Source organism: Streptomyces sp. CWNU-52B, assembly GCF_047444975.1.
Classification (GTDB): domain Bacteria; phylum Actinomycetota; class Actinomycetes; order Streptomycetales; family Streptomycetaceae; genus Streptomyces.
On the sequence record NZ_JBLFJV010000047.1, the window covers coordinates 227,181 to 282,876 of the forward strand.

Genomic DNA, 55,696 nt, shown 5'->3' on the forward strand with positions numbered 1-55,696 from the left:
GTCAGCCAGGACACGATCGTGTCGTGGTCCCCGTCCGTCACCTTCTTGACCCCGATCCGTCCGTCGATGAACTCCAACGTGACGGTCTCGGGAGCGGCGGAGGCGATCGTTTCGAACTCCTCCACCGACATCTGAGACGTGCGCTCGGCCATAACCGTCATGTTGCACCCCCCTTCAGGCGAAGGCCAGCGTTGTCCACATCTGGCGATGCGGTGTGGCTTTCGCAGCCGGATCACACTCATGGGTGATCGGCCTGATCGGCTCCGTCGTACGCTTCCCCCCATGCCCCCGGCCAGAAAACGCCTCCGTGCCTACGACCCGGCGAAGACCCGCTGCGCCGTCCTCGCCCAGTTCGGGAACGTACGCGCGGCGGTACGTGACCTGACCCCGGCCCAGCTCGCCGGGGCTGCCGGGCTCGGGGACTGGACCGTGCGGGAGTTGGCCGCGCACCTCGCCATGGCGCTGGAGGCCGTGAGCCGGGGGCTGGACGGGGACGAGCCGGCCGGGCCCGCGCTCGGGCTGCTCGACTGGCCGGCCACCACCGCCCCGCGTGCCGGCGAGGTCGATGACGACGTACGGGCGCTGGCCGCGGCCGAGCCGGACCTCGACGCGTTGTACGAGCGCACCCTGAACCGGTTCACCGAGCGCCTGCCGGACACCCAGGGCTCCCCGGACGCTCCGAACGCACGGCTGCTGAGCACGCGCGTGGGAGCGATGACCCTGGCCGACTACCTCGTCACCCGCACAGTGGAGTTGGTCGTCCACACCGACGACCTCAACGCGGCCGTCCCGGGGCTCGGCGTCCCGTACGACCGGCAGGCCCTCGCCGCGTGCACCCGGCTGCTCGCCGACGCGCTCGCCGCGAAGGCGCCCGGCGCGTCCACCGAGGTGCGGGTGCCGCCGTACGCGGTCGTGCAGTGCGTGCCGGGGCCGCGCCACACCCGCGGTACCCCGCCCAACGTCGTCGAGACGGACCCGCTGACCTGGATCCGGCTCGCGACCGGACGTACGGAGTGGCGGGCGGCCCTCGCCGACGCGTCGGTCAGCGCGAGCGGCGAGCGCGCCGACCTGGGCGGACTGCTTCCCCTTCTGCGCTGACCGCGGTCGCCCTCAGCGCGCGCGGGAAGGCGGTCATCGACCATCGCCACCATCGAAGTCGCCCTGTGGGGGCGTATCGGTATATGTCGGCCCGGCGGGTGAACTAGCTTCGGTACATGCCCATGAAGCGCATCAACGTCTACGCCGACCCCGAGGACCTGGCGATCATCAAGGAGGCCGCCGAACGCCGGGGCATGAGCGAGGCCGAGATCATCCGTCAGGGGATTCACCTCGCGGCGATGGCGAACCGGGTCTGGGACGAGCCCCTGTTCTCGCGGACCTTCGACGGGCCGGGGCGTACGTCGACGTGAGCGTTGGCCCGGCCGGCGGAGGGGGCGGGGCAGCCCGTTCCATTGCCGTGACGCGGTGCGCGGCCCGGAGACGGAACCAAGTACCCCACCCGCCCCGTCAAAGCGGCATGCACACGCAACGTCTCAACCTCAGCGGCCTCAGCGCCCTCGGTACCCGAGCCGGTCTCAGCGTCCTGGCGGTGACCGGGCTCCTCGCCACGGCCGCCTGCGGCACGGAAAGCGGTGACGGCAGCGGCAAGCAGGACTCCGGTTCCAGCGCCGCAGGCACCCGGCAGGACACCGGTATCACCGAGATCACCGGCAAACAGTGGAACGTGGAGAGCGTGACGGCCGACGGCAAGACGCAGGACGCCCCGGCCGGCGCCCACATCGAGTTCGGCAAGGACGGCAAGGTGGGCGGCAACTACGGCTGCAACCACTTCGGCGCCACCGCCGAGATGAAGGGCGACACCATCACGATCGGCAAGGACACCGTCAAGACCGAGATGGCCTGCACGGCCGACGGGGCGATGGGCTTCGAGTCGAAACTCGGCGACGCCATCTCCGGCAGCACGCTCAAGACCGAGGTCGACGGCGACAAGCTGACGCTCACCACCGAGAACGGATACACCGTGCACCTCACCGCCGAGCAGCCGGCGAAGCTCCACGGCACGAAGTGGAACGTCACCGGCACCGTACGCGGCGAAGCCAAGGGCGGCTCCGCCGTCGCCCTGTCCTCCGCTGCCAAGGGCAAGGTCCACCTCACCTTCGACGAGAAGGGCACCGTCAGCGGAGAACTCGGCTGCAACAAGGTGACGGCGAAGGCAACGGTCGGCGACGGCACTATCACTCTGGGCCCCGCGGGCACCACCCGAAAGATGTGCTCCGACTCACTCATGGACACCGAGAAGTCCCTGCTGAGGCTTTTCGGCGGCACGGTGAAGTATCAGCTGAAGGGCAGCAACCTCACGCTGACCAGCGAAAACGGCGCGGGGCTTGAGGCCGTCGCCACGAAGTGACCCCCGGCGGGCGGCGTCTCACGACGCCGTCCGGGGCCTTCCCCAATTCGGACCAGTGGTCGATCTCGCCTACACTCGGTTGCGTGCCACGTGGTGACGGTCGACTCAGTCATGATCTGCTCCCCGGCGAGAAAGGACCCCAGGACGCTTGCGGCGTCTTCGGAGTCTGGGCTCCCGGTGAAGAGGTCGCCAAGCTCACTTACTTCGGGCTCTACGCCCTCCAGCATCGAGGCCAGGAATCCGCGGGAATCGCGGTAAGCAACGGCTCCAAGATCCTCGTCTTCAAGGACATGGGCCTCGTGTCCCAGGTCTTCGACGAGGCCTCCCTCGGCTCCCTGCTCGGTCATATCGCGGTCGGTCACGCCCGCTACTCGACCACCGGTGCTTCCACCTGGGAGAACGCCCAGCCGACGTTCCGTGCCACCGGGCACGGCACGATCGCGCTCGGCCACAACGGCAACCTCGTCAACACGGCGGAGCTCGCCGAACTGGTCGCCGACCTCCCCAAGCAGGAGGGCCGCACCCCGCGTGTGGCGGCGACCAACGACACCGACCTGCTGACGGCCCTGCTGGCCGCCCAGGTCGACGACGACGGCAAGCCGCTGACCATCGAGGACGCCTCCGCCAAGGTCCTTCCGCAGGTCAAGGGCGCCTTCTCGCTCGTCTTCATGGACGAGAACACGCTGTACGCCGCCCGTGACCCGCAGGGCATCCGCCCGCTGGTCCTCGGCCGCCTGGAGCGCGGCTGGGTCGTCGCCTCCGAGTCCGCCGCGCTCGACATCTGCGGTGCCGCCTACGTCCGGGAGATCGAGCCGGGCGAGTTCGTGGCCATCGACGAGAACGGCCTGCGAAGCTCCCGATTCGCGGAAGCGAAGCCCAAGGGCTGTGTCTTCGAGTACGTGTATCTGGCCCGCCCGGACACCGACATCGCCGGCCGGAACGTGTACCTCTCCCGTGTCGAGATGGGCCGCCGGCTCGCCAAGGAGGCTCCGGTCGAGGCCGATCTGGTCATAGCGACTCCGGAGTCCGGCACGCCCGCCGCGATCGGTTACGCGGAGGCCTCCGGCATCCCGTTCGGTGCCGGTCTCGTGAAGAACGCGTATGTCGGGCGGACCTTCATCCAGCCTTCACAGACCATCCGCCAGCTGGGCATCAGACTGAAACTGAATCCCCTCAAGGAAGTCATCAAGGGCAAGCGCCTGGTCGTCGTCGACGACTCGATCGTGCGCGGCAACACCCAGCGCGCCCTGGTGCGGATGCTCCGCGAGGCGGGCGCGGCCGAGATCCACATCCGGATCTCCTCGCCCCCCGTGAAGTGGCCCTGCTTCTTCGGCATCGACTTCGCGACCCGCGCCGAGCTGATCGCCAACGGCATGAGCGTCGAGGAGATCGGCACCTCGCTGGGCGCCGACTCCCTCTCGTACATCTCCATCGACGGCATGATCGAGGCCACCACCATCGACAAGCCGAACCTGTGCCGGGCCTGCTTCGACGGCGAGTACCCGATGGACCTCCCGGACCCGGAGCTGCTCGGCAAGCAGCTCCTGGAGACCGAACTGGCCGCGGGTCCCGCGGCCACGGCGGCGGCCGACGCGATCCGTCGCCCGTAACCGCCCGCACGACCTCGCAGCAAGACCGCTGTACGACACGAAAGTCCTCATCGCCATGCCTGAGACATCCGAGACATCTGCGACAAGCGGTACCGGCCACGCGACAGCGTCCTACAAGACGGCCGGTGTCGACATCGAGGCGGGCGACCGTGCCGTCGAGCTGATGAAGGAGTGGGTGAAGAAGACGCAGCGCCCCGAGGTCCTCGGCGGCCTCGGCGGCTTCGCCGGCCTCTTCGACGCCTCCGCCCTCAAGCGCTACGAGCGCCCGCTGCTCGCCTCCGCCACGGACGGCGTGGGCACGAAGGTCGACCTCGCCCGGCAGCTCGGCGTGTACGACACCATCGGCCACGACCTGGTCGCGATGGTCATGGACGACATCGTGGTGTGCGGCGCCGAGCCGCTCTTCATGACGGACTACATCTGTGTCGGCAAGGTCCACCCGGAGCGCGTGGCCGCCATCGTGAAGGGCATCGCCGAGGGCTGTGTCCTGGCGGGCTGCGCCCTCGTGGGCGGCGAGACGGCCGAGCACCCCGGGCTGCTGGGCCCGGACGACTTCGACGTCGCCGGCGCCGGCACGGGCGTCGTGGAGGCCGACCGGCTGCTGGGCGCGGATCGTATCCGTACGGGTGACGCGGTGATCGCCATGGCGTCCTCCGGCCTTCACTCGAACGGGTACTCACTCGTCCGGCATGTCCTGTTCGACCGCGCGAAGCTCAAGCTCGACAGCCACGTCGAGGACTTCGGCCGCACGCTCGGCGAGGAACTGCTGGAGCCCACCAAGATCTACTCGCTGGACTGCCTGGCGCTCACCCGGACGACCGACGTGCACGCGTACTCGCACATCACGGGCGGTGGACTCGCGGCCAACCTGGCCCGGGTGATCCCGGACGACCTGCACGCGATCGTCGACCGGGCCACCTGGACCCCGGCCCCCGTCTTCGACCTCGTCGGCACCACGGGCCAGGTCGAACGCCTGGAGCTGGAGAAGACGCTGAACATGGGCGTCGGCATGATCGCGATCGTCCCGGAGGACTCCACGGACGCGGCACTCGCCACCCTCGCGGACCGGGGCGTCGAGGCCTGGATCGCAGGAGAGATCACGGACCGAGGCACCCATACGTCAGGCGCAACATTGATCAACGACTACGCGGCCCGTTGACCGCCTGATCGGGGCGCAAGGCCCCGCCCCGTAAGGGGCTCGGGGCCGTGTCGATATGCGGCTCCGCCGCGTGGGCGCGCCCAGCCACGACCGACCCGCACCCGCACAAACAACAGGCAGTCGGACACCTGCTCCCCGCGGAGCGAGACGCGCGAAACCCGGTCCGGCGAACCCGCTCCGGACCGGGTGAAGCGCAACTGGAACGACAAGCGCAACTAGTGCGTCAAGCGCCGCGGCGTTGTGACGTGGGACCGGACTCGTCGTCCTCGTCCTCGTCGTCGTTATAAAGATCCGCGTACTGGGCGTACGGGTCGTCTTTTTCCTCGTCGTCGTCCTCGAACGGCTCGCCATTCGGCGGCTGTTGCGAAGTCGAAGCGCCCAGCTCATTGGCCAGACGCGACAGATCTGTCCCGCCGCTGCTGTACTTCAGCTGGCGGGCGACCTTCGTCTGCTTGGCCTTTGCCCGGCCGCGCCCCATGGCTCGACCCCCTCGGATACGGGGCTCGACGGCCCCAGAGTCTTGACACGCGTTCATGATCAGGAACGAGCTCTCCGCGGAGAGACCGGTCCGTAGGGCTTCCACGGTACCTGAGCCCACGCCCATACGGTACGTCGCCCGCAGGAAGCGGCTGTGCCCAGGACCTGCGAGGTGCCCTGTCCCCGCTGGTCAAACGCGATTTTAACCTCTTCCGGGAGAGCGACCCGCCGACGAACGTGAGAGTTCTCTCCCGGATCCGCCGACGGGTGCCCCGCGGAACCTTCCGCACCGCTCCGGGACGTCAGGGGCGGCGGGCCTCCGCCATGCGGTGCTCGGCGATCCTGTCGGCCGCGGCGGCCGGCGGAATCCCGTCTTCCTTCGCACGAGCGAATATTGCCAGCGTGGTGTCGAAGATCTTCGCGGCCTGCACCTTGCACCGGTCGAAGTCGAAACCGTGCAACTCGTCGGCGACCTGGATGACACCGCCCGCGTTCACCACGTAGTCCGGCGCGTAGAGGATCCCGTGGTCCGAGAGGTCCTTCTCGACCCCGGGGTGCTCCAGCTGGTTGTTGGCCGCGCCGCAGACGATCGAGGCGGTGAGCGCCGGCACGGAGTCGTCGTTCAGGGCGCCGCCGAGCGCGCACGGGGCGTAGACGTCCAGGCCCTCGGTCCGGATCAGCCGCTCGGTGTCCGCGGCGACCCGCACGGCGGGGTGCTTGTCGGCGATGCGTCCCACGGCGTCCTGGCGCACGTCCGCGATCACGACCTGGGCGCCCTCCTCCAGCAGGTGCTCCACCAGATGGCGTCCCACCTTGCCGACGCCCGCGACGCCGACCGTGCGGCCGCGCAGCGAGGAGTCGCCCCACAGGTGCTGGGCCGAGGCCCGCATGCCCTGGAAGACCCCGAAGGCGGTCAGGACGGACGAGTCGCCCGCGCCGCCGTTCTCGGGGGAGCGCCCGGTCGTCCAGCGGCACTCGCGCGCCACGACGTCCATGTCGGCCACGTAGGTGCCGACGTCGCACGCGGTCACGTACCGCCCGCCGAGCGAGGCGACGAACCGGCCGTACGCGAGGAGCAGTTCCTCGGTCTTGATCTGCTCGGGGTCGCCGATGATCACGGCCTTGCCGCCGCCGTGGTCGAGCCCGGCCATGGCGTTCTTGTACGACATGCCGCGGGCGAGGTTCAGCGCGTCGGCGACAGCGGCCGCCTCGCTCGCGTACGGGTAGAAGCGGGTGCCGCCGAGGGCCGGGCCCAGAGCGGTCGAGTGGATGGCGATGACGGCCTTGAGGCCGGTGGCGCGGTCCTGACAGAGCACTACCTGCTCATGGCCTCCCTGGTCCGAGCGGAACAGGGTGTGCAGTACGTCGTCAGGGCTGCCGGTCACGTCGGTCACGGTGGTGACTCCCAGGTACATAGCGGCGGGTGGGGCGGCCCTCGTGCGGGTGGCGGGGGTCCGTCTGGCACGAGATTAGAGCTTGCGCGGGACCGCCATGGTCGCAGTGGTCAGGATCACCCTCTTGCGGAGTACGGTCGACCTGGGGCGTGGGACGATTTGCAGGGGTTTCCCGCGCGGAGTCCCGCACGCCCGTGCACCGCGTACGCGCGGATCGCGCTCGGGCGCGGGTCCGCGGTTTTCCACCGGGCCGGCTGGGGAGGGAGCAAGTGTGCCCAAGGTGTCCTCGTTGATCGTCCCGTACGCGTCCTATCTGCGCGTGTACGAACCGCTCGCGGCCTTCCCGGAACCGGAGCGCGGCCACTGGGCCCGCTACGCGCGCCGCCCCGGCCGCCCCTCGTACCAGGACGAACTGCGCCGTTCGCTGGCCGACCTGCTGCCCGTGCCGCCGATCCCGGTGCCGGTGCAGGAGAGCGGGGACGCGTTCGTCGCGGAGGTGGACGGCGTGCTGTGCGTGTGCCCCTGGCGGACCCGGCTGCGCGGCTGGGAGGCGCTCGGGGAGCTGGCGGGCGAGCTGCCCGCGCCCGTCCTGGACGCGGCGCTCCCGGAGCTCGTACGGCGGCAGGCGGCGCAGGACTACGAGCGCTGGCTCGCGCGCAATCCCGACGCCCGGCCGTGGATCCGCACGTCGACCTGGCAGGTCCCGCTGAACTGGTTCGTGCTCGTCTCGGACGAGGAGCGCGAGTACGACAAGGGAGCGGGGTCCGGGGGCGGTTCGACGGCCGAGGAGGACGCGCCGGTGCTCCGCTACCGCACGCCGATGGTGCAGGCGCGGCGGCGGGTCGCGAGGGGGCTGCGCACGCTGCGGGAGGCCATCGACGAGGGGCCGCTCATCGACGGCCTGCTGGACGTGGGGCGTTGGCTCGAGGAGTTCCATCCGCGCTCGCTGGTGGAGCTCGACTACGGCGGCCTCGTGCACGTCCTGCCCGCCGGGGAGCTCGACGGCGACCACTCCGCGGCGGACGTCGCCGCGGGCATCGAGGCGCTGCGCACGGGGGACGGGCCCGGCGCCGGGGAGGCGTACGGCCGGCTCGTGGAGCGGTGGCGGTCGGTCCGGGACCGTCGTTCGGCCAACTGAGGCCGGGGCCGACGGTTCCTGTGTGTCACGGCGCCTGACAGGACGTAAGTCCCGATCCGGGTCGTACCGGGTAAGCGTGACGGACAGCACTAACACGGACCTTGCGCCTAACGCCCCTCCTCATGCCAAAATAGGACAAGGAGTCCGGGGAGGACTCTCTCTGCCCGCGTATGGGTGGAATCTCAGCATTGCTTGCCGTGGGGGTCTCGTGACTCCTGATCGTCCTGTGACTGATCGTCACAGTGGCGTGACTGTCCGCTATGGCATGGTCCATCGGCTTCCGTCGCTGATGAACACCTGGGAGGGCAATTCCATCGGTTTGGCCGACGAGGCTGGACGGATGGTGTAGTTGTAGTGCCGAGGACAAGCCGTTCGTCCTATAACCGACTCGACCCGCATCCGCCATTTCGGGCAACGCGGGTCAAGGTGCAGAATTTAGAGGAAAGAACCGAGAAGGTTCGGTTCTCCCGAGGAGGCCGCTCATGACCGCTCGCACCCCTGATGCCGAGCCGCTGCTGACCCCGGCTGAGGTCGCCACGATGTTCCGCGTGGACCCGAAGACGGTCACGCGGTGGGCGAAGGCCGGCAAGCTCACATCGATCCGCACGCTCGGCGGGCATCGCCGTTACCGCGAAGCCGAGGTCCGTGCTCTGCTCGCGGGCATTCCGCAGCAGCGCAGCGAAGCCTGAACAACAACTGCATAGCAGGGATATCAGGGCATTTCGGCGGTTCCCCCAACTTGTCGGTAGGCCCTGACCCAAGCTCCAAGCGACGCGGAACCCGCCCCAACGGGGTCCACGCCCGAGCAGGAACCACAAGCATTCTGGGTGCGTCGTAGATCGCGCTGGACTCCGCCGAGTCCGGCGCGATCTTTTTTGTGCGCTGGTCGCCCGGGGTGTGCGCGTCTGTGTGTGCCTGCCGGGCCTGCCTGTGAGCGGCCTTGTCGCAGTCTGAGCGAGGCTGTCGGATCGGCTGTGGGTCGCCTCGGGGCCGGAGTGCAATGGCACATATTAAATTGACCAGTTGTAGGTGGGGGGTAAATTCCGCATGTTTGAAAACTTATGCGGTGACACCCGTCACATGCCCGGGTCCTTGTTGCGCACGGCGTATCTGCGCTAAAGGGGAATCCTGTGCATCTGGGGCCGGGCGAGGGGCAGTTGGTGTGCGGCGGGTCCCTCGGCGGGTCCTCGCGATCCCTCGGTGGTTCTTCGGTGGTTCTTCGGTGGTTCTGAGCACGCCCGTCAGGACGGGGAGGAGGTCTCGTCCTCGGGGGTGCTCTCGGGGGCGCCCTCGAGGTCGTCCGGGGCGGATTCCGAGGCCAGTCGGAGGAGGCGGTGGCAGATCGGACAGTGCCTTGTCCGGTGGGGGTGGCCTGAGGCGGCCGACAGATGGGCGCGGAGGAGGGCTCGCGTCTCATGTCGGGCTGTCGCCGCCATGGTCACCTCCGGTGGGGCTGGGGACTGGGGGTCTGGGGTCTGGTGCCGGCTTCGAGGCCTGGCTTCGTGGCCTGGCTTCGGGGCCTGGTTTCTAGGTACTTGCGGAATGTGACTGCGTCAAGACCGGGGGGTTGCTGTGGGGGCCTGGAGGGGCTGGTGGGGTGGGTGATCGGAGCTGTGTCGGTGCGTTTTCGGGTGCCGGCCGGTGGGGGCTCGTCGCGCAGTTCCCCGCGCCCCTGAGGGGTGGGGGTGCGGGGGTGTGTCCGGTGCGGGGCTGTGGGGGGTTGAGTGCGCCGTTCCTCGCGCCCCTGGGGAGCGTGCGCCGGTCCTTGCGCCCCTTGCGGGGCGTCTCCGGGTATGACTGAGGCCCCGCATCCTGGTGGATGCGGGGCCTTCTTTGTCTGTTGCGGTCCTGACGGGATTTGAACCCGCGGCCTCCACCTTGACAGGGTGGCGAGCACTCCAAGCTGCTCCACAGGACCAGGTTTCGCAGTGCGGATCTTGCGTTGCGCTGCGAGACGAGACTCTACAGGAGGGTTGGCCCCCGGAGCGAACTCACCCGGTGTGCGGGCGCCGTTACGGTGCGGCCGCGTCGATCGCCTTCACGATGCGCTTGTCGGAGACGGGGAACGCCGTGCCCAGCGCGTGCGCGAAGTAGCTGACCCGCAGCTCCTCGATCATCCAGCGGATGTCCAGGACGGAGGAGGGGACGGGGCGGCCCTGCGGCAGCTGCTCCAGCAGCCAGGCGTACTCGTCCTGCATCTCGTGGACCTTCTCCATCCTGCTGGTGTCCCGCTGGACGTTCGTCGGCATCTGCTGGAGCCGGCGGTCCGCCGCCACCAGGTACCGCATCAGGTCCGGCAGCCGCCGCAGCCCCGTCGCCGTGACGAAGCCGGGCCGTACGAGCGCGTCCAGCTGCGTCCGTACGTCCGTCAGGTTGGCGAGGAGCACGGGGCTGCGTACGCCCTTCAGACGGCGCTCACAGGCCTGCCAGGCGGCCAGCACCTGCTCGACCTGCCCGACCGTACGGACCGTCGTGTCGACGATCTCCGCGCGCACCCTCTCGTACAGCTTCCGGTACGACTCCTCGTCCCAGGCCGGGCCGCCGAAGTCCCCGATCAGTTTGTCGGCGGCGGCCGTCGCGCAGTCGTCGAACAGGGCCTGCACCGACCCGTGCGGGTTCGCGGACAGGGCCAGCTTCTGGGCGTTGGTGAGCTTGTCCGACGCGAACTTCCCCGGATTCACCGGGATGTTGCGCAGGATGAGCCGCCGCGTGCCCTTCCACATCGCCTGCTGCTGCTCGGCCTCGGTGTCGAAGAGGCGTACGGAGACCGTGCCGGCCGCGGGTCCCGCGTCGACCAGCGCCGGGTACGCCTTCACCGGCTGGCCCGCCCTGCGCGTCTCGAAGACCCGGGTGAGGGAGCCGATGGTCCAGTCGGTCAGCCCCGTGCGCTCCAGGGACTCGCCGCCCTCGCGCTGGGCGGTCGCCGCCGCGGCCTGCGAGATCGCCTGGCGCGCCTTCGGCTTCAGCCGCAGCTTCAGGGCCTCCAGGTCCTTGTCCTCGGCCAGCTTGCGGCGCCGCTCGTCGACGATCCGGAAGGTGATCCTCAGATGGTCGGGGAGCCTGGACCAGTCGAAGTCGTCGGCCGTGAGCGGCACCCCGACCATGCGCTTGAGCTCACGCGCCATCGTCACCGTCAGAGGCTCCTGAAGGGGCACCGCCCGCCGCAGGAACCGCTGAGCGAAGTCCGGCGCGGGAACGTAGTTGCGGCGGATCGGCTTCGGGAGGGAACGGATCAGCTCGGTGACGACCTGCTCCCGCAGCCCCGGGATCTGCCACTCGAAGCCCTCGTCCGTGACCTGGTTCAGCACGTGGAGCGGGACGTGGACGGTCACGCCGTCCGCGTCGGCACCCGGCTCGAACTGGTATGTGACGGGGAACTTCAGCCGTCCCTGCCGCCACGAGTCCGGATAGTCGTCCTTGGTGACCGCCCCGGCGCTCTCCCGGATGAGCATCGAACGCTCGAAGTCGAGGAGTTCGGGCTCCTCCTTGTGCTTGTGCTTCCACCAGGAGTCGAAGTGGGCGCCGGACACGACGTGTTCGGGCACCCGCTCCTCGTAGAAGTCGAAGAGCGTGTCGTCGTCGACCAGGATGTCCCGGCGCCGCGCCCGGTGCTCCAGCTCCTCGACCTCGGTCAGCAGCCGGCGGTTGTCGGCGAAGAACTTGTGGTGCGTACGCCAGTCGCCCTCGACGAGTGCGTTGCGGATGAAAAGTTCGCGGCTGGTCTCCGGGTCGATCCGGCCGTAGTTGACCTTCCGGTGGGCGACGATCGGCACGCCGTACAGCGTGACCTTCTCGTACGCCATCACCGCAGCCTGGTCCTTCTCCCAGTGCGGCTCGCTGTACGTGCGCTTCAGCAGGTGCTCCGCGAGCGGTTCGATCCACTCGGGCTCGATCCGCGCGTTGACGCGGGCCCACAGCCGGGACGTCTCGACGAGTTCGGCGGACATCACGAAGCGCGGGGGCTTCTTGAAGAGGGCCGAGCCGGGGAAGATCGCGAACTTGGCGTTGCGCGCGCCCACGTACTCGTTCTTCGAGGTGCTCCGGCCGCCTTCGCGCCCGCCGTCCTTCCCTGTTCCGGTGCCGGTCCCGCTCTCCTTCACGTCCTTCATGCCGATGTGGGAGAGCAGTCCGGCGAGGAGGGAGAGATGGACCTGCTGCTCGGGCGCGTCGTCCTCGTTGAGATGGATGCCCATCTGCTTGGCGACGGTCCGCAGCTGCGTGTAGATGTCCTGCCACTCGCGGATCCGCAGGAAGTTCAGGTACTCCTGCTTGCACATGCGACGGAACGACGACGAGCCGCGCTCCTTCTGCTGCTCGCGCAGATACCGCCACAGATTGAGGTACGCGAGGAAGTCGGACGTCTCGTCCTTGAAGCGGGCGTGCTGCTGGTCCGCCTGCGTCTGCTTCTCGGCCGGCCGCTCGCGCGGGTCCTGGATGGAGAGCGCCGCCGCGATCACCATGACCTCGCGCACGCACCCGTTCTTGTCGGCCTGGAGGACCATGCGGGCCAGGCGCGGGTCGACGGGCAGCTGGGCGAGCTTGCGGCCGGTCTCCGTCAGCCGCTTGCGCGGGTCCTTCTCCGCCGGATCGAGCGCGTTGAGCTCCTGGAGGAGCTGGACGCCGTCACGGATGTTGCGGTGGTCCGGCGGGTCGATGAAGGGGAACTTCTCGATCTCACCGAGCCCGGCCGCGGTCATCTGGAGGATGACGGACGCCAGGTTCGTACGGAGGATCTCCGCGTCCGTGAACTCCGGGCGGGACAGGAAGTCGTCCTCGGAGTACAGCCGGATGCAGATGCCGTCGCTGGTGCGGCCGCAGCGGCCCTTGCGCTGGTTGGCGCTGGCCTGCGAGATCGCCTCGATGGGCAGCCGCTGGACCTTGGTGCGGTGGCTGTATCGGGAGATACGGGCGTTGCCCGGGTCGATCACGTACTTGATGCCCGGGACGGTGAGGGAGGTCTCGGCGACGTTCGTGGCGAGGACGACCCTGCGTCCGGTGTGGGACTGGAAGACGCGGTTCTGCTCGGCGTGCGAGAGCCGGGCGTAGAGGGGGAGGACTTCCGTGAAGCGGTAGTGCTTCTTCTCCAGCGCGTCCGCCGTGTCGCGGATCTCCCGCTCCCCGGACAGGAAGACGAGGATGTCGCCCTTGCCCTCGCCCTGCAGCTCCTCGACGGCGTCGCAGATCGCGGTGATCTGGTCGCGGTCGGCGTCGTCGCCCTCTTCTTCGAGGAGGGGGCGGTAGCGGACTTCGACGGGGTACGTGCGCCCGCTGACCTCGACGATCGGGGCGTCCCCGAAGTGCCGGGAGAAGCGCTCCGGGTCGATGGTCGCGGAGGTGATGACGACCTTGAGGTCCGGCCGTCTGGGCAGCAGCTGGGCCAGGTAGCCGAGCAGGAAGTCGATGTTCAGGGACCGCTCGTGGGCCTCGTCGATGATGATCGTGTCGTAGGCGCGCAGGTCGCGGTCCGTCTGGACCTCGGCGAGCAGGATGCCGTCCGTCATCAGCTTGACGAAGGTGCGGTCGGGGTTGACCTGGTCGGTGAAGCGGACCTTCCAGCCGACGGCCTCGCCCAGCGGGGTGTCCAGCTCGTCGGCGACCCGCTCGGCGACGGTGCGCGCGGCGATACGGCGGGGCTGGGTGTGCCCGATCATGCCGCGGACGCCGCGGCCCAGTTCGAGACAGATCTTGGGGATCTGGGTCGTCTTGCCGGAGCCGGTCTCGCCCGCGACGATGACGACCTGGTGGTCACGGATGGCCTCCGCGATCACGTCCTTCTTCTGGCTGACGGGCAGTTGCTCGGGGTACGAGACGGCGGGCACGTGGGCGCGCCGCTCGGCCATTCGGACCTCGGCGCCGGCCACCTCCGACTCGATCTCGGCGGTGACGGCGGCGCGGGCCTCGGGCTTGCGGATCCGGCGCGCGCCCTCGAGCCTGCGTCCGAGCCGGTGCGCGTCGCGCAGTGACAGCTCGGCCAGACGGGAGGCGAGATCGCCGAGGGCGGGGGCAGGATGCGTAGACATACGCGGTCCAGGATCTCACCTCGGGCAAACGACGGGCGAACGCTTTTGCGCCGGACCCCTCCCGGGGGGTGGGCGGGTGCTGTTGGAGCCCCGGTGGGGCAGTGGTCGCGGTGGCCCCTCTGCTGGTGCCTCGCCGACCCTTCGCCCCGTTGCCGGACCCGAGGTTTCGACCGGCGTTCCGGTCGGCCGGGTGCGGTGGCCGTGGGTGCGGCGGCGTCGTGGCTGGGCGCGGTGGCCGTGGGTGCGGCGGCGTCGTGGCTGGGCGCGCAGTTCCTCGCGCCCCTCAGGGGCCGTGGCTGACCGGCGCCCGCGCGGTGGGCCTGGTTCGGGTGACTGCCGTCGTGGAGAAATATCCCTTCCGTCCCTTTAGCGTGGGCGTATGTCCGAGATGCCGCAGCCGCACGGTGCCCATGGCAGGCCGCCCACGCGTCGTGAACGCTGGGGCTCCTTCAAGGAGTCGCCCTTCCTTCCCGCGTCGGTGCTGGTGCTGATCCTCGCCGCCGCGGCGGGGCTCTTCGCCGGCTCGTACACGTACTCCATGGCGGACCCGACCCCGCGCCACGTGCCGACCGCGGTGGTGGGCGCGTACGAGGAGACGCGGGGCAAGGCCTTCCTGGACGGGATGGAGAAGGCGCTCGACGCCTCGCTGAAGATCCACGCGTACGACAGCCGGGCGGCGGCCGTCGAGGCGGTGGACGACCAGAAGGTCTTCGCGATCCTCGACGCGCGGGACAACGGCAAGGCGGTGGTCTTCGACGTCTCCGGGGCGTCCGGGGCCTCCGTCGCGGAGGTGCTGGAGGAGGCCGCGCCCGCCGTCGGCAAGGCCACCGGGGTGGCGGTGACCGTCCGGGACATCAAGCCGCTGCAGGACGGTGACCCGCGCGGGCTCGCGATCTTCTACATCTCCCTGGCGGCCGTGATCATCGGCTTCGTCGGCGCGATCCAGCTCAGCGTGCACGCGCGGGGGCTGAACCCGCTGGAGCGGATCGCGTTCACGGCCCTGTACGCGCTGCTCGGCGGGTTCGTGATCGCGGCGGTGGTCGACTGGCTGCTCGGCGCCCTGGACCTGCCGTTCGTGGAGTCCTGGCTGATCCTCGCGCTGACCATGTTCACGTCCGGCATGGTCTTCACGATGTTCAACACCCTGTTCGGGCGCTGGGCGATGCTGCCCACCTGGGGGCTGATGGTCCTGCTCGGCAACCCGTCCTCGGGCGGCGCGGTCTCCTGGCCCCTGCTGCCGTCACCGCTCGGCGTCATCGGCAAGTGGCTCCCGCCCGGGGGTTCGGTCAACGCCCAGCACACGGCGGTGTACTTCGCCGGCCACCAGCACGTGTTCCCGTTCCTGGTGCTCGGCGGCTGGGCCCTGGTGTCCTGCGCGGTCTTCTGGATCTGGCGCCACCGCCACCCCGGCGGCCGGGCCGGCGCCCCGGCCCGTGCGACGGACACGGCACCTTCGGCGGGCGAGGCTGCTGCCTGACGGCCGAGTGGCGCTGCTTGGCGGCCTGCGTGACGGCTGGGGGGCGAGCGCCCGGCACGCGCCCACCGCCCCTGGTGGGGCGGGGGCGGGCCGGTACGTCCAACCCGCCGCAACCGGGCGTACGGCCCGGCGCCTGTGGAGTGGACGTCTTTTGCGTGAGCTCTAGGCGGCGGGCTGCGACATACCGGCCCGCCCCCGCCCGGTCGTGTGGCGACTGCGGGTCCCAGGGGCCTGGGCGTAGGACGAAGGCCCCGTCCTGGTGGACGGGGCCTTCGGGTGGTGGCTGGGGCCGGGATCGAACCGGCGACCTATCGCTTTTCAGGCGATCGCTCGTACCAACTGAGCTACCCAGCCACGCGATTCACTGAAGAATCGCAGCGGTCCTGACGGGATTTGAACCCGCGGCCTCCACCTTGACAGGGTGGCGAGCACTCCAAACTGCTCCACAGGACCCAGCTGTTGTGCGCTAACCGGTGAAATCAGTTTCGCACACGATATTGCGTGCCCCCAACGGGATTCGAACCCGTGCTACCGCCTTGAAAGGGCGGCGTCCTAGGCCGCTAGACGATGAGGGCTATCGGCCCGCCTGGGCGCCTTGCAGCGCGTCGGGGACGTGAGAAGCATATGGGATGTCGGGAGGGATCGCCAAAACGGTTTAGGGGGTGGGGGCGGAAGGGGGAGCCGAGGCCGGCGCGCCGGGTTGGTTCTCCTTCGGGAGATGACGGCTGACCTCGGCCGTCGTGAGCCCGAGACCGCCCAGTTTGATCTCGTCCCAGGCCTGCAGACGGCGGGTGTCGCGGTCCAGGTAGAGGATCGACGTCTCGATCGGGTCGGGGTTCCTCCCCTCGACCGCGCGCAGGCCGCTGCCGCCGGTGGACCCCTCGATGCGCAGCCGCGTGCCGTACTTCATGACCTCCATCTCCTGGTGGTGGACATGGCCCGCCAGGACCAGGGGGACATCGCCGTCCGTCACGCGGGCCGCGTTCGGGTTGTGCGCGATCGCGATGTCGACCGGGGTGCCCGCGGCCTCCTGGTCGCGCAGGGCGGAGGCGAGACGCGCGCCGGCCAGTTCCTCCGCCGGTTCGCCGACCGCCTCGGCCGAGCGGTCCGGTGTGTACTGCGGGTCGCCGATCCCCGCGAACCGCAGCCCGGCGACCGACACGGCCCGCCCGTCGTCCAGGACGTGCACGTTCTTCATGCGTTCCAGATACTTCTGGGTGACCTGCGAGTCGTGGTTCCCGCGCACCCAGACGTAGGGCGCGCCCAGGTCCGCCGCCGGGTCCAGGAAGCCGTTCTCCGCCGCCGTCCCGTGGTCCATCGTGTCGCCGGAGTCCACGATGACGTCGATCTTGTACTGCTCCACGAGCGAGGCGATGATCTTCCAGCTCGCCGGGTTGAGATGGATGTCGGAGACGTGCAGGACCCGGATGGTGGAGGGGTCCGGCGCGTACACGGGCAGCGTGGACGTGACGTCGTACAGCTTCGTCACGTTCGTCACCAGGCGGGCCAGCTCCTTCTGGTAGACGTCGAACTCGCTGACGATGCTGCGGGCGTTGCCGACGACCGAGGGCGCGGAGGAGAGCAGTCCGGAGAACTTCGGCTCAAGGACCGACTTGGGGTTCCAGGTGGCGAAGGCCGTCGCCCCGCAGGCGACCAGCAGGGTCAGCGCCAGGCCGCCCGCCGCGAGGGCCCGGCGCGGGCGCCGGTAGACGGCCAGGCCCAGGGCCGTCGCGCCGGAGACGACGGCGACACAGGAGCGTACGGCCAGGTCGAGGGTGCCGGCGCCGACGTCCTGGCCCACCTCGTCCTGGAGGCCGGAGAGCCGTTCCGGGTGGTCGACGAGGGCCTGGGAGCGGACCGGGTCGAGCCGGTCGACGTCCACGTCGAGCCGGAGCGGGGCCGTGTGGCTGCGCAGTTCGAGCGCGCCGAGCGGGGAGACGTTGATCTTCGTGCCGCCCGTGAGGGAGGGCCGCAGGGTCATCGTGGTGTCCATGGGGCCGACCGGCGCGCGGACGTTCCCCACGATCAGCAGGCCCAGCCACGCGCCGAGCAGGACGACGGCCAGGAGACCGAGCGCCCGGGTGTACGGGTGCGGCTGGTGGACGAGTTCGACGACGGGGTGGGCGCGGCGTGAGCGGTAGTGGCGTACGAGGAGGCGGGGGGCCTTCCGTACGTGGTGCAGAGCGGTGGCAGCGGGGACGCGGGCCATTCGTCCCGTATGCCCAAGGTGTGGGGCGGGTATGCGGCGGTGCTGCCGTCCGGGCGACGGCGGACCGGCCGTTCGCCGACGGCGGGCCTGCCGTCCGGCCTACCGTCCGGGCGTCCGTACCGGACAATGGTCGGGTGCTGGAGATGACGCGCGAGGAGTTCGAGGAACAGGTCGCCGAGGCGCTGGACCGGATCCCGCCGGAGCTGACGCGGTTGATGGACAACGTGGCGGTGTTCGTCGAGGACGAACCGCCCGCCGACGATCCCGAGCTGCTCGGGCTCTACGAGGGGACGCCGCTGACCGACCGCGGTGAGTGGTACGCCGGGGTGCTGCCGGACCGGATCACCATCTACCGGGGCCCCACGCTGCGGATGTGCGGGTCGCGCGAGGAGGTGGTGGCCGAGACCGAGGTGACCGTGGTGCACGAGATCGCCCACCACTTCGGGATCGACGACGCACGGCTGCACGCCCTCGGGTACGGCTGACGTCCGGCGGCCCGTCATACACATCGCTCACCGCTTCTCCGCGTACGCCCGCGTGTCCTCTTGCGGGCGGCGGGAGTTGGGCAGGGGGACCCCTCGTCCCCTTCCCCGCGCTCCCGTTCCCCGCGTTTCCGGCCCCGTCCGGACCGGGGGACCCCATCCGGAGGTAGCTGCTCGTGCGCGCCATGTACGTACCCGTCCGTCTGGCCGCCGCGGCCCTGGCCGTCGCCGCCTGTGCCGGCTGCATGAGCGTCGGCGACGACGAGGGGAGCCGGACCGGGCCCTCCCACTCCGCGGGGAAGCCGGGCCATGAGGTGCCCGGCGGGGGGCCGACGGTGAGCGGCGGCGCGGGGCGGCACGGCACGAGTGACGGAAAACACGCCGGGGCCAAGCCCCACAGGTCCCGCCCCGGCAAGGCGTCGCCGTCGGCCGGTGAGAGCGGCTCGACCGCGCCGAGGAAGCCGGGCAAGGGCGGCTCCGACGGGAAGGACCCCGGGCCGGGGGTACCGGAACCGACGCAGGAGCAGCCGACGCCGACCCGTCCGGATCCGGAGCCGACGCCCCCCAAGGAGACGTCCGAGCCGTCACCGGAGCAGCCCCCCGCCGAGCCGTCGTCCTCGGCGCACCCCGAGCCCGAACCGCAGCTCGTCGAGCGCCGGGAACCGGCGCCGGAGGCCGGGGTCGAGGCCTGAGTGTGAGTGAAGCGTGGGCGACCGATGAGCGACCGATGAGCGACCGCTGTGGGGTGACCGGCCGCGGGGCACGGCTGCGGATGGTGGCTCGCGCGGCGGTTCCGTGTGGGCTTGCGCACGTCTCTGACCTGCGGGATCTGTCTCAGTTTGCCTTGCGCGGCAGGGGGTGCGTATGGTGGTAGATCGTTTGATCCCACTTGCCCGGCGCCGATAAAAAGAGCGCCGCGTGGCGCGTACTCTCCCTTGCCGTGGCTGACCGCATTGAGGCGGTCGTTTGCGAAATCACGGAGTTGACGGGCGCGTGCCGACGAGACTCCGGAAGGTTTCGCATTCGCATGTCCATTTCCAGTACTGATCACATCGTCGTGCCCGAGAACGAGGCGCCCGAGCCGACAGAGCCCACCCAGGTGACCGAGACCCAGGTGACCGAGACGGTCGAGGCGGCCGACGAGAACGCGGCTCCCGCGACCCCCGAGATCACCTTCACCGACCTCGGTCTCCCCGAGGGCGTCGTGCGCAAGCTCTCGCAGAACGGTGTGACCGCCCCCTTCCCGATCCAGGCCGCGACCATCCCGGACGCCCTGGCCGGCAAGGACATCCTCGGCCGTGGCCGCACCGGCTCCGGCAAGACCCTCTCCTTCGGTCTGCCGCTGCTCACGCAGCTCTCCGGCGGCCACACCGAGAAGAAGAAGCCCCGCGGCATCATCCTCACGCCGACGCGTGAGCTCGCGATGCAGGTCGCGGACGCCCTCCAGCCGTACGGCGACGTCCTCGGCCTGAAGATGAAGGTCGTCTGCGGCGGTACGTCGATGGGCAACCAGATCTACGCCCTGGAGCGCGGCGTCGACGTCCTCGTCGCCACCCCGGGCCGGCTGCGCGACATCATCAACCGTGGCGCCTGCTCCCTGGAGAACGTCCAGGTCGCGGTGCTCGACGAGGCCGACCAGATGTCGGACCTGGGCTTCCTGCCCGAGGTCACCGAGCTGCTCGACCAGATCCCCGGCGGCGGCCAGCGCATGCTGTTCTCGGCCACGATGGAGAACGAGATCTCCACGCTGGTCAAGCGCTACCTGACCAACCCGGTGACGCACGAGGTCGACAGCGCCCAGGGCAACGTCACGACCATGTCGCACCACATCCTCATCGTGAAGCCCAAGGACAAGGCGCCGGTCACCGCCGCGATCGCCTCCCGCAAGGGCCGCACGATCATCTTCGTCCGCACCCAGCTGGGCGCCGACCGCATCGCCGAGCAGCTCTGCGACTCCGGTGTGAAGGCCGACGCGCTGCACGGCGGCATGACGCAGGGCGCGCGTACCCGCGTCCTGGAGGACTTCAAGAAGGGCTACGTCAACGCGCTCGTCGCGACCGACGTCGCCGCCCGAGGCATCCACGTCGACGGCATCGACCTGGTCCTGAACGTGGACCCGGCCGGTGACCACAAGGACTACCTGCACCGCTCCGGCCGTACGGCCCGTGCGGGGCGCAGCGGCACGGTCGTGTCGCTCTCCCTGCCGCACCAGCGTCGGCAGATCTTCCGCCAGATGGAGGACGCGGGCGTCGACGCCACGCGCCACATCATCCAGGGCGGCGCGGCCTTCGACCCGGAGGTCGCTGACATCACGGGCGCCCGGTCGATGACCGAGGTCCAGGCGGAGTCCGCGGGCAACGCGGCGCAGCAGGCCGAGCGCGAGGTGTCGCAGCTCGGCAAGGAGCTGGAGCGCGCGCAGCGGCGTGCCGTCGAGCTGCGCGAGGAGGCCGACCGGCTGGTCGCGCGCTCCGCGCGTGAGCGTGGCGAGGACCCGGAGGCCGCGCTGGCCGAGGCGGCAGCCGTCGTCGAGGCCGCCGCGGTGGCCGTGGCGCAGGAGCCGGTGGCGCAGGCCGCCGAGCAGCGCGACGAGCCGCGTCAGCGTCGTGACGACCGCGGCAACTACGAGCGCCGCGACCGTCGTGACGACCGCCCCTCGGGTGGTTCGGGCGGTTTCCGTCGTGACAACGACCGTGGTGGTGACCGTGGCGGCTTCCGTCGTGACGACCGCCCCGCGACCTCGGGCGGCTTCAACCGCGACCGTCGTGACGGCGACCGTCCGTCGGGCGGTTTCAACCGTGACCGCCGTGACGACCGTTCGTCGGGTGGCTTCAACCGCGACCGTCGCGACGAGCGTCCCTCCGGTGGTTTCCGCCGGGACGACGAGCGTGGTGGCGGCCGTTCCTTCGACCGTCGTGACGACCGCCCCTCGGGTGGCTTCCGCCGCGACGACCGTCGTGACAACGACCGTGGTGGTGACCGTGGCGGCTTCCGTCGCGACGACCGCCCCGCGACCTCGGGCGGCTTCAACCGCGACCGCCGTGACGGCGACCGTCCCACCGGTGGCGGCTTCCGCCGGGACGACCGTCCGGCCGGTCACCGGGGCAGCGACCGCCCGTTCAACCGTGACCGCCAGAGCGACCGTCCCACCGGCGGCGGCTTCCGCTCCGGTGGTCACGACCGCCCGTCGGGCCGCCGTGACGACCACCGCGGCGCCGGCTCGGGTTCGGGTTCCGGCAGCACCGGTTCCGGCTCCTCCTTCGGCCGCCGTGACGAGAAGCCCCGCTGGAAGCGCAACGGCTGACAGGGCATGAACTGAATCGCGCGAAGGGCCCGGACGACCTCGGTCGTCCGGGCCCTTCGGCGTCCGGGGCCTGGCGTCTGGCGTCCGCGGCCCGGGGCCGTGTATTTCGGCCAGGTGAACTGCTCTGTGGCGCATGTCATACCCCCGGCGGGGGCATTGCTGGGGGCATGACAGATGACGCCAGAGTGAGTGGGCTGTCGGACGAAGAGCGGCTGGCCCAGCTCGGTTACACGCAGGTTCTCGCCCGCCGTATGTCGGCGTTCTCCAACTACGCGGTCTCCTTCACGATCATCTCGGTCCTCTCGGGCTGTCTGACGCTCTACCTGTTCGGCATGAACACCGGCGGCCCGGCCGTGATCACCTGGGGCTGGATCGTGGTCGGGCTCATGACCCTGTTCGTCGGGCTCGCGATGGCCGAGATCTGTTCGGCGTATCCGACCTCCGCGGGCCTGTACTTCTGGGCCCACCGGCTGGCGCCGCCCCGGACGGCCGCGGCCTGGGCGTGGTTCACGGGGTGGTTCAACGTCCTCGGCCAGGTCGCCGTGACCGCCGGCATCGACTTCGGCGCGGCCTCGTTCCTGGGCGCGTATCTGAACCTCCAGTTCGACTTCGAGGTCACCCCGGGCCGTACGATCCTGCTCTTCGCCGGGATCCTCGTCCTGCACGGCCTGCTGAACACCTTCGGCGTACGCATCGTCGGCCTCCTCAACAGCGTCAGCGTGTGGTGGCACGTGGTGGGCGTGGCGGTCATCGTGGGCGCGCTGACCTTCGCGCCGGACCACCACCAGTCGGCGTCCTTCGTCTTCACGGAGTTCGTGAACAACACGGGCTGGGGCAGCGGCTTCTACGTGGTGCTGCTCGGGCTGCTGATGGCGCAGTACACCTTCACCGGGTACGACGCCTCGGCGCACATGACGGAGGAGACGCACGACGCGTCCACGGCGGGCCCGAAGGGCATCGTCCGGTCCATCTGGACGTCGTGGATAGCGGGCTTCGTCCTGCTGCTGGGCTTCACGTTCGCGATCCAGTCGTACGACGGTGCCCTCGGGTCGCCGACGGGGGTGCCGCCGGCCCAGATCCTGCTGGACGCGCTCGGTGCGACGGCGGGCAAACTCCTGCTCCTGGTGGTGATCGGCGCACAGCTGTTCTGCGGCATGGCGTCGGTGACGGCCAACTCCCGCATGATCTACGCCTTCTCGCGGGACGGGGCGCTGCCGTTCTCGCGCGTCTGGCACTCGGTGAACCCGCGCACGCGCACGCCCGTCGCGGCGGTGTGGCTGGCGGCGCTGGGCGCGCTGGTCCTCGGCCTGCCGTACCTGATCAACGTGACCGCGTACGCGGCGGTGACGTCCATCGCGGTGATCGGCCTCTACATCGCGTACGTGATCCCGACGCTGCTGCGGCTGCGCAAGGGCGAGGCCTTCGAACGGGGCCCGTGGCATCTGGGCCGCTGGTCCCGCCCGATCGGGATCGTGGCGGTCGTCTGGGTCGGCGTGATCACGGTCCTGTTCATGCTCCCCCAGGTCTCACCGGTCACCTGGGAGACCTTCAACTACGCCCCCGTCGCCGTCCTGGCGGTCCTGGGCTTCGCCGCGGTGTGGTGGTTCGCCTCGGCCCGGCACTGGTTCCTCAACCCGGACCACGAGCGCACCCGCGCCCGCGAGGCGGCTCGCGCCGGCGCCCCGGAGCCGGTCGATCCGTGACGTTCCCGCCCCCTTCCCCACCCTCTGGCCCCCTTCGGCGCGGCCGGGACACCGATACCCGATCGGAGTCCCGGCCACCTCCGGCTATGCTCGTTCCTGGCATCGACGCGGGTCGGTGCGTGCGCCGACGCGGGTCGGCACACGGACCCTTAGCTCAATTGGCAGAGCAGTGGACTTTTAATCCATTGGTTGTGGGTTCGAGTCCCACAGGGTCTACGGGAGCAGGGGGAGGGAAACCTCTTCTGACCTGCCGCGCAGCGCCTGGGTCGGCTTCGGTCGGGTCGGGCGCTGCGGCGTTTCCGGGTTCTGGTCAGGCGCGAGGGTGGGGACGGGCGCCGGGCGCTGAGCGGCCCGGGGGAGGGAGCACGCCGTGCCGCACGTACTGAACCTCTGGCGCCAACAGCTGGGACACGTACCCGAGTCCGTCTGGCGGCGCACCGAGCTGCGGGTGCTGATCCTGGCGGACAACGGGCTCACCGACCTCCCGCCCGGGATCGGACGGCTGCACCGGCTCACCACTCTGGACCTCGGCCACAACCACCTCACCTCGGTCCCCGCCGAACTGGGCGACCTGGCCGGACTCAGCGGCTGCCTCTACCTGCACGACAACAGGCTGACGAAGATCCCGGACGCGCTGGGGAACCTGACGCGGCTGCGCTACCTCAATGTCGGCGAGAACGCGCTCACCGCCCTGCCCGAGGCCCTGGGCCGGATGTCCGGACTCGTCGAACTCCGCTCGCAGCACAACCGGCTCACCACGCTGCCCGACAGCATCGGCGACCTCCGCGGCCTGCGCGAACTGTGGCTCCGGGGCAACGCGGTCGAAAGCCTGCCGCCGTCCATGGCCGACCTCCGCGAACTGCGCCACCTGGACCTGCGGGAGAACGCCCTCACCGAGCTCCCTCGGGCGCTGGTCGCCCTGCCCCGGCTGCGCCAGATCGACGTACGGGGCAACCGCCTCACGAGCCTGCCGGACTGGGTCGTCGACCTGCCCGCGCTGGAGAAGCTGGACCTGCGCTGGAACGCCTGTGAGCCCGCACCGTCGCTGCTGGCCGAACTGGAGCGGCGAGGCTGCGTCGTTCTCTCGTAGGCGGGGGATCAGCGTGCGGTGGTGGCGGCGGTGGCGTCGACGCCGGCCGTGACTCCGCTCTGCGCACCGCCACGCCCCCGTGGCCCGGAAGGCGCGGCGGTGCGGAGAACCGGCCTCACTTCTGGGGGATCTTCAGGACCTGGCCGACGGTGAGCGTGTCGGACGTCAGGCCGTTGAGCGTCTTGATCTCGGTGTAACGGTTGCCGTCGCCGAGCTTGGCCACGGCGATCGACCAGAGGGTGTCGCCGGCGCGGACGGTGTACGTGGTGGTCCCGCCCGGCGACCAGGACGCCGCGTGCTTGAGCCGCTCGGCGACCCGCTTGCGGATGTCCGGCATCGACACCCCGGGCCCGCGCGGGTCGATCTTCCCGGGCTGCCACTCCTTGTGGCCGATCACGGAGGTGTCGCCGTCCTTGCCCCAGCCGTGCGCCCGGAGGACGGCGGCGGCCGCGCGGACCATGGCCTCGACCTGGACGGCCGGCCACGGGTCCTTGTTGTCGCCGAGGTTCTCGCACTCGAAGCCGTAGAGGCGGCTGTTGCCGTCGGTGTTGGCCTCGTTCACCGCGGGCAGCGACCTCTCGGCGATGACCGCGGCCAGTACGTCGTCGTCACCGAGCCCGGCGTGGTTGGCGCGGCCGTAGCCGACGAGGTGCACGGTGCCGTTCTTGGCGACGACACCGTGACACAGCGGGCCCGGCAGCCCGCTGTAGCCGTCCCGGCATATCGCGACCGTGGCGGCGGTGCCCTTGGTGACGGTGTGATGGACCATCACACCGTGGACGGGCCCCCAGGCTCCCTGGCTGTTGCGGTTGTGGGTACGCCAGTTGCCGACCTCGACGACCTTGACGCCCTCGGCCTTCAGGGCGGCGAGGAACTTGGCGGCGGACAGTGGTGCGGCCACATCTACTCCTTCGGTTTCCATGGGTGCTTCCAGCAACGATGGTCGCGCCTGCAACGCCCGCGCACTGCACAACGGCGATATCGCCCAGCCACTGGACCCTCAGAAACGAGGAGAGCCCCGGCCGTGCGGCACGGGGCGGCCCCTTCAGGCGTCCGGTTCGCCCGCTGCGGTTTCCTCGCCGGACGGCTCCGGCATTCCGACGACGTACGTCCCTTTCGCGGGCAGGGTGGCCACGAGCCCGCGTTTCCGGAGTTCGACGACGGCCCGGCGCACGGTGCCGATGCTCACGCCGTAGAGCTCTGTCATGGCGCGCTCGCCGGGCAACGCCGCCCCCTGCGGCAGCTTGCCGGACGCGATGTCTGCCGTGATCGCGTCGGCGAGTTTCACGTACTCGTAGCGCGGAAGCTCAGTCATCCTTTCACGGTGCCGCAGCCCAATGCGGACCGCAGGGCCGGAACGCGTTCCAACGCGCTGGGGTGCGGACTCACGCAGAGGGGTGCGGGGGGACGCAGTTGCCGGTATGGTCGGTATACGCAAAACCCCGGCGAGGTGGCCAGACCTCCCGGGGCACGGCCAACGCTTGAAAGGAGCGTCGACATGCTCGACCTTATCCGCCGCGCCCTCCGATGGACGCGCCTCCTCTTCTCCCCGGGTACCGGCAGACGGCGTCGTACGCGCCATCACGCCTGCCTCTGCGTCCACATCACCGCCGTACGGCTTCCCCGTCACCGTTCCCCGTACGGTCTCGTGACGCCTCTCGACGGTGCCGATTCAGCCCTCGTGCGCCCCTATCTGGCCGCCCACGAGCGGGAAGCCGCCCTCCGGCAGGGGCACCGTCCCGGTCTCGTACGTGCCGAGGTGGCTGCCTGATGGAGCGCGTCACGGAACACGCCGACGGACCCGAGGCGGTGGCCGGCGACCTCGTGCCCCGCCTTCTGCCCTGGCCGTCCCCCGACGGGAGGCCGAGCTACCTGCTCACGGACCACGGCGGCGGATACCTGTCCCGCCTCGCCGACGAACTGGAGGCGGCGCAGCTCGCCACGGGCGGTGATGTGCTCGCCCTCGCCCGTCCGCTGCTGGACGACCCGATGTCGCCGTACACGGAGATCCGCTACGCGGGCATCCGGCTCGCCGAGTGCCTGGCCGACGTCCTGCGCGTGGCCGAGTCGCGGGGCATGCGTCTGCCCGCCGCGCCGGACGGCGAGAACGGCGGGCGGGCGGTCAACGGCCCGCCCGTTTCCACGCGTTGATGAACTCCTTGTACAGGAACCGCTGGAAGGGCTGCGCGCCCACGAACGCGAACTGCTTGCCCAGCGACCGCGCCCCGAACCACAGGCCGCTGACGGCGGGCACCCCGGTCGCCACCTGGGTGACAGACGCCACGGAACTCACCAGCTCCTGCTCCATGGCGGACATCTCGGCCCTGCGCAGCCCCAGCCGGTCGAGGAGTTGATGCTTCACGCCTTCGATGTCGCGGGCGAGGCGCAGCTGGTCCTCGTCGGTGACGCAGCGTTCGACGGCGTGCCGGAGATCTGCCGCCCGCTCGCGGTACTCCTGCACGCGCTGGACGATGAGGGCGATCCAGCCATGGTCGTCCAGCCGTCCGGCCTCGGCCGGCTCCCACAACCTGCCACCCAGCAGCGGCAGTTCCAGTTCGAGCAGCCGCAGTCGATGGGCGTTGTCCTGCCCGGCGGTGCGGCTGAGCGTGTCGTGGATACCGCGCACCGCCTGGATGATGTCCAGCACCGTGTCGTCGCCCGCGCCGTCCCGCGTGAGGTCGAACGTCAGGGAGAAGTCCCTGCGGAGCGGATGGGACTGGTACGGCATCTGGGCCGCTTCCGCGCGGGCCTGGTACTTCATGCCGCGCGCGAGGGTGGCCATGAGGTACTTGCCCTGGCCGGGAGCGGTGATGTCCCGCAGGGGCCCGGCGAGGATGACCGCCGCGGCGCGGGCCCATTCCCCGAAGCCGTCCTCCTCGACCCCGTCCTGGGTGGGGATGCGGTAGGAGTGATGACCGCTGGTGTTCCGGACCTTCTGTTCCTGGAACGCGCTCCAGCCCTGTAAACGGCTGGAGAGCGCGGTCTGTGAGCCGGCGCTGGCACGGTCGATGGTGAACGCCTGCTCCACGAAGCGAGCCATGCTGGTGATCCCGCGCACGCTCTCCAGGTCGCTGAGCGCGGTGTCCACCAGGTCCGCCGCACGTCTCTGCTGGGGGGCGTCGGCTTGGAGGGTACGGGTCAGACCCGTCCGCATCAGTTCGCGCAGCAGCAGCGGGCGTTCCCCGAAGTCCTCCGGACGGGGGTTCGACAGCACGGGGTGTCCCACGTACACCCGGGACATGAAGATGAGCGACTGCACGATCTCCACGAAGCACTGCCGGGCGAACGGATCATCGGGCTGAGCGGCCTTGTTCTGGGCCAGCAGAAAGTCGTCTGCGCTGATGAAGGATGTGACGTCGAGGAGGACGTCGGTGTTCCGTTGTGTCATCGGCCGAACGCTCCGCGTCGTCAGTGAGGTGCGTCGAGGAACCAGGAGACGGCCTCGGGCCGCCCCATGATCGTGGAGGCGAAGACGGGCTCCGCCTGGCTGAAGAAGGACGGCTGCGCAGGCAGTGCCTTGCCCTCTTCGTCGCAGTGGCGCAGTCCCGCAGCCGTGCCCAGGCACAGGCCGGCGATCCCGTCCCACACCTTCTGCCTGCGTCGCCAGAACAGTTCGAAGGGCGGCAGGGCCGGGTCCGTGGCACGGCTGAGGTCGACGGCGGTGCGGACCATGTCGAGGGTCTGCGACGTCGTCCGCGTCTTCAGGAGGAATCCCGCCTGCCCGGCTGCCGGGTCGAAGCCCCGGGGAGGTGTTCCCGCACTGCGGGTGGCGGAGATCCACCGTTCCGCTTCGGGCGGGGCGGAGGGAGCGACCTCTTCACCGTTGAGGGTGAGACGGCGTGCACGCGCGTCAGCCGTCACGGTGAGAGGGGTACGGCCCGAACCGAGTTCCGGGGCGAGGACGAAGGCCGACACCGGCAGCCAGTCCTCCAGGAGGCAGACCACCGAACAGAACTCGACTCGTCCCTCCCGGACGAACTCCGCCGTTCCGTCGATGGGATCGATCACCCAGACCCGCCCGCCGGCGTCCGCCACCTCTTCCCGAGGCCCCTGGCGTTCGTCCTCCTCGGCGATGACCACGGCGTCCGGCTCACCGGCCCGGATCGCGTCGATGATGATCCGCTGCACCGTGACGTCCGCCTCGGTGAGGAGGGTGCTGTCCGCCTTGACTTCGACAGGGAGATCCCCGAGGTGGCCGCGGTACTCGGCGAAGACCGGGAGAAGCCGTTCGGCGAGTTCGTCCCACAGCGGGGCAACGGACATCAAGAACCCTCCGGCGGCTCGGGCAGACGACGTTCGGCCCTCGGCGTCAAGGGCTGTGGCAGCACCCTGGCACAGTCACGGACCGTCCCGGAAGACGGCGGCCTGGTGACAGGGCGTTCGGTTGTCCGAGTGGTGTCGGCGGGTGGCCGGGTCAGCCCGCCGTGAGCTTCGACAAGGGCAGCGTGTGGTGGGTCTGGAGGACCTTCGCGCGGAGGTAGAGGACGTTGTGGGCCGTGGTGAACACGCCCGTCGGCACGCGGTGCTGTACGTCCACGCCCAGGGCGCGGAGCTGTTCGGCCTTGTCGGGGTTGTTGGACAGGAGGTCCAGTTCCGTGATGCCGAGGGCCGTGAGCATCTGGGCCGCCGCCGTGTAGTCGCGGGCGTCCTCGGGCAGGCCCAGGGCCGTGTTGGCGGCGTACGTGTCGAGGCCCTCGTCCTGGAGGGCGTACGCGTCGAGCTTGTTGTAGAGGCCGATCCCGCGGCCCTCCTGGCGGAGGTAGAGGAGGACGCCGCCGCGCTCGGCGATCCGCTCGACGGCCTCGCGCAGCTGCGGGCCGCAGTCGCAGCGGGACGAGCCGAAGGCGTCGCCCGTCAGGCACTCGGAGTGCAGGCGGACCAGGGGCGTGGCGCCGGCGGGGTCGAGGTCGCCGAGGATCATCGCCACGTGTTCCTGGCCGTCGGCCAGGCCGTGGAAGGTGACCAGTTCGGCGTCGACGCTGTAGCCGTCGTGGAAGCGCAGGGGCACCCGGACGCGCGAGCGCTGGGTGGCGGCGGGGTAGTGGGGCTCGGGCATGCGGGTACTCCGGTCCACGTTCGTCATCTGTTTCATATTTGAAGCAGATCCAGAGTCCAGACCCTAGCTCATGCTTTAAAGTTAAAGCAATGACTGCCCGTCGCCTACGGACACGCGCCCGACGAGCGGCGGCGCCACGGGACGTCGTCCGAGGCGGTTCGCGGGCCCCCGCCCTCCAGGCCCCGGGCGACACCCGCGCAGATCTCCTCCAGCTGCCCCACCTGTTCCGGGGTGAGGTGGTCGAAGAGGGCCGAGCGGACCGTCTCCACATGGCCGGGGGCCGTGCGCTCCAGCAGCGTCATCCCCTCGTCGGTCAGGACCGCGGTGCTGCCGCGCTTGTCGGTGGGGCATCCCTCGCGGCGTACCGCACCGTCCTTCTCCAGGCGCGACACCGCGTACGTCAGCCGACTGCGGGTGATCTTCGTCCGTTCGGCGAGGTCGGTCATGCGGAGGCGGCGGTCCGGCGCCTCGGAGAGGTTGGCCAGGATGGAGTAGTAGAGGTGCGGCAGGCCGGCCTCCTGCTGGAGCTGCCGGTCGAGCGCGTCCTCCAGGAGGTGGGAGGCGGCGATGTAGGCGCGCCAGGCGCGCTGCTCCTCGGCGGTGAGCCAGCGGGTCGTCATGCGTCCAGTGTAGGTTTGCTTCAAACTTGAACCAAGGCCCGAGAGAAAGAGCGCTCATGTCCCGGCCCTACGTCCTGCTGTCCGCCGCCGTCTCCCTCGACGGCTACCTGGACGACACCGGCCCCGAACGGCTGCTGCTCTCCGGCCCCGCCGACTTCGACCGGGTCGACGAGGTACGGGCCGGGTCCGACGCCATCCTGGTCGGCGCCGGCACCCTGCGTGCCGACAACCCCCGGCTCCTCGTCAACTCGGTCGAACGGCGCGCCGCCCGCGTCGCCGCGGGCCGGCCGGAGTACCCGCTGAAGGTCACCGTCAGCGGGACCGGCGACCTGGACCCCGGCGCCAACTTCTGGTCCACCGGCGGTGAGAAGGTCGTCTATACGACCGACGAGGGCGCCGAGGCCGCCCGCGACGCCCTGAGCGGGCTGATCGGACCGGTCGGATCGGGCGCGCCGGTTGGAGCGGGCGGATCGGGTGGAGCGGGCGTCGATGTCGTCTCCGTGGGGGGCCGGCTCGACTGGCGCGCCGTGCTCACCCACCTGCACGACGTACGAGGCGTGCGGCGGCTCATGGTCGAAGGCGGCGGCCGGGTCCACACCCAGCTCCTCCAGCAGGGCCTCGCCGACGAGTTGCAGCTCGCTCTCGCCCCGCTCGTGGTGGGGCAGCTGGACGCGCCGCGGCTGTTCCAGCCCGGGGAGTACCCCGGCGGCCCCCGCGGCCGGATGCGGCTGATCGAGACGCGGCCCGTGGGGGACGTGGTGCTCATGCGGTACGTGCCCACCGCGCCCGGCACCGGCCCCGTCCCCTCCGCCGCCGACCACCGGTGGCTGGAGCTCGCCTGCGAACTGGCCGCCGAGTGCCCGCCCTCACGGACCGCCTTCAGCGTCGGCGCGGTCGTCGTCGCGGCCGACGGTACGGAGCTGGCCCGCGGGTACTCCAGGGAGTCCGACCCCGTCTCGCACGCCGAGGAGGCCGCGCTCGCCAAGATCGAGCCGGGCGACCCCCGCCTCCCGGCCGCCACGGTCTACAGCAGCCTGGAGCCCTGCGCCCGCCGCGCCTCCCGGCCCGCTCCCTGCGCCCTGCTGATCCTCGACGCGGGTGTGCGCCGGGTCGTCACCGCGTGGCGCGAGCCCGACACGTTCGTGGCGGGGGCGGACGGGAACGGGCTGCTGGCCGCGGCCGGCGCCGACGTCCTCGTGCTCCCGGAGTACGAGGACGTGGCCAAGGCGCCCAACCGGCAGCACCTCGGCTGACCCGGCTCGCGGCGGCTCGCTGCGGTTCGCCCGGTGGCTCGCGGTGGCTCGGGAGAGGGCTGCCGCGAGAGGGTTGAGAGGCGGCCCCGGCAACCCGTGTGCTTCGGGTCCCGCAGATGGCGTACAGTGGTCTTAACGACGCGGGGTGGAGCAGCTCGGTAGCTCGCTGGGCTCATAACCCAGAGGTCGCAGGTTCAAATCCTGTCCCCGCTACTCAAGGCCTGAGGCCGGAATCCGATGGGATTCCGGCCTCAGGTGTTTTCCCGACCCGTGACCGCGCCGTTCCCGGCGCGGTCGCCCGTCCCCGCCGATCGTCCCGGCGCCCGCGGTCGTCCCGGCCTATATCACCAGCCGTAGTCGAGTGACCCCCCTGCGCATCACAACTGACACACCGTCAGGAAATCTGAAACCTGTGAATGCCGATCAACTCGCCCGGTTTACCCCGCTGATGACCTGTAAGTCCAGGCCAGGAGCCTTAACGATCATCCGGAACAGCTTGGAATCCGGTGCCCGGGTCTATTAACGTTCGATAACGCAGCGCGGTGTCCCAGCCGTCACAAGAGACGGCTCCGTGCGCACGCGCCGAATCCCGCAAGGGAACCGGGGAACCACCTACATGGGGTGAATCGCAGGTCTTTCGTGGTGGAGCACACCGCGATCGGCACGCGTAGGAGACCTTCCTGCTCCGAACCCGTCAGCTAACCCGGTAGGCGAGAAGGAAGGAAAGGAGCGCGCCCACGTGGCGTTCAACCGGTCTGCACCCACCCCCTCGTTCGTACCTGACGAGGTGACGGGTGAGTCCTCGGACGAGAAGAAGCCCGACACCTTCGGCTACGGCGTCCGTAAGGACGAGGAGCCCTGGGAACCCTGGAACCCCACAGCGGACTCCGTTGTTCCCATCCGCGGCCGGCACCGCGTCTCCAAGCAGCGTGGCGGAGGACTCGCCCGTAGCTCGACCGTTCTCGGCGTCGGTGTCATAGCCGCCGTCGGCGCGGGCGGCATGGCCAGCGCGCAGACCGGCAAGCCCCCGGTGTCGATCTCGATCCCCGACCTGCCGAACGTCGGCTCGCTGATCTCGGACGACAAGGCTCCCGAGGGTTCCAGCACGCCGCTCACCAGCGCCGGCCTCACCACCGCCGACGCCGAAGAGGGCAGCGAGGACGCCGGAGAGGCCCTGCGCGCCCGCATCATGCTCCAGGCCGAGCTCCAGCAGGACCAGGTGGACCGCGAGGCGCAGCAGGCCGCGGAGACCGCCGCCGCGAAGAAGGCCGCGGAGGCCGCCGCCAAGGAGCAGGACGCGGCGAAGGCCAAGGCCGCCGCCGCGAAGAAGGAGAAGGAAGAAGCGGCCGAGGCGAAGGCCGAGGCCGCGCGCCTCGCCGAACTCGCCAAGCAGTTCACGCTGCCCACCTCCTCGTACACGATCACCTCCACCTTCGGGCAGTCCGGCTCGCTGTGGTCCTCCGGTCAGCACACGGGTCTGGACTTCGCCGCTCCCACGGGTACCCCGATCAAGGCCATCCATAGCGGCACGATCACCGAGGCCGGCTGGAGCGGGTCGTACGGCTACCGCACGATCCTCACGCTCGACGACGGTACGGAACTCTGGTTCGCCCACCAGTCGTCGATCGGCGTCAGTGTCGGGCAGAAGGTCAGCACGGGCGACGTCATCGGCCGCGTGGGCGCGACCGGCAACGTCACCGGGGCGCACCTCCACCTGGAGGTCCACACCGGCGGCGGCACCGGCATCGACCCGATGGCCTGGCTGCGCGGCAAGGGCCTCAACCCGTAGACAGCCCGCACCGGTTCGTCACCGCTCCGGTTCGTCACCGCTCCCGGCTGGGAGCGGTCATACGTGTGGAACGGTGCGTACGTGGTGCGTACGTGTGGAATACGGCCGTCCGTCGCGGCCGTTGACGCATCCATGACTTCTCTTCGCAAGCTGGGTGCGTCCGATCTCGAGGTCTTCCCGCTCGCCCTCGGCGGCAACGTCTTCGGCTGGACCGCCGACGCGGCCCAGTCCTTCGCCGTGCTCGACGCCTACACGGCCGCCGGCGGGAACTTCGTGGACACCGCCGACACGTACTCGTCCTGGGCGCCCGGCAACGACGGCGGAGTGTCCGAGACGGTCATCGGCGACTGGCTGACGGCGCGCGGCAACCGCGCCGACGTGCTCGTCGCGACCAAGGTCGGCTCCCACCCGCGGTACCAGGGTCTGTCCGCGGTGAACATCAAGGCCGCCGTCGACGCGTCGCTGCGCAGGCTGCAGACGGACTACATCGACCTCTACTACACCCACCGCGACGACCCCTCCGTACCGGTCGAGGAGATCCTCGGAACCCTGGACGAGCTGGTGCGTTCCGGCAAGGTGCGGGCGATCGCCGCGTCCAACATCTCCGCGGAGCGGCTCCAGGAGTCTCTTGACGTCTCCGACCGCGAGGGTCTCGCGCGGTACGTGGCGCTCCAGCCGCACTACAGCCTGGTCTCCCGCGACACCTACGAGGGCCCGTTGCAGGACATCGCCTCGCGGGGCGGCCTGGCCGCCGTGCCCTACTACGGGCTCGCCGCGGGCTTCCTCACCGGCAAGTACCGGGTCGGTGCCGAGGTCGACAGTCCCCGGGCAGGGTCCGCGGCCAGGCACCTGGAGTCCGAGCGCGGGCGGCGGGTGCTGGCCGCGCTCGACGAGGTCGCCCAGGAGCACGGGGCCGAGGTCGCCACCGTCGCCCTGGCGTGGCTCGCGTCCCGCCCCACGGTCGCCGTGCCGCTCGCCAGCGCCCGTACGGTGGAGCAGCTGCCGGCGCTGCTGGAGGTGGCGTCGCTCTCGCTCACGGACGCGGACCTCGCGAAGCTGACCTCGGCTTCCCGGGCCTCCTAGGAGCGGTACGGGTTGTACGTGGGGTACTGCGGTACCGCGTGCCCGTACGGGTGGCCGTGGTGGTGCTCGTACGGGTAGCCGTGTCCCGGCCAAGGGGGCGGGGGCGGGGCCGTCGCCCTCGCCGCGTACTCCAGGGCCGGGCGGGCCGGCTCCCGGCGGGCCCACAGCTGTTCGAGCAGCTCCCGCTCCCGTACGGCGAAGTCGGCGCCCGCCCTGCCGTGGCGGCCCCTGTGGCGCAGGAACGCCAGCGTCGTCGCGTACGCCTCGTACTCCGCCACCGCGCGGCCCAGCTCGGGGCCGCCGTGTTCCGTGGCGTACTCGCGGGCCAGCCGCCGTGCCTTCATCGAGCCGAGGACGAACGGCTCGGGTCCGGTGAGCCAGCCGGCCATCGCGTACGACGGCAGTTCGGTGCGGATCGTGCGCAGTTCGCGCTGGCGGGTCCACACGGCCAGCCAGGTGAGCAGCCCGAACGACGGGACCATGAAGGCCGCGTAGACCGCGAAGAAGCCGTACTCGCCGAAGGCCGACGCCCCGTTCCACATCGCGTGCATGCCCATCGCGAGCAGCAGCCCGGTGATCGGCAGGAGCACGCGGCGCACCTGCGCGCGGTCCGCGGAGAGCGCGGCGATGCCGAAGCCGATGCCGGTCAGCACGGTGAACAGCGGGTGCGCGAACGGCGACATGATCACGCGTACGAAGAAGGTGGCGGCCGTGACGGAGAAGATGCCGGTGTCGCCGGTGAGCTGGTCGGTGCCGAACGCCGTGCCCAGGTACAGGATGTTCTCGGTGAACGCGAAGCCCGTCGCCGTGACGCCCGCTATCACCACGCCGTCGACGATCCCGGTGAAGTCCCGTCTGCGGAACAGGAAGACGAGCAGGACCGCGGCGGCCTTCGCCGACTCCTCGACGATCGGCGCTATCACGGTCGCGCCGAGCGTGTCCGCGTGCGACGGGTCCGCGGTGGCCGTCGCTATCCACCGCGTCGCGAAACTGTTCGCGACGATGGCTATCAGCGCGGCCGCGCACGCGCCCCACGCGAAGGCGAACAGCAGGTTTCTCCACGGACCCGGATCGACCCGGTCCAGCCAGCGGAACGCGGCGACGAGCAGCGGGACGGGCAGTACGGCGAGGCCCAGGCCCACCAGGAAGCCCTCCGTGCCGGTCTGTTTGCGGACCAGGGCCAGGATGACCAGGCCGGACAGGGTGAGCAGGGTGGACAGCGCCGCGTAGCGCACCCACTTGCGCTGCCACCAGTGAGCGCGCCGACGGGTGCCCCCGGCGGAGGTGCCGGGGGGTGTCGGGGGTGGGGGGCTGGTGGCCATGACAAAAACCCTAACGACGGAGGGGCATGGCCCGCGAGAGCGCGCCGTCAGGGGCGGGGGCTGTTGGCGACATCCGGCTCCTCCCCCGTCGGCTGGGTGCGGCGCTTGTGCGCTGTGGCGGGGAGCCCCGTGCTGGTGCGGTCGGCTGCGGTCGGCTTCGATCTGCCGAGAGCAGCTGCGATCAGCTTCCTGTGCTGTTCGCACCATGCGGTACGCGGCGGAACAGGAGATCGTTCACCACGTGGCCCTTCTCCAGGCCCTGGCCCTCGAAACGGGTCAGCGGGCGGAAGTCGGGGCGCGGCGCGTAGCCGCCGTCGGGCCGGGTGTTCGCGAAGTCCGGGTGCGCGGTGAGCACGTCGAGCATGACCTCGGCGTACGGCTCCCAGTCCGTCGCGCAGTGCAGCAGCGCGCCGGGGCGCAGGCGGGACGCGGCGAGGGTGAGGAAATCCGGCTGGATCAGGCGCCGTTTGTGGTGGCGCTTCTTGGGCCAGGGGTCCGGGAAGTAGACGCGCAGGCCGGCGAGGGAGTCCGGGGCGAGCATCTCGCGGAGCAGGATGATCGCGTCGCCGTTGCCGACACGGACGTTGGACAGGCCGGCGCGGTCCGTGAGGTTGAGGAGGTTGCCCTGCCCCGGGGTGTGGACGTCCACGGCGAGGATTCCGGTGCCCGGGTCCTCGGCGGCCATCCGCGCGGTCGCCTCGCCCATGCCGAAGCCGATCTCCAGGACGACCGGGAGGTCGGCGGCGAACAGCTCGGCCAGGTCGAGAATCCGTCGGCCGTCGATGTCCAGGCCCCACTTGGGCCACAGGCGTTGCAGCGCGTCCGCCTGGCCCTGGGTGACGCGGCTTCGGCGGGGCTGGAAGCTGCGGATCTGTCGGTCGAAGTGCGAGCCGGCCGGGTCGGCCTGAGGGCCGTCGGGGAAGCGGGGTTCGCTCTTGGGACGGGGGGTGCGGGGCGCGTCCAGCGGCGGGACGTCGGGATCGGGGGTGCGGGGTGAGTCAGACACAGTAGGTCGATTTTACGGCGTGGGGTGTGGGGTGGCCGGCCGGCCGGTGTTGTGGGTCGGGGCCGTGCCGGTACGCCGAGTCCGCCGCAGCCGGGCGTACTGCCCTCCGCCACCGAGGTGGGGGCGGTGGGGAAAAGCTACGCGGCGAACCGCGGCGTACCGGCACGGCCCCTTCCGTCCGTGGGCGGCCGCCGCGACGTCGTCTCCGCCCGGTCGGGTGTTCTAGGCGTCCGCCAGGGCGGTGAGGGCCCGGGTGGCCACCTCTCGGCCGATGGGGAGGGATGCCGTGGCCGCGGGGGAGGGTGCGTTCAGTACGTGGACCGTACGAGGGCCCTCCTGGATCAGGAAGTCGTCCACCAGGGTGCCGTCGCGGAGGACCGCCTGGGCGCGGACGCCCGCGGACGCCGGGATCAGGTCGTCCGGGGTCACCGCTGGGAGCAGGCGGCGGACCGCGTGGGTGAAGGCGGTCTTGGAGAGCGAGCGGCGCAGTTCTCCGCCGCCGTAGCGCCAGTGGCGCCGGGCTATGCGCCAGGAACCGGGCCAGGCGAGGGTCGAGCGCAGTTCGCCGGGGTGGACGGTCCGCCAGTCGTAGCCCTCGCGGGCCAGGGCCGGAACCGCGTTGGGGCCGATGTGGACGCTGCCGTCGATGCCGCGGGTGAGGTGGACGCCGAGGAAGGGGAACGCGGGGTCCGGGACGGGATAGACGAGGCCGCGGACCAGGTCGGGGCGGGCGAGGGTGTAGTACTCGCCGCGGAAGGGGACGATCCGCATCTGCGGTTCGTCGCCGGTGAGGCGGGCGATCTCGTCGCAGTGGAGGCCCGCGCAGTTCACCAGCACGCGGGCGCGGACGATCGTGCCGTCGTCCGTGCGGACAGCCACGCCGAGGTCGGGGCGGCGGTCGATGTACGTGGCCTTCGTGCCGTAGCGGATCCGGGCCCCGGAGGCGCTCGCGAGCTGTCGGGCCACGCCGGTGAAGTCGCACACCCCGGTGGTGGCCACGTGGATCGCGGCGAGGCCGCGCACCTCGGGTTCGTACTCCTCTATCTGGCTGGCGCCGAGCTCGCGGACCGCGATGCCGTTCTCCCGGCCGCGCTGTACGAGTGCGTGCAGGCGGGGGAGCTCGTCCCGCTCGGTGGCGACGATCAGCTTGCCGGTCACCGCGTGCGCGATGTCGTACTCCGCGCAGAACTTGACCATCTCGGCGGCGCCGCGTGCCGCGAACCGCGCCTTCAGGGAGCCGGGGCGGTAGTAGATCCCGCTGTGGATGACGCCGCTGTTGCGCCCCGTCTGGTGCCGGGCCGGTCCTGGCTCCTTCTCCAGCACCGTCACGCTCGTGCCCGGTGCGGCACGCGTGATGGCGTACGCCGTCGACAGGCCGACGATCCCGCCGCCGATCACGAGCACGTCACAGTCGTAAGCGATCTCCCGCACCATCCGTCCGTCCACCTCCCGCCCCCGACACCTGCCTGCCTTCGACGCTTTGCGTCCCACGCCCACTCCGATAGTGCACTGCACCACTGACAACGCCCTCAAACCACAAAAACAGGCCGACAGAGATCGATGTGGAGAGCGGTGGGGGCCGACAAGGACCGGTGAGGGGTGGTTAGGGACGGCGGAGGGTGGACATGGCCTCCGCCGTACTCGTTCCCGCCGGGTGGGACGGTGTCGGTCGCGTCTTCCGGCTGTGGCTTGTGCCGGGTGATCGTCGGGGGTGGGGCGGCCGGGGTCTTTTCAGGGGCGCGGGGAACTGTGCGACCAGCCACAGCGCACCCGCAGGTCCGGAGACCAACCCCAGCCACCCCAGCCGCCCGAGCCGGGGCGGCAGCCCTACGCCGGCGCCATGAGCAACGGCCTCGCCCGCTCCCGCAACTCCACCACCTGCGGCTCGTCCCCGTACGGCTCCAGCCGGTGAAGGAGGTCCTTCACGTACTCCGTGGTGCGCGCCGACGAGATGCGCCCGGCCACCTCCACCGCCCGCACCCCCTGCTCGCACGCCGCGTCCAGGTTGCCCGACTCCAGCTCGGCGACCGCCGACACCACCAGGCGCAGCCCGTGGGAGCGTACGAACTCCTCCGTGGGCTTCGACAGGGCGTGCTCGGTGAAGCGGCGGACCTGGCGCGGAGCCTTCAGGTCGCGGTAGCACTCCGCCGCGTCCGCCGCGAAACGGTCGTACGAGTAGAAGCCGAGCCAGGACGGGTCCTGGTCGCCGTCGCGGGCGCGCTCCAGCCAGCCCTCGGCCGCCTTCAGGGCGCCGGCGGCCGCGTGGGCGTCACTCGCGCGCGCGTGGGCCCGTGCCTCGACCAGGCGGAAGAAGCTCATCGTGCGGGCCGTGGCCAGCCCCCTGTTGCGTTCGAGGGCGGCCTGCGCGAGGTCGACGCCCTCGTCGCCGAAGCCGCGGTAGGTCGCCTGGAGGGACATGGAGGCCAGTACGTAGCCTCCCAGGGGCACGTCCGCCGCCGCGCGGGCCAGGCGCAGCGCCTGGATGTAGTAGCGCTGTGCGGCCTCCTGCTGGCCCGTGTCGAAGGCCATCCAGCCGGCGAGGCGGGTGAGTTCGGCGCTCGCTCCGAAGAGGGCGCGGCCCACCTCGTCCGAGTACGAGCCCAGGAGCAGCGGTGCCGCCTCCACCCGTAAGCACTCGGGCACCATGGAAGAACGCCAGTCGCCGCCTCCGTACTTGGAGTCCCAGCGCCTGGCGTCCTCGGCGGCCTCCCGCAGTTTCAGCACGTCGCTGTGGCCGACTTTCAGTGGTGCTCCGGAACCCCCCAGCGGGCTGGCGTCCCGGGCCACCGAGCTGTCGGCCGGGGTTATCAGCCACCGTGAGGCGGGCGTTGCGTACGCACTCACTGCGAACGATCCGGCGAGCGACTGCCAGATGCCGCCGGAGCCGGCCCGGCGCCCCGCGAGGTCGAGCCGGTACAGATCCGTCGCCGACCGCACGGCCTGTCCTACGTCGCGGGGGAAGGCGAGGCCCACCTCCGGTGCGGGATCCGCGTCCGCCAGGCCGATCTCGTGGAGCGGGACCGGGCGGCCGAGTTTCTGGCCGATGGCGGCGGCGATGAGATGGGGCGCGGCACCCTGCGGCACCATGCCTTTCGACACCCAGCGCGCCACCGACGTCTTGTCGTAGCGAAGAGTCAGCCCGCGTTGAGCGCCAAGATCGTTGACGCGACGGGCGAGTCCCGCGTTGCTGATTCCCGCGAGGGCGAGAACGGTGCCGAGTTTTTCGTTCGGCCCGCGTTGCTCCCTGGACATGGCCACCCCTCGACACAGACGGCTGCCGCGCGGGTGTGACCACGCGGCATTCGTGCTGCGTCTTCCCGGGTGCCGGTCCCTGGAACCCCACCCGCACAAGCACGTGGCCGAGCCCTCAGGAATATGCCTCCCGCGAAAACACAGGCAAACACAGGGTAGTTCGCCGCATCCCAAGCGTTAAGGGGCATTGTTCCGGATGGCGGGATTGTGGTCCGCGGGTATGCACGGAGCGTCGCGCCGTGCTCCCGGTGTGTGGCAGTGCGCCCGTCCGTGCGCTCTTCTCCGGCCACCCGGGGAGCGCTTCCATGGATGGTGCGTGGGTCGGCCCGCTGTACTGGATCCAGTGGGCTGGGGGACACCGCCGCCTACATCCCCGCGGGCGGCGGACCGGTCCGGGAGGCGGTGTCCGCCTCCCGGACTGTGCGTTGCGCACAGCCTGTACGGAGCGTGTGCAGAGCTGTCTGTCCATCCCCGATTTGGCTGAATTTCGCCCCCTCCCCTTCACGGTAAATATCGCTTCTACCACGGCACTTGAGGGCGCGTTGGGTGTTTTTTGGGAGTGAACCGGGGGCGCATTCAGGTCGTAGACGAGGAGTCAATTCCCCGCGATCGCCTTTCCCCGTGCGTGAGTTCACCGCCGAGGGGGCATCTCCCCAGGGGCGCACTCGGGGGAGCACAAGCGGCCCCACCGGCTCTCCGGCACGCTCGCTTCGTGGCAGCATGGTGACCGGTTCGTGCGGTGCACTGGTTGTCCACAGCCTGTGGAGGCGGCGATGCGGTGGTTGGTGGGATGGAGCAGCGTCGCCGCTCGTGCGCCCGAGTTCGGTTCGGTGGGCGCTACCGGCAGCGACGGAGAGACGGTACATCCGGTCGGGTCCCAGCTCCTGTGGGGCGACCCCGATCCGCTCTGGGCGGTCGGTGACTGGCGGCCCGACGAGGTGCGTGTCGTCAAGGCCGACGAGCAGAACCGCATCGCGGTGCTCGGCACGTGCGGCGCCTCCGACGAGGAACTGCGCGTGGGCCTGTTCGCCGCGCGCGGCGGGGCACTTCGGCATCTGACGGCCTGGTCGGGCAGTTACACGGCCGTCGTCCAGGTGGGCCGCCGGGTGATGGTCTGCGGAGATCTCGCGGGCGTGCGGCCGGTGTTCCACACCCCGTGGGCGAGCGGCACGGCCTACGCGACCGCCGCCCTGCCGCTCGCCGACCTCATCGAGGCCAACCTCGACTTCGGACACCTCGCGGCCCTGCTCGCCGCCCCCGACGTGCCGGCCGCCCTCCAGGACTCGACCCCGTACGAAGGCGTGCGGCGCATTCCGCCGGGGCACGCGCTGATCCTGCGCGCCGGAGCACGGGAGGTCGCGGGGTACGAGGCGGTGGCCTCCCTCGCCGTCGCGGCCCCCATCGCCGACGCCGACAGCGCGGTGGACGGCGTCCGGGACGCCCTGGTGGAGGCCGTACGCGCCCGGCTCACCGCCCCCAGACACGTACCCGGAGCCGACATAGACCCCGGGCCGGTCCCCGGGATGGGGCCCGCGGAGCGGCGCGCCGCGCGCGGCATGCCCGTGCCCGGCATCGGAGCCGACCTCTCCGGAGGACCCGCTTCCGGCACGCTCGCCCTCCTCGCCGCCGGTCTGCCCGGCGCCCCCGGCACCGTCCTGGGCCACGGCACGGGCGCCGGTGAGCGGCTCCTCGCGGTCACCTTCAACGACCTGGCGGTCAAAGGCCGCGAGGCCGAGCTGGAGCGGGCCGGGACACTCGCCGCCAACCCGCGGCTGCACCACGTGGTGGTGACCGGGGGCGAGGACGTCCTGCCCTACGCCGAACTGGAGGGCCCGCTGACCGACGAGCCGAGCCCCACCCTGGTGACGGCCGTCCGCCATCGCGCGCGCCTGGCCGCGGGCAGCGCGGACCACTTCACGGGATACGGCGCCCGGCAGGTCCTGGACGCCCACCCGGCCCGCCTCGCGGACCTGCTCATGGACCGCAAACGACGTCACCTGGTGCGTCCCGTCGCGGCCCTGACGAAGGCCGACGGCTCGGTCCTGGTCCCCGCGCGCGTGTACGGCGCCGCGCGCAAGCTGTCCCGCACGCCGTACCTGGCCGGCATCGAGGACCTGGCCGACCGGCTGCTGCACAAGCGGTTCGAGGAGCCGGGAGGTGCCGTGGGGGCGTCGCTCGCCGCGCTCACCTGGGCCAGACCGGGCCCCGCCGCGCGCTGGCTGACCGGTGAGGCCCTCGCTGAAGTATCGGTTCGCCTGACGGGTGCGACGAGCCGCGCGAGCATCGGGCCGGGGCAGCGGCCGGGCGATTTCCGCGCCCGCTCCGCACTGACGCGGCACGCTGCCGACCTCCGCATCCTGGAGCAGGCCGCGGAGGTCCGCTTCCAGCGGCTGCACGCCCCCTTCCTCGACAACCAGGTCGTACGCGCCACACGTGCCCTCCCCGAGGCGCTGCGGGTCCAGCCCGGGGCGCGGGCCGCGATCCTCCGTACGGTGCTGGAGGGCGCCGGGGTGGCCGACCTGCCGCCCGGCTGGGGCGCCCCCTCCCACGCGTCCTCGGCCGCCGCCGCCCGCACGGGGCTGCGGGTCGCCGTCGGCGAACTGGTGGCCCTCTTCGACACGCCGCTCCTCGCCCAGGCGGGCCTGGTCGAGGCCCGCGTCGTCCGCAAGGCCCTCCGGGCGGCGGCCGACGGGGAGCCGCTCCCCCTGGAGGGCCTGGCGGACCTGGTTTCCCTGGAACTCTGGCTCCGCCGCCTCCTGGAACGCCGCGGCACATGCTGGACGGGCACACCCGCCCGCCAACGGGCTGTCCCGGCAGGGATCAGACCACAGAGAGGCGCACTGGACACGGGCGCACGCCGGGGATAACACCGACTCCCCCACATCAGACGCCCCTGAAAACCAGAACGCAGCCCCGCCTTCAAGGGGCGCGGGGAACGGCGCGCTCGGCCACACCGGACCCGCACCCGCGGGACGGCTGGGGGAGGCGTGGGCGCAGCCCCGCCCCCAGGGGCGCGGGGAACTGCGCGCTCAGCCACACCCGACCCGCACTCGCGGGACGGCCGGGGGCGTGGGCGCAGCCCCGCCTTCAAAGGGGCGCGGGGAACGGCGCGCCCAGCCACACCCGACCCGCACCCGACAGACGGCCCGGGAGGCGCGGGCGGAGCCCCGCCTTCAAGGGGGCGCGGGGAACTGCGCGACCAGCACCTACCACCCACCCCCGCCGCACGGCCGACACACCGGCGACAATGACCCCGTGCGGTACAAAATTCTGGGTGCCACCCAGGCGACGGACGCCGAGGGCAACAACCTCCCCCTACCCGGCCCCCGCCTCCGCGCCCTGCTCACGGCCCTGGCCATGAGAACACCCCGCCCCACCCCCACACAAACCCTCATCGACGAAGTCTGGCCGGCCACCGACGCCCCGCCGAACGACGCCCCCGCCGCCCTCCAGGCCCTCATAGGCCGCCTGCGAAGAGCCCTCGGCAAGGACGCCGTCACCTCGGAGCCGGGCGGCTACCGCCTCGCCGCCACCCCCGAGGACGTGGACCTGTTCGTCTTCGAGCGCCTGGTCCGCGAGGGCAGGGCCCGCCTCGACGACGACCCGGCCGCCGCCGCCCGAACCCTCCGCAAGGCCCTGTCCCTGTGGCGGGGCCCCGCCCTGGCCGACCTCCCCGACCGCGCCACGGCCACGGCCCGCCCGGAGTCCCTCCACCGGGAGGCGACACGCGCGTGTGTGGAGGCGGATCTGCGCAACGGCCACGCCCACGACGCCGTACCGGAGCTGACGGAGCTCACCGGGGCCCACCCGTACGACGAATCCCTGCACGCCCTCCTCGTCCGGGCCCTGCGGGACACGGGCCGCCGGGCGGACGCGCTGACGGCGTACGAGACGGCCCGCCGGGCCCTCGCTGACGGCCTGGGCACCGACCCGGGTCCGGAACTGCGCGCCCTGCACCTGGAACTGCTGACCCCACAGAGCCAGCACCCGACCACCGTCACGGCCACCACCGTCACAGCCGCCACCGTCTCAGCCACCACCGGCCCCGTCGGCAACATCCGCCCCCGTCTCGACTCCTTCGTGGGCCGGGAACCCGAACTCGACGCGATCCGTTCCGATCTGCGAGCAGCCCGCCTCGTCACCCTCACCGGACCGGGCGGCTCCGGAAAGACCCGTCTCGCCGAGGAGGCCGCCTCCGGGCACCCGCAGGCATGGCTGGCCGAGCTCGCCCCGCTCGACCGGCCGGAGGCGGTGCCGGGAGCGGTCGTCAGCGCCCTCGGTCTGCGGGAGGCCGCGCTGGTGGCCCACGACATGGCCGGGCAGCAGGACGACCCGGTCGCCCGACTCGTCGAGCACTGCGCCCCGCGCAGCCAGCTCCTGATCCTCGACAACTGCGAACACGTCGTCGGCGCCGCCGCCGAACTGGCCGAGACACTCCTGACCCACTGCCCGGGACTCACGATCCTCGCCACCAGCCGGGAACCCCTGGGCGTCCCCGGTGAGTCCGTGCGCCCGGTCGAACCCCTCCCGCCCGGCCCGGCGCACCGCCTCTTCAGGGAGCGTGCGGCGGCGGCCGGCCCCGACGGCGGCGTCACCGACGACCCCACCGCCGTCGAGGAGATCTGCCGCCGTCTCGACGGCCTCCCGCTGGCCATCGAACTGGCCGCCGCCCGCCTGCGGATGCTCACCCCGCGCCAGATCGCCGACCGGCTCGACGACCGCTTCCGCCTCCTCACGTCCGGCAGCCGCACGGTGCTGCCCCGGCAGCAGACCCTGCACGCAGTCGTCGACTGGTCCTGGGACCTGCTCGACGCGTCCGAGCGGACCGCCCTTCGGGAAGTCTCCGTCTTCGCGGGCGGCTGGGACCTGGAGGCCGCGGAGGCCGTGTGCAGCGGACCCGTGGCCGAGATCGTCGGCGCGCTCGTCGACAAGTCCCTGGTCGTCGCGGCGCCCGGCCTGCCAGGCGTCGGCGGCATGCGCTACCGCATGCTGGAGACGATCCACGAGTACGCCACGGAGCGCGCCGCCGAGACCCCCGAACTGCGCGCCGGGGCCGAGCGCCGGCACCGCGCGTGGGCCCGCGCGCTGGTCGAGACCGCGGACCCGTTCCTGCGGTCCGCCGACCAGCTCCGGTGGATCCACCGCCTGGAGACCGACACGGACAACATCCGTGCGGCCCTCCACCGCAGCGTCCTCGCCGCCGACGAGCCGGAGGCCGGCGCGCTGGTCCTCGCCATGGGCTGGTTCTGGTGGCTGAGCAACTTCCGCCGGGAGGGCGCGACCTGGGCCGACCGGGTGCTGCGCCTGGGAGCGGTGCTCGACGCGCGCGCGTCCGCGGACGCGCCGCCCTCCGCCGTCACCGGAGCCCACCTCGACGCCGTCGATCACGTCGAGGTCTTCCTCGCCGATCCCGAGGGCGCCGAGCACCGCCCCCTCCTGCACAGCCTCCGGACGAAACTGCGGGTGCTGCATCTCTTCCTGGAGGCGGAACTGGGCCGGATCCCGCTGGAGGACGAGCGGACCGCGGAGTACGTCACGCGGCTGCGGGACACCATGGCGCGCGGCGGCCCGGACGCGGCGAGCTTCCCCGGCATCCTCTGGCCCCTGATCGCGTTCCTGATCGGCAACACCGAACACGGGCGCGACGCCGTGGAAGCCTCGCTCGCCAACTGCCGTGTGTACGGCGGCGACTGGGAGATCGGCGCCACCCTGCTGTTCTGCGTGCACGTGGCCGTCGACATGCCCGGCGGCATGGGGTACGTCGACGAGTACATCGCGGAGCTGCGGACCGTCGCCCGGCGCACCGGCGACCGCTGGATGCGCGCCCAGGCGTGCGGCTCCGGCGGCGAGGCCGCCATGGCACGCGGCCGGTTCGAGGAGGCGAAGGAGGAGTACGAGGAGGCGTTGCGGCTCGCCCAGGAGATGGGGGCGTACGTCGAGGCGCCGTTCCTCATCGCGCGCCTCGGTGAGATCGCCTACCGCCTGGGAGACCGGGCGGGGGCGCTCCGGGCCCTGGACGAGGCGATGGCCGAGGCCGACCGGCAGACGGTGCCGGACTCACGGGCGTTCGTCCTCATCATGCGGTCGCAGATGGCCCTCGGCGACCGGGACTTCACCCGCGCGCGCGAGTTGTGCGAGGCGGCCCGCGTGGAGACCTTCCGGGGCACACCGCCGCCCCAGTTCATGGCCGCGCTGAACGGCATCGACGGGTTCCTCACAGCGGTCGAGTCGGGCCCGGGGCCGGGGCTGGACCGGCTGGCCGACACCCTGCGCGAGGCCGTGGCGGGGCGCTGCGCGGAGGTGGTCCTGGCCGCACTGGCCGAGGCGGCGGCGCTGGTCCTGTCGGACATCGGGGAGCACGCGCGCGTGGTGCGCGTGCTCACGGTGGCCTCCCGCTGGCGGGCGGGCCACCCGCGCCCGCTGCCCGAGCGCACGGAACTCGAACGCGCCGAGGCCACGGCCCTGACCGGCCTCGGCCGGCACGCCTACGCCACCGAACGCGCCACCGGCGGCACCCTGACGTCGGACGACGTCCTGCGGGAACTGACCGAGGCATCCGCCACCGCCACAGCCACCGCATCCGCGACCGGGATTGCCGACGCCACCGCCACCGCCACCGCCGAGGACACCGCGCGGCCCTGAACGCCTCGTCCGCCCCGTCCGCGCCGCCGCCCCGGGATCACGTCACCCGTCACTCACACCGGAATCGCGAGTCCGCCCAGTCCGCCAGCGACGCCCTGTCGAAGCCGGAGTGCGGTTCGACGACCAGGCGGATCGTCTTCCTGCCCGTCAGGTCGACATGGACCGGTACCGCCGCCTCGCCGCCCCGCACCAGCCCCGACTGCCACAGCCGCGCCCCGTCCGCGAACACCGAGAACCGCACCTGGCCGAACCCCATCGTCAGGTCGTCCACGCCGACCGTCGCGTCGTACGCGGAACACGTGCGGTTGAGATCGATGGTGACCGAGGACGCGCCGTGCACGGTGACACCGTTCGCGTACTGCTTGTCGGCGATCGACACGCCGTACCGCTGCCAGACCCAGCTGCTCTCGCCGAGCCGCATCTCGGGCTCGGTGCCGTCCCCGGTGATGCCGTACTCCAGCTCGTTCCACTGGAAGACCGCGGGGGCCGGTGGCGGCGGAGGGGGCGGGGGAGTGGGCTTGGGGGTCGGCTCGGGCGTGGGGGTCGGAGTGGGCTTCGGCGGCGGTGTCGGTGTGGGCTCGGGAGTGCGCGTCGGCTTCGGCGTCGCCTTCGGGGTCGGCGTCGGCTTCGGCGGCGGCACGACCACGGGATCCGGCGCGGCCTTCGGCGGTTCAGGGGTCGGCTTCGGCGCCGGCACGCTCGGTTCGACGACCGGATCGGGCAGCCGGGGCTCGGCCCTGTCCTTCTTCGCCGGGGTGTCGTTGCCCGCGAGCGCGAGCACCACCGTGGCGACGGCCACCGCGACGACACCCGCCACGATGCCGGCCTTCACGGGCGCCCCGAGCCCCTCCGCCGCGGCCCCGCCACCGGCCCCCGCGCCCCCTGAGCCGCCGCCCGCCGCCGACGCGGCGCCCGCGGCCCCGGCCGCCCCCACACCGGTCCCGCCGGCGATGAGCACGGTCGCCTTCGCGTACCCGGCGGCGCCGAACCAGCCGATGACCGCGATGGGCACGACCGCGGGGATCCCGCTCGCGACCTCTTTGATCTGACCGGCGGCGAGCCGGCACTTGACGCACTCCTCCAGGTGCTTGCGCAGCCCGCGCTCGGCGCGGGTGCGCAGCCCGCCACGCGCGTAGGCGCCGAGCCGGTCGGCGTAGCGCGCGCACTCCTCGTCCATGGTGAGCGTGGCGCTCACATGCGCCTGCAGATAGGCCTGCTTGAGGCCTTCACGGGCCCGGCTCGCCAGCACGCGCGTGCCGTTGGCGTCCAGCCCGAACAGCGTGGCGACCTCGCTGGGCGACTCGTCCTCGACCTCGGTGTGCCACAGCACGGCCTGCCAGCGCTCCGGCAGCGACCTGAACGCCTGCATGGCCATCGACTGCTCGGCCTCGTGCATGGCCCGTACGTCCGCGCCCAGCTCGTGGCCCGCCTCGTAGGCACCGAGGGGCACGGTGTCGTCCGACAGCTCGGAGCCGCGCGTGGCCTGCGCGGCGAACACGGCGAAGTCGTCGACCAGGTGCTCCCGCCGCGCCGACCTGGTCCAGCCCGCCGCGACCCGTCGTACGGTCGTCAGCAGATAGGCGCGTACGGAGTGCTCGGGGCCGCTGCCGCCGCGGACGGCCTGGAGCGTGCGGGCGAAGACCTCGGCCGTGAGGTCGTCCGCCGTGTGGGCGTCCCGGCAGCAGGTGCGCGCGTACCGGCGGACGGCGTCCGCGTGCCGCCGGAACAGCTGCTCGTAGGCCGTGTCGTCGCCCGAGCGCATCCACTCGATCAACTCGGCGTCGGAGGGCGGCCGTTCGACCGGAGGAGGCAGTACTCCCTCGTCGTGCCGGTCATCACGTCGCCCAAGTCGCTCGCGCTGGGGCGGAACGCCGGCCGCGGCGTCCTTCCGGGGTCCGCCCTGGCTCGGCACCTGCTGGGACGGCAGATCGCCGGTCTCCGAGTGCCCGTCGTCGAGTGACTCGTCCCGACCGTCAACGCTCATCGCGGAAAGCCCCCACCTGCACACTCGGACCCGAACACCGGGACAGAGTGCCACACGGATCCGCTGCTGTTACCCGGAGGTACGGAGTAACCACTCGTCCGTGGGGATCAGCCGAACCGGAGCACTAACCTTCACTCGAACGGGGAAGAATGAACCGCCATTCGGCGTACGGGAGTTGACGAAGGTCCCGGCGCCCCGACAGGGGCACGAGGATCCTCGCCTCGCACCTGACTCGGCCCGCTCCCGTCGTGCCCGCCGTTCCGGTCGCTCGTCGTTCCCGCCGGGTGCCTCCGACGCCTGGCCGGAGGCACCCGGCGGGGCGACTGCTCACACGGGACGGGACCGCAGCCCCTCCAGCAGAATGTCCAGCAGCCGCGCCGAGGCCGCCGCCTGCTGGGCCGCGTCCGGCAGCGAAGGCGCCGCCGTCGCGATCACCAGCAGTACGTCCGACACCGTCACGTCCCGGCGCAGCTCGCCCGCCGCGCGCGCCCGCTCCACGAGCCGGCCCACGACCTCCAGCAGCTGGGCCGCCCCGGCGTCGTCCTCGTCCGTCTCCCCGGGAGCGGCCGACCGCTGCTCCACGAGCCGCAGTTCGGGCCCGGCGGGCTGGGACCGCTGCTGCGGCACCCGCGCCTCGTCGAGGACCGAGGCCGAGGCCCCGGCCGAGGTTGCGTTCGAGGTCGAGCCGGGCGTCCCGTCGAGGACCGAGCCCTCGTCGGCGACACCCACGCGCAGTACCTGTGGTGGCAGTAAACGCCCCGCGCCCGAGGCCACCGACGTCCGCAGGAAGCGCGACAGCGCCGACCACGGCTCGTCCTCCTGACCGAGCGCCGAGCGTGCCTGGTCGGTCAGCCGGGAGGTCTCCTCCTCGGCGATGCGCCGGACCAGGACGTCCTTGCTCGGGAAGCGCCGGTACACCGTGCCGACGCCGACCCGCGCGCGCCGCGCCACGTCCTCCATGGGAGCGCCGTACCCCAGCTCACCGAAGACCTCGCGTGCCGCGCGCAGTACGTGCTCCAGATTGCGCTGTGCGTCCACTCGCAGTGGCGTGGTGCGCGATACGTCTGCCGCGCGTCCGTTCCCCGCCGCCGCACCGGTCGCGCCGCCCGTCGCGAGGGCGGACGCGGATGTCCAACGAGTGTCCTGAATATGCATATGTGTTCCCCCGGTAATGACGTCTCCCCCCGGAGACTCTCCCCGCCATCGACAGTCCGGAGTCAGTGGAACAGCCTTCGCCGTAGGACCCCGCCTTACGGACCCGTCGAGCGCATCCCCCTACACCCCGATGACACACGAACATAGTTGAGTGGGGGTCAATTCAGAAGAGGGAGGTTCCGCACGGAGCGCCCCCCGATCGGAGTACGGGCCGGTTACGTCCTGGTTGCGCCCCCTAATGCCACCCCGCTCACACCAGCTGACCTGCGATCCTTCCCCGCGCTCCGGGGAATCGGCCGCGACAGGCCGTCTCAGGCGGCCGGTCACACAAATTGACGGGCCTGTGGACAAACGCCGGTAGCCGGTGCGTCATGGGTGAGTGAAGGAACGTGCGCGCATTCTCGTTGTCGGCGGCGGCTACGTCGGGATGTACACCGCCCTGCGTCTCCAGCGGAAGCTCAAACAGGAGCTCAGGCGGGGCGAGGTGGAGATCGTCGTGGTCACACCGGACCCGTACATGACCTATCAACCGTTCCTGCCGGAGGCCGCCGCGGGCTCCATCTCGCCGCGCCACGTCGTCGTGCCCCTGCGCCGCGTCCTGGACCGGTGCAGCGTCGTCATCGGCGAGGCCAGAACCATCAACCACGCCAAGCGCACCGCGGAGATCGCCACCCTCGCCACCGAGGAGGAGGGCACCGGGCCCGACCAGCTCAGCTACGACGAACTCGTCCTGGCCCCCGGCTCCGTCTCGCGCACCCTTCCCGTCCCCGGTCTCGCCGAGCACGCCGTCGGCTTCAAGACCGTGGAAGAGGCCATCGGCCTGCGCAACCACGTCATCGAACAGATGGACATCGCCTCCTCCACCCGCGACCCCGCGATCCGCGACGCCGCCCTGACCTTCGTCTTCGTGGGCGGCGGCTACGCCGGAGTGGAGGCGCTGGGCGAGCTGGAGGACATGGCCCGCTACGCCTCCCGCTACTACCACAACGTCACGCCCGACGACATGAAGTGGATCCTCGTCGAGGCCTCGAACCGCATCCTCCCCGAGGTCGGCGAGGAGATGGGCAAGTACACCGTCACCCAGCTGCGCCGCCGCAACATCGACGTGCGCCTGGAGACCCGCCTCGACTCGTGCACCGACCGCGTCGCCGTCCTCAGCGACGGGGCCCGCTTCCCGACCCGTACGGTCGTGTGGACCGCGGGGGTGAAGCCCCACCCGGTCCTCGCGGCCACCGACCTGCCGCTGAACGAACGCGGCCGGCTGAAGTGCACGCCCCAGCTCACCGTGGACGGTGTCCCGCACGCGTGGGCCGCGGGCGACGCCGCCGCCGTACCCGACGTGACCGCGCCGGAGCCCGGCAAGGAGACCGCCCCGAACGCCCAGCACGCCCTACGCCAGGCCAAGGTCCTCGGCGACAACATCGCCCACTCCCTGCGCGGCGAGCCGCTGGAGACGTACTCCCACGCGTATGTCGGCTCGGTCGCCTCCCTGGGGCTGCACAAAGGTGTCGCGCACGTCTACGGACGCAAGCTGAGGGGCTACCCTGCCTGGTTCATGCACCGCGTCTACCACCTGAGCCGGGTGCCCACCTTCAACCGCAAGGCCCGTGTGCTCGCCGAATGGACCCTGTCGGGCCTCTTCAAGAGAGAGATCGTCTCGCTCGGTTCGCTCGAACACCCCCGTGCGGAGTTCGAACTCGCGGCCGGTGGAAAACCTCCCCGGGACCCGAAGGGGTCGTCCTGACCGGAACCAGGAACTCCGCCCGGGTGGCCGGCGTCTGACGGACGACGGTCCGGTCGGACACACTGGTCCTTGACCATGGGCGGGCCCGACCGCTCGCCCTTCGATCCCACGAGGCCTGTCCCACAGTGAACTTCACGCGCTGGAGCGCCCTGCTCCCCGGAACGCAGCGCCGCGCCGCCGCGCGAGCCGACGGACCGCGGACGGCGCTCCCCCCGGAGGGCTCCGTGCCCGCGGCACGCGCCGAACAGCCGTCCACCGAGGACACCTCGGTCGCACTCGCGCCCGCCGTGGACGAGCTGCCCGTCCGCGAGGTCCTGGACCGCATCCCGGCCCTCGTCGCCCTCGTCCACGGCCCGGAGCACCGCCTCGCGTACGTGAACGACGCCTATGTGGCGGCCTTCGGCGCCAGACCGTCCGGCGAGCCCGCGCGCGAGGCGCTGCCGGAGCTCGCCGAGGTCGGCCTGCTGCCGCTCCTCGACCAGGTCCTGCGCAGCTCCAAGCCCCGCACGGTCAAGTCCCGCAAGGTCCCCGGCGGCCGCTCGTACACGTTCACGTGCACACCGGTCGACGTCTCGGCCACCCCCGAAGGGGGCGGCGTACTGATCTTCGCCGCGGACGTCACCGACCACGCCGAGGCCGCCGAGCGGCTGCGGGCCAGCGAGCGCCAGCACCGCGAGACCGCCGTCACCCTCCAGCGCTCCCTGCTGCCCCAGGAGCTGGAGGAGCCGGACGACCTGCGCGTCGCCGCGACCTACCACCCCGGCGGCACGGAGGCCGCGGTCGGCGGCGACTGGTACGACGTGATCACCCTCGGCGGCGGCCGCACCGCCCTCGTCATCGGCGACGTCATGGGCCGCGGGGTCCGCGCGGCGGCCGTCATGGGCCAGCTCCGCACGGCCGTCCGCGCGTACGCCCGCCTGGACCTGCCCCCGCACGAGATCCTCCAGCTCCTCGACGGCCTCGCCATGGAGATCGACGCCAACCAGATCGCCACCTGCGTGTACGCGATCCACGACCCGAACGAGGGACGGCTGGTGTACGCCTCCGCCGGCCACCTCCCGATCCTCGTCCGCGACGAGAAGGGCACCGTCCTGCGCGCCGACGAGCCCACCGGGCCCCCGCTCGGCACGGGCGGCTGGATCCACGCCTCCGGCTCGGTGCCCCTGGGCCCCGGCTCCACCGCCGTGCTCTACACCGACGGCCTGGTCGAGCGCAGGGACGCGGACCTCGACGAGGGAATCGCCTCCCTGGAGGCCGCCCTCGCCGGCGCCACCGGCACCCCTCAGGTGGTCTGCGACCGGCTGGTCCGCTCGGCGGGCGTGACGGCCGACCACGACGACGACGTGGCCGTCCTGGTCCTCCAGCACCCGGCGCGTACGGGGCCCGACAGCGACCTCTTCCGCAACGCCGCCCTGGAACTGCTCGGCGGGGTGGAGGCGGCCCCACGCGCGCGTGCCTTCGCCTCCGGCGTCCTCACCAGCTGGCGCTTCCCGTCCGACCTGCACGACCACGGAGTCCTCGCGGCCAGCGAACTGGTCGCCAACTCCCTCCAGCACGGCGTCCCGCCGATGCGGCTGCGGCTGCGCCGCACCGACCGCCGGCTGATCGTCGAGGTCACCGACGGCGACGACCACCTGCCGCGCCGCCGCCGCGCCGAACCGGCCGACGAGTCCGGGCGCGGCATCGCGATCATCGCCACCATCGCCTCGAACTGGGGATCGCGCCGCACCCCGGGCGGCGGCAAGGCGGTGTGGTGCGAGTTCGCACTGCCTCGCACCACCTGACCCCGGACCCCGGGCCTCGGGCCTCGGGCCTCGGAAGGGTCAGACCGCCGTCCGCACCGCGTCCGCCGGAGTCTCGCCGCCCCGCACCACGACCCGGCTCTTCGCCAGCGAGGGCTGGTTCTGCACGGGAGTGAGCTGCCGCCCCAACCGCACCGCCAGCACCGTGATGCCCAGCGAGAACAGCAGGAACGTCACGATGTACGGAGCGTGCAGCGAGGCACCCATCGGGCCGCCCACCGCGGGGCCGACCGCCAGGGCGAGCTGCTTCACCAGCGCGAAGGCCGAGTTGTACTGCCCGGCCAGGCCGCTCGGCGCCAGATCCGCGACCAGCGGCGCCACGGTCGGCGACAGCATCGCCTCCCCGAGCCCGAACAGCGCGTACGTCGACACGAACGCGGCCGTCGCCATGGTCTGGCTGCCGTGCCCGAGCCCCGCGTACCCGGCGACGACCCAGGCGAGGGCCCAGATCAGCCCGACCGCGGCGATCACCCGGGACCGCTTGCGCCGCTCGACGAACCGCAGCACGGCGAACTGCGCGACGACGATCATCGCCGTGTTCGCGGCGAGAGCCGTGCCGAGCGCGGAGGTGGAGATGCCGGCGGCCTCGACGCCGTAGGCGCTCAGCCCCGACTCGAACTGCCCGTAGCAGGCGAAGAACAGCACGAAGCCCAGCACGCACAGCTGCACCATGGCCCGGTTGCCGAGCAACTGCCTCCAACTGCTCCCGGCCTGCCCCGGCGCACCCTCGACCTTGGACGCCCGCGGCATCCGTACGGTCGCCATGACCACCACGAGCAGCAGGAACATCGCCGCCTCGATCGCGAAGAGCAGCGTGAACGAGCCGGCGCGCGAGGTGTCGACGAGATGACCGCCGATGAGCCCGCCGACCCCGAGCCCGAGGTTCTGCAGGAAGAACTGGGTGGCGAAGTCGCGCGAGCGGGTCTCGGCGGTCGAGCAGTCGACGATCATCGTCGCCAGCGCGGGCTGCATCACGGCCTGCCCGGCACCGAGCGCGGCCGCGGACATCAGCACGGTGGCCGAGCCGTCCGCCAGCCCCAGACTCAGCGATCCGACGGCGGCGGTGCCCAGGGCGACGAGCAGCACGGGCAGCGGGCCCCGCCGGACGATGGCCCGCCCGGCGAACGGCAGCACGACGAGCGCGGCCACGGCGAAGACGGCGAGCACGAGCCCCGCCGTCATGGCACCGAGATCCCGTACCTGCGCCACGTAGACGTACAGATACGGGACGGTGAAGCCGAGCCCGAACGCGCTGAGTGCGTTGCCCACATGGATCCGGCGCATCTGCGCGCCCATCGCCCTGGTCACTTTCACCTGCCTTGATCGAGAAGTCTTACGCCCGCCTCAGAAGTTAGAGGTGAAGACTTCGAAGCTAAAGTTCGAGGCTAAACAGTACATCTCGAAGGACTTCAACGCCAAGCGACCGCGTGCCATACTGCGGCCATGGGTGACACCCCCGCCGTGAACGAGCCGACGCTGGACGAGCAGATCGCCGCCTACCAGCGCGAGTTCCGGGATCTCGACCCCCAGGTCGAGAAGATCGTCTCGGCGCTGGGCCGCCTCAACCGCCGGATGAACGTGGCGTACGGCCGCCAGACCGCCACCCTCGGCATCAGCAACGCCGAGTGGGAGGTCCTCAAGGCGCTCGTCCTGTCGGGAGAGCCCTACCGCCTGGGCCCGAGCGAACTGGCGAAGCGGCTCGGGCTCACGCCGGCGGCCATGACCCACCGGATCGACCGGATGGTGGGGGAGGCCCTCGTCACCCGGGAGCGCGACGAGTCGAACCGGGTCCGCGTGATCGTCGAGCTCACGGACCAGGGCCGCGAGAAGTGGCTGGAGGCCATGCGCCTGGCCACCGTCTTCGAGGAGGACCTGCTCCAGGACCTCTCACAGGACGAGCGCGGTGTCCTCGGAGAGGTGCTGACCCGGCTGCTGCGCCGCGTGGAGCATGCCCAGCCGGACGCCGGCGGACGGCTCACCGACCTTGACTGAGGCCCGAGTTGGCCCTCGGCGGTGACAGGGAGAGACTGCCGGTGAGGGGTTTGCCGGACGGTCGCCCTGGGGAGACTTGACACTCCCCTCGCAGATCCGTAAGGTTCTTCGAGTTGCCACGGGGCCGTAACGGTTCTGCGACAGCACCTCCGCCGCGGATGCGGCACACCAAACCACCAGCTCGATCTCCCAACGGGATTCAATTCGGCGTGTCCGAATTCAATTCGATTTGGGCCCGGCGGCTCCGATTAGGACCTGCCGGAAGGATCCGCTAAAGTTTTGGACGTCGGAACGGCCCAACAGCCGCAAGGACAAACCCGGTTGACTGGGAGTCAGGCCCGAAAGGATCTGATAGAGTCGACATCGCCGGAAAGGGAAACGTGAAAGCGAAAACCTGGAAAGCACCGAGGAAATCGGATCGGAAAACGGTCTGATAGAGTCGGAAACGTAGGATAGCAAGACAAGCACAACACAGTAGAACAGCAGGACCGAAGGGAAGCGCCCGGAGGAAAGCCCGAGAGGGTGAGTA

The 55,696-nt window shown here is 71.2% G+C and carries 41 protein-coding genes, 6 tRNA genes, 1 pseudogene and 1 riboswitch (1 of these 49 running past the window's edge); of the genes and pseudogenes, 25 read left to right on the forward strand and 23 right to left on the reverse strand.

All coding sequences use genetic code 11. The features are described 5' to 3' along the window. Positions 1-161 carry the 5' portion of a Uma2 family endonuclease gene (locus tag ACLVWQ_RS32360; RefSeq protein WP_414112783.1) on the reverse strand. It extends 424 nt beyond the left edge of the window, so 161 of the gene's 585 nt are visible here — the first part of the coding sequence; its start codon is at positions 159-161; the stop codon falls past the left edge of the window. 121 nt (positions 162-282) lie between these two features. Here ACLVWQ_RS32360 and ACLVWQ_RS32365 point away from each other — a divergent pair, with 121 nt between their 5' ends. The 5 genes and pseudogenes from ACLVWQ_RS32365 (at position 283) to purM (ending at position 5,176) form a co-directional block, all read left to right on the forward strand. After that, positions 283-1,098 (forward strand): sterol carrier family protein, encoded by an 816-nt coding sequence (locus tag ACLVWQ_RS32365; protein WP_414112784.1) that lies wholly within the window; start codon positions 283-285, stop codon positions 1,096-1,098. 116 nt (positions 1,099-1,214) lie between these two features. After that, positions 1,215-1,400 (forward strand): annotated as a pseudogene (locus tag ACLVWQ_RS32370) (CopG family transcriptional regulator); the annotation flags it as partial. Between the two features lie 116 nt (positions 1,401-1,516). Beyond that, entirely contained in the window at positions 1,517-2,407 is an 891-nt protein-coding gene (locus ACLVWQ_RS32375; RefSeq protein ID WP_414112785.1) for an META domain-containing protein, read from the forward strand. 83 nt (positions 2,408-2,490) lie between these two features. Next, a complete protein-coding gene (gene purF, locus ACLVWQ_RS32380) occupies positions 2,491-4,017 on the forward strand; it encodes an amidophosphoribosyltransferase (RefSeq protein WP_414112786.1) in 1,527 nt (508 codons plus the stop codon). Positions 4,018-4,072: 55 nt separating this feature from the next. Beyond that, the gene (purM, locus tag ACLVWQ_RS32385; protein WP_414112787.1) at positions 4,073-5,176 is read left to right on the forward strand and encodes a phosphoribosylformylglycinamidine cyclo-ligase; all 1,104 of its coding nucleotides are present in this window, start codon (positions 4,073-4,075) and stop codon (positions 5,174-5,176) included. 223 nt (positions 5,177-5,399) lie between these two features. Here the strand turns inward: purM and ACLVWQ_RS32390 are convergent, their stop codons facing one another. Further along, positions 5,400-5,654 carry a DUF3073 domain-containing protein gene (locus ACLVWQ_RS32390; protein WP_414112788.1) on the reverse strand — a complete coding sequence of 85 codons (255 nt, stop codon included), beginning with the start codon at positions 5,652-5,654 and terminating at the stop codon, positions 5,400-5,402. Between the two features lie 301 nt (positions 5,655-5,955). After that, positions 5,956-7,047 carry a Leu/Phe/Val dehydrogenase gene (locus tag ACLVWQ_RS32395; protein WP_414112789.1) on the reverse strand — a complete coding sequence of 364 codons (1,092 nt, stop codon included), beginning with the start codon at positions 7,045-7,047 and terminating at the stop codon, positions 5,956-5,958. 271 nt (positions 7,048-7,318) lie between these two features. Here ACLVWQ_RS32395 and ACLVWQ_RS32400 point away from each other — a divergent pair, with 271 nt between their 5' ends. After that, complete coding sequence (locus ACLVWQ_RS32400; protein ID WP_414112790.1) at positions 7,319-8,185, forward strand: hypothetical protein; 867 nt, start codon at positions 7,319-7,321, stop codon at positions 8,183-8,185. A gap of 482 nt (positions 8,186-8,667) precedes the next feature. After that, positions 8,668-8,874 carry a developmental transcriptional regulator BldC gene (gene bldC / locus ACLVWQ_RS32405; protein ID WP_003949541.1) on the forward strand — a complete coding sequence of 69 codons (207 nt, stop codon included), beginning with the start codon at positions 8,668-8,670 and terminating at the stop codon, positions 8,872-8,874. A 552-nt stretch (positions 8,875-9,426) separates the two neighbouring features. Here bldC and ACLVWQ_RS32410 read toward each other — a convergent pair. The 3 genes from ACLVWQ_RS32410 to hrpA form a co-directional block, all read right to left on the reverse strand. Next, positions 9,427-9,621, reverse strand: a complete 195-nt coding sequence (locus ACLVWQ_RS32410; RefSeq protein WP_414112791.1) for a DUF6274 family protein — start codon at positions 9,619-9,621, stop codon at positions 9,427-9,429. 407 nt (positions 9,622-10,028) lie between these two features. Next, positions 10,029-10,103, reverse strand: a tRNA-Asp gene (locus ACLVWQ_RS32415). Positions 10,104-10,197: 94 nt separating this feature from the next. Next, complete coding sequence (gene hrpA, locus ACLVWQ_RS32420; protein ID WP_414112792.1) at positions 10,198-14,205, reverse strand: ATP-dependent RNA helicase HrpA; 4,008 nt, start codon at positions 14,203-14,205, stop codon at positions 10,198-10,200. A gap of 379 nt (positions 14,206-14,584) precedes the next feature. Between hrpA and ACLVWQ_RS32425 the strand changes: the two genes are divergently transcribed. Continuing rightward, positions 14,585-15,682, forward strand: coding sequence for an ABC transporter permease (locus ACLVWQ_RS32425; protein ID WP_414112793.1), 1,098 nt, complete (start codon positions 14,585-14,587; stop codon positions 15,680-15,682). 277 nt (positions 15,683-15,959) lie between these two features. Here the strand turns inward: ACLVWQ_RS32425 and ACLVWQ_RS32430 are convergent. The 4 genes from ACLVWQ_RS32430 to ACLVWQ_RS32445 all read right to left on the reverse strand — a co-directional run bounded on the left by ACLVWQ_RS32430 (position 15,960) and on the right by ACLVWQ_RS32445 (position 17,891). After that, positions 15,960-16,036: transfer RNA gene (locus ACLVWQ_RS32430), tRNA-Phe, on the reverse strand. Positions 16,037-16,060: 24 nt separating this feature from the next. Then, positions 16,061-16,135: transfer RNA gene (locus tag ACLVWQ_RS32435), tRNA-Asp, on the reverse strand. A 49-nt stretch (positions 16,136-16,184) separates the two neighbouring features. Then, positions 16,185-16,257 (reverse strand) — tRNA-Glu (locus tag ACLVWQ_RS32440). Between the two features lie 80 nt (positions 16,258-16,337). After that, positions 16,338-17,891, reverse strand: a complete 1,554-nt coding sequence (locus tag ACLVWQ_RS32445) for a metallophosphoesterase family protein (RefSeq protein WP_414112794.1) — start codon at positions 17,889-17,891, stop codon at positions 16,338-16,340. 134 nt (positions 17,892-18,025) lie between these two features. Here ACLVWQ_RS32445 and ACLVWQ_RS32450 point away from each other — a divergent pair, with 134 nt between their 5' ends. From ACLVWQ_RS32450 to ACLVWQ_RS32475, 6 genes are all read left to right on the forward strand, one after another. Then, a complete protein-coding gene (locus ACLVWQ_RS32450) occupies positions 18,026-18,376 on the forward strand; it encodes a metallopeptidase family protein (protein ID WP_414112795.1) in 351 nt (116 codons plus the stop codon). A gap of 182 nt (positions 18,377-18,558) precedes the next feature. Then, positions 18,559-19,065 (forward strand): hypothetical protein, encoded by a 507-nt coding sequence (locus ACLVWQ_RS32455; protein ID WP_414112836.1) that lies wholly within the window; start codon positions 18,559-18,561, stop codon positions 19,063-19,065. A 335-nt stretch (positions 19,066-19,400) separates the two neighbouring features. Then, positions 19,401-21,674, forward strand: a complete 2,274-nt coding sequence (locus ACLVWQ_RS32460) for a DEAD/DEAH box helicase (RefSeq protein ID WP_414112796.1) — start codon at positions 19,401-19,403, stop codon at positions 21,672-21,674. 167 nt (positions 21,675-21,841) lie between these two features. Continuing rightward, positions 21,842-23,377: an amino acid permease gene (locus ACLVWQ_RS32465; RefSeq protein WP_414112797.1), complete on the forward strand. Its 1,536-nt coding sequence runs from the start codon at positions 21,842-21,844 to the stop codon at positions 23,375-23,377. Between the two features lie 143 nt (positions 23,378-23,520). After that, positions 23,521-23,593, forward strand: a tRNA-Lys gene (locus ACLVWQ_RS32470). Positions 23,594-23,747: 154 nt separating this feature from the next. Continuing rightward, complete coding sequence (locus tag ACLVWQ_RS32475) at positions 23,748-24,467, forward strand: leucine-rich repeat domain-containing protein (RefSeq protein ID WP_414112798.1); 720 nt, start codon at positions 23,748-23,750, stop codon at positions 24,465-24,467. 115 nt (positions 24,468-24,582) lie between these two features. On the opposite strand, the gene ACLVWQ_RS32480 is transcribed toward ACLVWQ_RS32475, so the two are convergent. Together ACLVWQ_RS32480 and ACLVWQ_RS32485 are read right to left on the reverse strand one after the other, a co-directional pair. Next, on the reverse strand, positions 24,583-25,368 hold the full coding sequence (locus tag ACLVWQ_RS32480) for an N-acetylmuramoyl-L-alanine amidase (RefSeq protein WP_414112799.1): 786 nt from the start codon (positions 25,366-25,368) through the stop codon (positions 24,583-24,585). Positions 25,369-25,512: 144 nt separating this feature from the next. Continuing rightward, positions 25,513-25,782 (reverse strand): winged helix-turn-helix domain-containing protein, encoded by a 270-nt coding sequence (locus ACLVWQ_RS32485; RefSeq protein ID WP_414112800.1) that lies wholly within the window; start codon positions 25,780-25,782, stop codon positions 25,513-25,515. A 183-nt stretch (positions 25,783-25,965) separates the two neighbouring features. On the opposite strand from ACLVWQ_RS32485, the gene ACLVWQ_RS32490 reads away from it, so the two are divergent. Together ACLVWQ_RS32490 and ACLVWQ_RS32495 are read left to right on the forward strand one after the other, a co-directional pair. Then, positions 25,966-26,238, forward strand: a complete 273-nt coding sequence (locus ACLVWQ_RS32490; RefSeq protein WP_414112801.1) for a hypothetical protein — start codon at positions 25,966-25,968, stop codon at positions 26,236-26,238. Continuing rightward, on the forward strand, positions 26,238-26,618 hold the full coding sequence (locus tag ACLVWQ_RS32495) for a hypothetical protein (protein ID WP_414112802.1): 381 nt from the start codon (positions 26,238-26,240) through the stop codon (positions 26,616-26,618). Before ACLVWQ_RS32490 ends, ACLVWQ_RS32495 begins: the two co-directional genes overlap by 1 nt. On the opposite strand, the gene ACLVWQ_RS32500 is transcribed toward ACLVWQ_RS32495, so the two are convergent. From ACLVWQ_RS32500 to ACLVWQ_RS32515, 4 genes are all read right to left on the reverse strand, one after another. Beyond that, positions 26,590-27,855, reverse strand: a complete 1,266-nt coding sequence (locus ACLVWQ_RS32500; RefSeq protein WP_414112803.1) for a hypothetical protein — start codon at positions 27,853-27,855, stop codon at positions 26,590-26,592. The genes ACLVWQ_RS32495 and ACLVWQ_RS32500 overlap by 29 nt on opposite strands. A 20-nt stretch (positions 27,856-27,875) precedes the next feature. Next, positions 27,876-28,730 (reverse strand): inositol monophosphatase family protein, encoded by an 855-nt coding sequence (locus ACLVWQ_RS32505; protein ID WP_414112804.1) that lies wholly within the window; start codon positions 28,728-28,730, stop codon positions 27,876-27,878. A 151-nt stretch (positions 28,731-28,881) separates the two neighbouring features. Continuing rightward, positions 28,882-29,559, reverse strand: coding sequence for a GTP cyclohydrolase II (locus ACLVWQ_RS32510; protein ID WP_414112805.1), 678 nt, complete (start codon positions 29,557-29,559; stop codon positions 28,882-28,884). 68 nt (positions 29,560-29,627) lie between these two features. Then, on the reverse strand, positions 29,628-30,143 hold the full coding sequence (locus ACLVWQ_RS32515; protein ID WP_414112806.1) for a MarR family winged helix-turn-helix transcriptional regulator: 516 nt from the start codon (positions 30,141-30,143) through the stop codon (positions 29,628-29,630). A 56-nt stretch (positions 30,144-30,199) separates the two neighbouring features. Here ACLVWQ_RS32515 and ACLVWQ_RS32520 point away from each other — a divergent pair, with 56 nt between their 5' ends. The 4 genes from ACLVWQ_RS32520 to ACLVWQ_RS32535 all read left to right on the forward strand — a co-directional run bounded on the left by ACLVWQ_RS32520 (position 30,200) and on the right by ACLVWQ_RS32535 (position 34,268). Next, positions 30,200-31,396: a dihydrofolate reductase family protein gene (locus ACLVWQ_RS32520; RefSeq protein ID WP_414112807.1), complete on the forward strand. Its 1,197-nt coding sequence runs from the start codon at positions 30,200-30,202 to the stop codon at positions 31,394-31,396. Between the two features lie 139 nt (positions 31,397-31,535). Next, positions 31,536-31,609, forward strand: a tRNA-Met gene (locus tag ACLVWQ_RS32525). A gap of 357 nt (positions 31,610-31,966) precedes the next feature. Beyond that, positions 31,967-32,124: riboswitch (cyclic di-AMP (ydaO/yuaA leader) on the forward strand. A gap of 11 nt (positions 32,125-32,135) precedes the next feature. Further along, on the forward strand, positions 32,136-33,185 hold the full coding sequence (locus ACLVWQ_RS32530) for a M23 family metallopeptidase (protein ID WP_414112808.1): 1,050 nt from the start codon (positions 32,136-32,138) through the stop codon (positions 33,183-33,185). Positions 33,186-33,317: 132 nt separating this feature from the next. Then, the gene (locus ACLVWQ_RS32535; RefSeq protein ID WP_414112809.1) at positions 33,318-34,268 is read left to right on the forward strand and encodes an aldo/keto reductase; all 951 of its coding nucleotides are present in this window, start codon (positions 33,318-33,320) and stop codon (positions 34,266-34,268) included. Here ACLVWQ_RS32535 and ACLVWQ_RS32540 read toward each other — a convergent pair. The 4 genes from ACLVWQ_RS32540 to ACLVWQ_RS32555 all read right to left on the reverse strand — a co-directional run bounded on the left by ACLVWQ_RS32540 (position 34,265) and on the right by ACLVWQ_RS32555 (position 39,848). After that, on the reverse strand, positions 34,265-35,590 hold the full coding sequence (locus tag ACLVWQ_RS32540) for a PrsW family intramembrane metalloprotease (protein WP_414112810.1): 1,326 nt from the start codon (positions 35,588-35,590) through the stop codon (positions 34,265-34,267). The genes ACLVWQ_RS32535 and ACLVWQ_RS32540 overlap by 4 nt on opposite strands. 181 nt (positions 35,591-35,771) lie before the next feature. Further along, entirely contained in the window at positions 35,772-36,596 is an 825-nt protein-coding gene (trmB, locus tag ACLVWQ_RS32545; protein WP_414112811.1) for a tRNA (guanosine(46)-N7)-methyltransferase TrmB, read from the reverse strand. Between the two features lie 222 nt (positions 36,597-36,818). Further along, entirely contained in the window at positions 36,819-38,030 is a 1,212-nt protein-coding gene (gene lhgO, locus ACLVWQ_RS32550) for an L-2-hydroxyglutarate oxidase (RefSeq protein WP_414112812.1), read from the reverse strand. Positions 38,031-38,423: 393 nt separating this feature from the next. Continuing rightward, positions 38,424-39,848 (reverse strand): MFS transporter, encoded by a 1,425-nt coding sequence (locus tag ACLVWQ_RS32555; protein WP_414112813.1) that lies wholly within the window; start codon positions 39,846-39,848, stop codon positions 38,424-38,426. A 773-nt stretch (positions 39,849-40,621) separates the two neighbouring features. Here ACLVWQ_RS32555 and ACLVWQ_RS32560 point away from each other — a divergent pair. Both ACLVWQ_RS32560 and ACLVWQ_RS32565 read left to right on the forward strand, forming a co-directional pair. Beyond that, positions 40,622-42,715 carry an asparagine synthase-related protein gene (locus tag ACLVWQ_RS32560; protein ID WP_414112814.1) on the forward strand — a complete coding sequence of 698 codons (2,094 nt, stop codon included), beginning with the start codon at positions 40,622-40,624 and terminating at the stop codon, positions 42,713-42,715. A gap of 388 nt (positions 42,716-43,103) precedes the next feature. After that, entirely contained in the window at positions 43,104-46,490 is a 3,387-nt protein-coding gene (locus ACLVWQ_RS32565) for a BTAD domain-containing putative transcriptional regulator (RefSeq protein ID WP_414112815.1), read from the forward strand. A gap of 49 nt (positions 46,491-46,539) precedes the next feature. Here the strand turns inward: ACLVWQ_RS32565 and ACLVWQ_RS32570 are convergent, their stop codons facing one another. Beyond that, positions 46,540-48,474, reverse strand: coding sequence for a sigma-70 family RNA polymerase sigma factor (locus ACLVWQ_RS32570; protein WP_414112816.1), 1,935 nt, complete (start codon positions 48,472-48,474; stop codon positions 46,540-46,542). Positions 48,475-48,801: 327 nt separating this feature from the next. Beyond that, the gene (locus ACLVWQ_RS32575; RefSeq protein WP_414112817.1) at positions 48,802-49,629 is read right to left on the reverse strand and encodes a TetR/AcrR family transcriptional regulator; all 828 of its coding nucleotides are present in this window, start codon (positions 49,627-49,629) and stop codon (positions 48,802-48,804) included. 379 nt (positions 49,630-50,008) lie between these two features. Here ACLVWQ_RS32575 and ACLVWQ_RS32580 point away from each other — a divergent pair, with 379 nt between their 5' ends. Continuing rightward, positions 50,009-51,373, forward strand: coding sequence for an NAD(P)/FAD-dependent oxidoreductase (locus tag ACLVWQ_RS32580; protein ID WP_414112818.1), 1,365 nt, complete (start codon positions 50,009-50,011; stop codon positions 51,371-51,373). Positions 51,374-51,498: 125 nt separating this feature from the next. Next, positions 51,499-53,157: a SpoIIE family protein phosphatase gene (locus ACLVWQ_RS32585; protein ID WP_414112819.1), complete on the forward strand. Its 1,659-nt coding sequence runs from the start codon at positions 51,499-51,501 to the stop codon at positions 53,155-53,157. A gap of 39 nt (positions 53,158-53,196) precedes the next feature. Here the strand turns inward: ACLVWQ_RS32585 and ACLVWQ_RS32590 are convergent, their stop codons facing one another. Further along, positions 53,197-54,471: an MFS transporter gene (locus ACLVWQ_RS32590; RefSeq protein ID WP_414112837.1), complete on the reverse strand. Its 1,275-nt coding sequence runs from the start codon at positions 54,469-54,471 to the stop codon at positions 53,197-53,199. A 147-nt stretch (positions 54,472-54,618) separates the two neighbouring features. Between ACLVWQ_RS32590 and ACLVWQ_RS32595 the strand changes: the two genes are divergently transcribed. Next, positions 54,619-55,167 carry a MarR family winged helix-turn-helix transcriptional regulator gene (locus ACLVWQ_RS32595; protein ID WP_414112820.1) on the forward strand — a complete coding sequence of 183 codons (549 nt, stop codon included), beginning with the start codon at positions 54,619-54,621 and terminating at the stop codon, positions 55,165-55,167. Positions 55,168-55,696 lie beyond the last annotated feature (529 nt).

Excerpts from the sequence above, each read along its gene's own strand:
- ACLVWQ_RS32595 (WP_414112820.1), top strand. The coding sequence starts at position 54,619 with ATGGGTGACACCCCCGCCGTGAACGAGCCGACGCTGGACGAGCAGATC.
- ACLVWQ_RS32465 (WP_414112797.1), top strand. The coding sequence starts at position 21,842 with ATGACAGATGACGCCAGAGTGAGTGGGCTGTCGGACGAAGAGCGGCTG.
- ACLVWQ_RS32495 (WP_414112802.1), top strand. The coding sequence starts at position 26,238 with ATGGAGCGCGTCACGGAACACGCCGACGGACCCGAGGCGGTGGCCGGC.
- ACLVWQ_RS32575 (WP_414112817.1), bottom strand. The coding sequence starts at position 49,629 with ATGCATATTCAGGACACTCGTTGGACATCCGCGTCCGCCCTCGCGACG.
- ACLVWQ_RS32490 (WP_414112801.1), top strand. The coding sequence starts at position 25,966 with ATGCTCGACCTTATCCGCCGCGCCCTCCGATGGACGCGCCTCCTCTTC.
- ACLVWQ_RS32535 (WP_414112809.1), top strand. The coding sequence starts at position 33,318 with ATGACTTCTCTTCGCAAGCTGGGTGCGTCCGATCTCGAGGTCTTCCCG.
- ACLVWQ_RS32390 (WP_414112788.1), bottom strand. The coding sequence starts at position 5,654 with ATGGGGCGCGGCCGGGCAAAGGCCAAGCAGACGAAGGTCGCCCGCCAG.
- ACLVWQ_RS32560 (WP_414112814.1), top strand. The coding sequence starts at position 40,622 with ATGCGGTGGTTGGTGGGATGGAGCAGCGTCGCCGCTCGTGCGCCCGAG.
- ACLVWQ_RS32520 (WP_414112807.1), top strand. The coding sequence starts at position 30,200 with ATGTCCCGGCCCTACGTCCTGCTGTCCGCCGCCGTCTCCCTCGACGGC.
- ACLVWQ_RS32590 (WP_414112837.1), bottom strand. The coding sequence starts at position 54,471 with ATGGGCGCGCAGATGCGCCGGATCCATGTGGGCAACGCACTCAGCGCG.
- bldC (WP_003949541.1), top strand. The coding sequence starts at position 8,668 with ATGACCGCTCGCACCCCTGATGCCGAGCCGCTGCTGACCCCGGCTGAG.
- ACLVWQ_RS32410 (WP_414112791.1), bottom strand. The coding sequence starts at position 9,621 with ATGGCGGCGACAGCCCGACATGAGACGCGAGCCCTCCTCCGCGCCCAT.
- ACLVWQ_RS32485 (WP_414112800.1), bottom strand. The coding sequence starts at position 25,782 with ATGACTGAGCTTCCGCGCTACGAGTACGTGAAACTCGCCGACGCGATC.
- ACLVWQ_RS32425 (WP_414112793.1), top strand. The coding sequence starts at position 14,585 with ATGTCCGAGATGCCGCAGCCGCACGGTGCCCATGGCAGGCCGCCCACG.
- ACLVWQ_RS32365 (WP_414112784.1), top strand. The coding sequence starts at position 283 with ATGCCCCCGGCCAGAAAACGCCTCCGTGCCTACGACCCGGCGAAGACC.
- ACLVWQ_RS32515 (WP_414112806.1), bottom strand. The coding sequence starts at position 30,143 with ATGACGACCCGCTGGCTCACCGCCGAGGAGCAGCGCGCCTGGCGCGCC.
- hrpA (WP_414112792.1), bottom strand. The coding sequence starts at position 14,205 with ATGTCTACGCATCCTGCCCCCGCCCTCGGCGATCTCGCCTCCCGTCTG.
- ACLVWQ_RS32375 (WP_414112785.1), top strand. The coding sequence starts at position 1,517 with ATGCACACGCAACGTCTCAACCTCAGCGGCCTCAGCGCCCTCGGTACC.
- ACLVWQ_RS32505 (WP_414112804.1), bottom strand. The coding sequence starts at position 28,730 with ATGTCCGTTGCCCCGCTGTGGGACGAACTCGCCGAACGGCTTCTCCCG.
- ACLVWQ_RS32460 (WP_414112796.1), top strand. The coding sequence starts at position 19,401 with ATGTCCATTTCCAGTACTGATCACATCGTCGTGCCCGAGAACGAGGCG.
- ACLVWQ_RS32500 (WP_414112803.1), bottom strand. The coding sequence starts at position 27,855 with ATGACACAACGGAACACCGACGTCCTCCTCGACGTCACATCCTTCATC.
- lhgO (WP_414112812.1), bottom strand. The coding sequence starts at position 38,030 with ATGGTGCGGGAGATCGCTTACGACTGTGACGTGCTCGTGATCGGCGGC.
- ACLVWQ_RS32570 (WP_414112816.1), bottom strand. The coding sequence starts at position 48,474 with ATGAGCGTTGACGGTCGGGACGAGTCACTCGACGACGGGCACTCGGAG.
- ACLVWQ_RS32555 (WP_414112813.1), bottom strand. The coding sequence starts at position 39,848 with ATGTCCAGGGAGCAACGCGGGCCGAACGAAAAACTCGGCACCGTTCTC.
- ACLVWQ_RS32445 (WP_414112794.1), bottom strand. The coding sequence starts at position 17,891 with ATGGCCCGCGTCCCCGCTGCCACCGCTCTGCACCACGTACGGAAGGCC.
- ACLVWQ_RS32540 (WP_414112810.1), bottom strand. The coding sequence starts at position 35,590 with ATGGCCACCAGCCCCCCACCCCCGACACCCCCCGGCACCTCCGCCGGG.
- ACLVWQ_RS32510 (WP_414112805.1), bottom strand. The coding sequence starts at position 29,559 with ATGAAACAGATGACGAACGTGGACCGGAGTACCCGCATGCCCGAGCCC.
- purM (WP_414112787.1), top strand. The coding sequence starts at position 4,073 with ATGCCTGAGACATCCGAGACATCTGCGACAAGCGGTACCGGCCACGCG.
- ACLVWQ_RS32455 (WP_414112836.1), top strand. The coding sequence starts at position 18,559 with ATGTACGTACCCGTCCGTCTGGCCGCCGCGGCCCTGGCCGTCGCCGCC.